General features: G+C 60.8%; 39 protein-coding genes, 5 pseudogenes and 1 riboswitch (1 of these 45 running past the window's edge). Of the genes and pseudogenes, 10 read left to right on the top strand and 34 right to left on the bottom strand.

The window, feature by feature from the left end; genetic code table 11:
• Positions 1-753, top strand: partial view of a LacI family DNA-binding transcriptional regulator gene (locus C6W55_RS03325; RefSeq protein ID WP_015256102.1) — the 3' portion only. The gene continues 273 nt to the left of window position 1, outside the view; the window shows 753 of its 1,026 coding nt (coding positions 274-1,026); its start codon lies beyond the left edge, outside the window; it ends in the stop codon at positions 751-753.
• A 211-nt stretch (positions 754-964) separates the two neighbouring features.
• Here the strand turns inward: C6W55_RS03325 and C6W55_RS03320 are convergent, their stop codons facing one another.
• The 5 genes and pseudogenes from C6W55_RS03320 to C6W55_RS03305 form a co-directional block, all read right to left on the bottom strand.
• Entirely contained in the window at positions 965-2,182 is a 1,218-nt protein-coding gene (locus C6W55_RS03320; RefSeq protein WP_015256103.1) for a KamA family radical SAM protein, read from the bottom strand.
• Between the two features lie 198 nt (positions 2,183-2,380).
• A riboswitch (cyclic di-AMP (ydaO/yuaA leader) is annotated at positions 2,381-2,524 on the bottom strand.
• 84 nt (positions 2,525-2,608) lie between these two features.
• A complete protein-coding gene (locus tag C6W55_RS03315) occupies positions 2,609-3,535 on the bottom strand; it encodes a VanW family protein (protein WP_015256104.1) in 927 nt (308 codons plus the stop codon).
• 82 nt (positions 3,536-3,617) lie between these two features.
• Positions 3,618-4,292: pseudogene (locus C6W55_RS03310) on the bottom strand (alanine dehydrogenase); the annotation flags it as partial.
• 19 nt (positions 4,293-4,311) lie between these two features.
• Positions 4,312-4,374, bottom strand: a pseudogene (locus C6W55_RS18040) (hypothetical protein); the annotation flags it as partial.
• A gap of 241 nt (positions 4,375-4,615) precedes the next feature.
• Positions 4,616-5,644 (bottom strand): LacI family DNA-binding transcriptional regulator, encoded by a 1,029-nt coding sequence (locus C6W55_RS03305; protein ID WP_015256106.1) that lies wholly within the window; start codon positions 5,642-5,644, stop codon positions 4,616-4,618.
• Positions 5,645-5,828: 184 nt separating this feature from the next.
• On the opposite strand from C6W55_RS03305, the gene C6W55_RS03300 reads away from it, so the two are divergent.
• The 4 genes from C6W55_RS03300 (at position 5,829) to C6W55_RS03285 (ending at position 11,174) form a co-directional block, all read left to right on the top strand.
• Complete coding sequence (locus tag C6W55_RS03300; RefSeq protein ID WP_286891463.1) at positions 5,829-7,955, top strand: amylo-alpha-1,6-glucosidase; 2,127 nt, start codon at positions 5,829-5,831, stop codon at positions 7,953-7,955.
• Positions 7,956-7,972: 17 nt separating this feature from the next.
• Entirely contained in the window at positions 7,973-9,295 is a 1,323-nt protein-coding gene (locus C6W55_RS03295; protein ID WP_286891461.1) for an ABC transporter substrate-binding protein, read from the top strand.
• Positions 9,296-9,436: 141 nt separating this feature from the next.
• Entirely contained in the window at positions 9,437-10,321 is an 885-nt protein-coding gene (locus tag C6W55_RS03290) for a carbohydrate ABC transporter permease (RefSeq protein ID WP_015256109.1), read from the top strand.
• A 16-nt stretch (positions 10,322-10,337) separates the two neighbouring features.
• A complete protein-coding gene (locus tag C6W55_RS03285; protein WP_015256110.1) occupies positions 10,338-11,174 on the top strand; it encodes a carbohydrate ABC transporter permease in 837 nt (278 codons plus the stop codon).
• A gap of 68 nt (positions 11,175-11,242) precedes the next feature.
• Here C6W55_RS03285 and C6W55_RS03280 read toward each other — a convergent pair whose 3' ends face one another.
• The 10 genes from C6W55_RS03280 to C6W55_RS03235 form a co-directional block, all read right to left on the bottom strand.
• The gene (locus C6W55_RS03280) at positions 11,243-12,667 is read right to left on the bottom strand and encodes an alpha-amylase family glycosyl hydrolase (protein ID WP_015256111.1); all 1,425 of its coding nucleotides are present in this window, start codon (positions 12,665-12,667) and stop codon (positions 11,243-11,245) included.
• Positions 12,668-12,766: 99 nt separating this feature from the next.
• The gene (locus tag C6W55_RS03275) at positions 12,767-13,129 is read right to left on the bottom strand and encodes a hypothetical protein (RefSeq protein ID WP_286891458.1); all 363 of its coding nucleotides are present in this window, start codon (positions 13,127-13,129) and stop codon (positions 12,767-12,769) included.
• 15 nt (positions 13,130-13,144) lie between these two features.
• Positions 13,145-14,029 carry a carbohydrate ABC transporter permease gene (locus C6W55_RS03270; RefSeq protein WP_015256113.1) on the bottom strand — a complete coding sequence of 295 codons (885 nt, stop codon included), beginning with the start codon at positions 14,027-14,029 and terminating at the stop codon, positions 13,145-13,147.
• Positions 14,030-14,047: 18 nt separating this feature from the next.
• Positions 14,048-14,938 carry an ABC transporter permease gene (locus C6W55_RS03265; protein WP_015256114.1) on the bottom strand — a complete coding sequence of 297 codons (891 nt, stop codon included), beginning with the start codon at positions 14,936-14,938 and terminating at the stop codon, positions 14,048-14,050.
• A 69-nt stretch (positions 14,939-15,007) separates the two neighbouring features.
• The gene (locus tag C6W55_RS03260) at positions 15,008-16,702 is read right to left on the bottom strand and encodes an extracellular solute-binding protein (protein WP_015256115.1); all 1,695 of its coding nucleotides are present in this window, start codon (positions 16,700-16,702) and stop codon (positions 15,008-15,010) included.
• A 175-nt stretch (positions 16,703-16,877) separates the two neighbouring features.
• Entirely contained in the window at positions 16,878-18,260 is a 1,383-nt protein-coding gene (locus C6W55_RS03255; protein WP_015256116.1) for a response regulator, read from the bottom strand.
• Positions 18,257-19,990, bottom strand: coding sequence for a sensor histidine kinase (locus tag C6W55_RS03250; protein ID WP_286891455.1), 1,734 nt, complete (start codon positions 19,988-19,990; stop codon positions 18,257-18,259). Before C6W55_RS03250 ends, C6W55_RS03255 begins: the two co-directional genes overlap by 4 nt.
• 116 nt (positions 19,991-20,106) lie before the next feature.
• Positions 20,107-22,191 (bottom strand): serine hydrolase domain-containing protein, encoded by a 2,085-nt coding sequence (locus tag C6W55_RS03245; protein ID WP_286891453.1) that lies wholly within the window; start codon positions 22,189-22,191, stop codon positions 20,107-20,109.
• A gap of 72 nt (positions 22,192-22,263) precedes the next feature.
• Positions 22,264-23,379: a DUF1648 domain-containing protein gene (locus tag C6W55_RS03240; RefSeq protein WP_286891451.1), complete on the bottom strand. Its 1,116-nt coding sequence runs from the start codon at positions 23,377-23,379 to the stop codon at positions 22,264-22,266.
• Position 23,380: 1 nt separating this feature from the next.
• Positions 23,381-23,770, bottom strand: a complete 390-nt coding sequence (locus C6W55_RS03235; RefSeq protein ID WP_286891449.1) for a GntR family transcriptional regulator — start codon at positions 23,768-23,770, stop codon at positions 23,381-23,383.
• A 169-nt stretch (positions 23,771-23,939) separates the two neighbouring features.
• Here C6W55_RS03235 and C6W55_RS03230 point away from each other — a divergent pair, with 169 nt between their 5' ends.
• Positions 23,940-24,806, top strand: coding sequence for a YitT family protein (locus tag C6W55_RS03230; RefSeq protein ID WP_286891448.1), 867 nt, complete (start codon positions 23,940-23,942; stop codon positions 24,804-24,806).
• A 79-nt stretch (positions 24,807-24,885) separates the two neighbouring features.
• On the opposite strand, the pseudogene C6W55_RS18035 reads toward C6W55_RS03230, so the two are convergent.
• The 4 genes and pseudogenes from C6W55_RS18035 to C6W55_RS03210 all read right to left on the bottom strand — a co-directional run.
• Positions 24,886-25,363: pseudogene (locus C6W55_RS18035) on the bottom strand (group II intron maturase-specific domain-containing protein); the annotation flags it as partial.
• A gap of 265 nt (positions 25,364-25,628) precedes the next feature.
• Positions 25,629-26,375: a hypothetical protein gene (locus C6W55_RS03220; RefSeq protein WP_015256122.1), complete on the bottom strand. Its 747-nt coding sequence runs from the start codon at positions 26,373-26,375 to the stop codon at positions 25,629-25,631.
• A 113-nt stretch (positions 26,376-26,488) separates the two neighbouring features.
• Positions 26,489-28,240, bottom strand: a complete 1,752-nt coding sequence (locus C6W55_RS03215; protein ID WP_015256123.1) for a sensor histidine kinase — start codon at positions 28,238-28,240, stop codon at positions 26,489-26,491.
• A complete protein-coding gene (locus C6W55_RS03210; RefSeq protein WP_015256124.1) occupies positions 28,237-29,784 on the bottom strand; it encodes a helix-turn-helix domain-containing protein in 1,548 nt (515 codons plus the stop codon). Before C6W55_RS03210 ends, C6W55_RS03215 begins: the two co-directional genes overlap by 4 nt.
• A gap of 170 nt (positions 29,785-29,954) precedes the next feature.
• Between C6W55_RS03210 and C6W55_RS03205 the strand changes: the two genes are divergently transcribed.
• From C6W55_RS03205 to C6W55_RS03195, 3 genes are all read left to right on the top strand, one after another.
• The gene (locus C6W55_RS03205) at positions 29,955-31,292 is read left to right on the top strand and encodes an ABC transporter substrate-binding protein (RefSeq protein WP_015256125.1); all 1,338 of its coding nucleotides are present in this window, start codon (positions 29,955-29,957) and stop codon (positions 31,290-31,292) included.
• 103 nt (positions 31,293-31,395) lie between these two features.
• Positions 31,396-32,310 carry a carbohydrate ABC transporter permease gene (locus C6W55_RS03200; protein ID WP_015256126.1) on the top strand — a complete coding sequence of 305 codons (915 nt, stop codon included), beginning with the start codon at positions 31,396-31,398 and terminating at the stop codon, positions 32,308-32,310.
• Complete coding sequence (locus C6W55_RS03195; protein ID WP_015256127.1) at positions 32,307-33,131, top strand: carbohydrate ABC transporter permease; 825 nt, start codon at positions 32,307-32,309, stop codon at positions 33,129-33,131. Before C6W55_RS03200 ends, C6W55_RS03195 begins: the two co-directional genes overlap by 4 nt.
• 98 nt (positions 33,132-33,229) lie before the next feature.
• On the opposite strand, the gene C6W55_RS03190 is transcribed toward C6W55_RS03195, so the two are convergent.
• The 15 genes and pseudogenes from C6W55_RS03190 to C6W55_RS03120 form a co-directional block, all read right to left on the bottom strand.
• Positions 33,230-34,024 (bottom strand): ABC transporter ATP-binding protein, encoded by a 795-nt coding sequence (locus tag C6W55_RS03190; RefSeq protein WP_015256128.1) that lies wholly within the window; start codon positions 34,022-34,024, stop codon positions 33,230-33,232.
• On the bottom strand, positions 34,024-34,947 hold the full coding sequence (locus C6W55_RS03185; RefSeq protein ID WP_015256129.1) for an ABC transporter permease: 924 nt from the start codon (positions 34,945-34,947) through the stop codon (positions 34,024-34,026). The genes C6W55_RS03190 and C6W55_RS03185 overlap by 1 nt, the downstream gene beginning before the upstream one ends.
• 64 nt (positions 34,948-35,011) lie before the next feature.
• Entirely contained in the window at positions 35,012-36,103 is a 1,092-nt protein-coding gene (locus C6W55_RS03180) for an ABC transporter substrate-binding protein (protein WP_286891443.1), read from the bottom strand.
• A gap of 252 nt (positions 36,104-36,355) precedes the next feature.
• Positions 36,356-39,047, bottom strand: a pseudogene (locus C6W55_RS03175) (family 78 glycoside hydrolase catalytic domain).
• Between the two features lie 153 nt (positions 39,048-39,200).
• The gene (locus C6W55_RS03170; RefSeq protein ID WP_286891442.1) at positions 39,201-42,095 is read right to left on the bottom strand and encodes an alpha-L-rhamnosidase; all 2,895 of its coding nucleotides are present in this window, start codon (positions 42,093-42,095) and stop codon (positions 39,201-39,203) included.
• 30 nt (positions 42,096-42,125) lie between these two features.
• Entirely contained in the window at positions 42,126-42,956 is an 831-nt protein-coding gene (locus C6W55_RS03165) for a carbohydrate ABC transporter permease (protein WP_015256133.1), read from the bottom strand.
• The gene (locus C6W55_RS03160) at positions 42,953-43,819 is read right to left on the bottom strand and encodes a carbohydrate ABC transporter permease (protein ID WP_015256134.1); all 867 of its coding nucleotides are present in this window, start codon (positions 43,817-43,819) and stop codon (positions 42,953-42,955) included. Before C6W55_RS03160 ends, C6W55_RS03165 begins: the two co-directional genes overlap by 4 nt.
• Before the next feature lie 81 nt (positions 43,820-43,900).
• The gene (locus tag C6W55_RS03155) at positions 43,901-45,253 is read right to left on the bottom strand and encodes an ABC transporter substrate-binding protein (RefSeq protein WP_286891438.1); all 1,353 of its coding nucleotides are present in this window, start codon (positions 45,251-45,253) and stop codon (positions 43,901-43,903) included.
• 143 nt (positions 45,254-45,396) lie between these two features.
• Entirely contained in the window at positions 45,397-46,866 is a 1,470-nt protein-coding gene (locus C6W55_RS03150; protein ID WP_286891437.1) for a response regulator, read from the bottom strand.
• Positions 46,844-48,622, bottom strand: coding sequence for a cache domain-containing sensor histidine kinase (locus tag C6W55_RS03145; protein WP_286891435.1), 1,779 nt, complete (start codon positions 48,620-48,622; stop codon positions 46,844-46,846). The genes C6W55_RS03150 and C6W55_RS03145 overlap by 23 nt, the downstream gene beginning before the upstream one ends.
• A gap of 177 nt (positions 48,623-48,799) precedes the next feature.
• Positions 48,800-52,492, bottom strand: a complete 3,693-nt coding sequence (locus C6W55_RS03140) for a glycoside hydrolase family 31 protein (RefSeq protein ID WP_286891434.1) — start codon at positions 52,490-52,492, stop codon at positions 48,800-48,802.
• The gene (locus tag C6W55_RS03135) at positions 52,489-53,313 is read right to left on the bottom strand and encodes a carbohydrate ABC transporter permease (RefSeq protein WP_286891432.1); all 825 of its coding nucleotides are present in this window, start codon (positions 53,311-53,313) and stop codon (positions 52,489-52,491) included. The genes C6W55_RS03140 and C6W55_RS03135 overlap by 4 nt, the downstream gene beginning before the upstream one ends.
• Complete coding sequence (locus C6W55_RS03130) at positions 53,306-54,211, bottom strand: carbohydrate ABC transporter permease (protein ID WP_286891431.1); 906 nt, start codon at positions 54,209-54,211, stop codon at positions 53,306-53,308. The genes C6W55_RS03135 and C6W55_RS03130 overlap by 8 nt, the downstream gene beginning before the upstream one ends.
• Positions 54,212-54,327: 116 nt before the next feature.
• Complete coding sequence (locus C6W55_RS03125) at positions 54,328-55,620, bottom strand: ABC transporter substrate-binding protein (RefSeq protein ID WP_483316345.1); 1,293 nt, start codon at positions 55,618-55,620, stop codon at positions 54,328-54,330.
• 196 nt (positions 55,621-55,816) lie between these two features.
• Positions 55,817-56,854: a LacI family DNA-binding transcriptional regulator gene (locus tag C6W55_RS03120; protein ID WP_286891427.1), complete on the bottom strand. Its 1,038-nt coding sequence runs from the start codon at positions 56,852-56,854 to the stop codon at positions 55,817-55,819.
• Positions 56,855-57,310: 456 nt separating this feature from the next.
• Between C6W55_RS03120 and C6W55_RS03115 the strand changes: the two are divergent.
• Positions 57,311-57,671 (top strand): annotated as a pseudogene (locus C6W55_RS03115) (IS1380 family transposase); the annotation flags it as partial.

Below are 57,671 nucleotides of genomic sequence, written 5' to 3'. Positions count from 1 at the left end.
GAGGCGCAGCGCCACGGGATCAGCCTGCGGATCCAGTCGATCACGCCGGAAGCCCGCGATCAGCTGGTGCTGCCGGCATTCATCGAGCATCAGGACGTGGACGGTCTGCTTATTCTCTCTCATATCAGCACTGATTATGTGAACCACGTGCTCGTCAAGGGCATTCCGACCGTGCTCATTGACCATCATCATCCGCTGATCGAGGCCGACGCCGTCCTGACCAACAACCGTTTCGGCGCATACACGGCAGTCCGGCATCTGCTTGAACTGGGACACCGGAGCATCGGCATTCTCGGCAACATCGACGCCTCGCCGAGCTACCAGGAACGATGGGAAGGCTATCTGCTCGCCATGCGGGAGTACGGCATCGAGCCGCCCCAGGCGCACATGCTGGTCCATGTCACGGAGGAAGGCGGGAAGATCGAAGAAGCACTTCGCGCCGTCCGCGAGAAGCCGAGCGCCTGGTTCTGCATGAACGACGGCTTCGCGTTCTTCGCTTGCTCCGTGTTGCGGAACATGGGGTGCGCCATCCCGGACGACGTCTCCGTCTGCGGTTTCGACAACAGCGATTTCTCGCAGATCGGCGTCCCGAAGATCACGACGATGAACATCGATCTCGACTTGTTTGCGAAGGAAGCGTTCGCCCAATTGTTGCGCCGCATTGAGCGGCCGGATGACGCGTACCGCGAAATTCTGCTGCCGACGCGGCTGGTGAAGCGGGAATCGACAGGGGCGTACGTCGGACAGACCTGACGCGGACGGCTGCGATCAAGGATGCTCCCCTCAAGGCAGACACCTGAAAGAACAATTATCGGGGCTGCTTGAGGGGAGTTTTTTCTATGGGGAGTAAGAAAATGGACTCCGCAATTCGCGGAGTCCAGACTTTTCATGATTGCTATTTTCACTGTCTGCTTGACCGGGAGCGGCTCAACACATGTCCCGAATCGGCCGTTTTCATCTGCGCTCAACTCGGTTCAGCCACTTCGACCCGCTGGACGGCATCGGCCGTCCGACCCCGCTTGACGCGTTTCACAGGGACCGGCGGAAGCTCATTGACGGAGACGACCTTGTCGGTCTTCTTCCCGGGTTTCTTCCAATATTTCTCGCTGCCGGGCAGATCGTCGAACCACGCCGCGTCCGGGGGGCAGTCGAGCACCATGAACTTGCCGTATTCCCCGTCGCGGGACTGGTGGTATTTCAGGTACGCCTTCCCGTTCTCGATGGCCAGAATTTCAATCTTGCCGGACGTATGGCTCATCGACAGGCGCACCCTTTTGCCCAGACCGGATGTTCGCGCTTTCGCTTCTTCCACCAGCCGATACACCCGTTCCAGCGGCAGCACGAAGTCGCTGTTGCCCGCCACCGGCCGGTTGACGAAGAAGTAGTACGGCGTCACGCCCGCCCAGGACAGCTTGTCGAGCAGTTCGGCGAGCACCTCGGCGTTGTCGTTGATTCCCTTCAGAATCGGCGTCTGATTGACGACGATCGCGCCCGCCTGGTGCAGCGCGTCGAACCCCCGCTTCGCCTCGGGCGTAATCTCGCGCGGGTGATTGACATGCGCCATGACATAGATGCGCTTCTCGGGCGTCGAGTGTTCCCGGATCAGTTCGAGCAGATCCGGATCTTCATAGATGCGCATCGGATTGAAGACCGGCAGCTTCGAGCCGAGCCGGATGATCTTCACGTGCGGTATCGAACGCAGCCGTTCGATGATGGCCCTGAGCCGCGGTGTGCCGAGCATGAGGCTGTCGCCGCCCGTCAGCAGCACGTTGTTGATTTCGGGATGCGCCGCGATATAGTCCAGACCCGGCGACACGTCGGTCACCGCTTCCTTCACGTCGTTGCGGAACAGCCGCTTCCGGAAGCAATACCGGCAATAGGCGCCGCACACTTCGGAGACGATCAGCAATGCCGTCGTCTTGTATTTGTGCTGGCAGCCGGGCACGACGTAGTTCGTGTCCTCGTCCGACGCGTCCCACCGCCCGTACTCCTTCAGCTCGCCCGTATTCGGGATGACCAGCTTGCGGATCGGATCGTCCGGGTCGTTCCAATCAATCAGATTCAGATAATAATCGTTCACGCGGAAGACGAATTTCTCCGTGATCGGCTTGAGCTGCTCCCGTTCCGCTTCGGGAAGCATCGTGATTTTCGAAATGTCGGTAATGTATCTCACCTTCGCCATTTTACGCCTCTCCTTTCGTTTGCCTCTTCAGGGATTTGTAACAATGGCAATGTTGATATAACCTCCTTCCTCTCCGGATTAGAAACCAGCCGAGCCAATTTAAAAAAATCATTGCGGATAAGGCCTGAAGAAAGAAAAAAGACCCGTGAGGGGTCTGTGGCATAACATGCCGATCATGCACGCCATAAGCTTCGTTCAATTCAGACCCATCTCCCGCTGACGAGGTTAGCTGACGGGCTCGGGTCGATGGTCCCCTACGTCCGGCCGGCGGACGATTCGCCCCAATTGACTGGTTCCCCCGCTTCCCGGACATTGCCACCGGGAATTAAGCGTGTTTTTAGGATAACGGATTTGGCCCGATCTGTCAAAAAACAACGGACCGCCCCGGGACAGAGACGCGCATCCGCACGTCCGCGGACGGGACGGTCAGCCCGCATCCGGGTGCAGCGCGTCGCGCACCTCCTCGATTTGCCCGCGCTGTATGCCCGGCACTTTCCGCGGATGATGGCGGACCGATTCGGTCGAATACAGGACGACGCGCATCGTGCCGCGGGCGGCGTACGCCCGGATCAGCACCGGCTGATTGAGCGTGTTGCGGAAAGCGAAATCCGGCCCGTACCAGCTCACCGTCGCGTCCCGGCCGGGCGGCACATAGGCGACATGGCGGCTGTGGGCATACCGCTCAACGATCTCGAGTCCCGCGTTGTCCACCGCGTTGAACAGCGTCGACGACACCTGGCAGATGCCGCCGCCCACCCCTTCGGACAATTCGCCGCGCACGATGACGGGCGCCTGCCGGTAGCCCCGCTCCACCGTCCGCTTGCCAATCGTCCGGTTGAAGGAGAACGTCTCCCCGGGAAAGACGACCGTGCTGTCGAGCGCCGCGGAAGCCAGCTCGATGTTGTGGGACCGGTTCCGGTTCCTCGGGTTGTAATAGGTGACGTATCGGCCGATCACTTTCTCGTTCAGCCCGGCGAGCAATGCGCTGTCGACCTTCGCCGGCACCTGCCGCGCGGGCGGCTCCATGTCCGCCTCTCCGCTTCCGTAGAAATACGCGTAGAACTGCGACTCGAACGCTTCCCTGTCCAGCTTGCGCCCCGGCTGCTCCGGCCGAATCGTTCCGTTCGCGGCGAATTTCGCGTTGCGCGCCGGAACGTCCACTTTCGCCGCCAGACCGTCAGCCAACCGGTCGAGCCTGGCGGGATCGACAAAACCGGTGCCGGGCAGCGCGAACTCGCCGCGATGGATCCGGATCGTCTCGCCGGGAAGCCGGATCGTCAGCGCGCCGTCCGCCCCGTCCGGCAAGTCCGGCGAGAGGAGCGCGATCAGACCGGCCAGCATCATCCATTTCAACAGCACACACCTCCTGCATGACCGGATGCCGGCATTCCGGCTTATTCTGACCCGTGCCGGTATCCTTCATGCATGGCGCGGATTATTCCCTGCCGCCGGCGTTCAGCAGCGTCTCGACCGGCACATACGGCAAGCCGACCGCCTTCGCGACCGCTTCGTTGGTTACGGCCCCGCAGGCGGTGTTTATGCCGCGGGCGAGCGCCGGGTCGGACGCGGCCGCCTGCCGGATGCCGGGACCCGCGATCTTCATCGCGTAGGGCAGCGTGACGTTCTCAAGCGCCATCGTCGAGGTGCGCGGCACCGCGCCCGGCATGTTGGCGACGGCGTAATGCACGACCCCGTGCTTTACATAGGTGGGATTGTCGTGCGTCGTCACGCGGTCGATCGTCTCGATCGATCCGCCCTGATCGACGGCCACGTCGACGATGACCGACCCCGGCTGCATCCGTTTCACCATCGCCTCGCTGACGAGCTTCGGCGCCTTCGCGCCGGGGATGAGCACGGCTCCGATGAGCAGATCGGCCCGCTCGACGGCCCGCTCCAGCTCGACCGGATGCGACATGATCGTCGTCACCTGGCCCTCGAACAGATCGTCCAGCTCGCGAAGCCGGCGCGGGTTAATGTCCAGGATGGTGACGCGCGCCCCCGAGCCGAGCGCACGCTTCGCCGCATTCGTGCCGACGATGCCGCCGCCGATGATGACGACTTCGGCGGGCGCCACGCCCGGCACGCCGCCGAGCAGGATGCCCTTGCCGCCGCGTCAAGGCACTGACGCCCGCGGGCGTAAGCGCCACCCGGTTTTCGTTGTTCTTGACTTCCTTCGGCACGCCGATCCGCATCCGCCGAGCCTCCTTCCCGTCCTTACAGCCCGTTGTCCGCGGCCGCATCACGCTCCGCGTTCACTGTCAGCATATTCGGACGTCCGCCGTGTTGTCCGCATGCAGCGGCATCCAACTCTAGCATGCCCCGGGCATGCGCCGGTCATGAAGCGCGGATGCAGCCGGCGCATCGAACCGAAGCTGCGGAACGAACGAAAGAAGCCTTCGCGCTTTCATGAGCGCGAAGGCTTCCTTTGTTGCATCAGTTTTGTCGAACCGGGGCCGGCCCCGTGCTGGCGCGCACGATGAGCTCGGCGGGCATCTTGCGGTAGCGCGGCACCTGCCGCCCTTCCAGCATGTCGATCAGCGTGGCGGCCGCAATGTAGCCCATCTGGTATTTGTCCTGATTGACCGTCGTCAGGGCGGGCGTGCAATATTGCGCTGCGACGATGTTGTCGAAGCCGATGATGGAGATGTCCTCCGGCACCCGCTTGCCCAGCGCGCGGATCGCCTGCAGCGCCCCGAGCGCCATCAGGTCACTCGCGCAGAAGATCGCCGTCAACTCCGGGCACGACGTCAGCAGCCGGTAAGCCGCATCTTTGCCGCCGTCTTCGCTGAACCCGCCGTCTTCGACGTACCGATCCGCGAACGGGATGCCGTGCCGCCCAAGCGCCTGCCTGTAGCCGTCGAGCCGCTGGATGCTGACGGCCGCCTGGGCATGCCCGTTGATCATGCCGATATGGCGGTGGCCGCGTTCGATCAGATGCGTGACCGCCTCCATCGCGCCCTGCACGTTGTCGGTCATCACATAGCCGATGTTCTTCTTCCGCTCAATCGGGATATCGATCAGCACGCAGGGAATGGAGGCGTGCAGCATTTCTTCCAGATACGGATCATCCAGCCGCATGCCCATCATGATGACGCCGTCGACTCCTCGCTCCTTGCACAGCGCCTTGTAGGATTTCTGGCGCTGCTTCTGCGGCGTGGTGTTGAACAGCACCAGGTCATATTCGAGTTCGGCGGCGCGGTCGTTCATGCCGCAGAGCATCTCGAACACGATGTTGTCTTTCACGCTGTTGCGGGTCAAGGCGGAGAGCAGCAGTCCGAGCGTGCGGCTCCGCTTCGAGACAAGGGTTCTCGCGGCGATGTTGGGGCTGTATCCGAGCTGATCCGCGACTTCCTGTATGCGCCGCCTCGTCTCCGGATTGACGTCGTCATGGCCGTTGAGCGCACGGGATACCGTCGTCACGCTGACGCCGGCCTGGCGCGCGACATCCTTGATCGTCGTCACGAGAATTTGTCCCCTTCCGAAACGTTTCGTACTTTTCAACTCTATTTTAATGGAATTCCAATAGATTCTCAACCGCCCGAAAATATTTGTTTGTCCCCTATTGCAAACGTTTACGTCACAGAATATAATGACAGGTATCCGAAACGTTTCGGATAATTGGCGGGAGTCTGGAGAGGATTTCAAGTTGAAACATCGCGTAATTAAAGAGAACGACCTGTTTTTCCTGACGGACGAGAGCGGCGACATCCCGCCGGGCTCTACAGACGGCTGCGGATTGTACACGCAGGATACGCGGTTTCTGAGCCGGCTTGAACTGAGCATCAACGGCGTGAAGCCGATTCTCCTCGAGTCCTCGGCCGAGACGAACTGTCAGGCCGTGTTCAGGCTGACGAATCCGCATATGGAAGAGGAAGGTCAGGTCAAGCTGTGGCGGGAAACGGTGGAAATCATGCGGCACCGTTTCATCCAGGACGGCGTTTTGTACGAATCGATCGCTTATACGAACTACGGTCCGAAAACGGTCGGTTTCGAGACGTCGATCACCGTTGACGCGGACTTCGCCGACATGTTCACCGTACGCGGCATCAAGGCCGGAATGATCGGCTCCGTGACGGGCAAGAGCGTCGATGCGGACCGTATCGCCATCCGCTACGCCGGCGCCGACGGCATCGCGCGGGAGACCCGCATCGCCTGGAACATCCCGGCCGACCGGGTGTCGCCCGACGGAACGGTAACGTTTGCGGTCGAGCTGAAGCCCCGCGAGGTTCGCACGATCGAACTGACCGTGACGCCCGTCATTGCGGACAAGGCGCCGCAGGCGAAACCGCGCGAGGAAGCGCTGCGGCTGCTGGACGCGTCTTACCGCCGCTGGGAGCAGGGGTCCACATCGGTCGACAGCGACCTGGAGATTTTCAACAAGCTGTACCACCGCGGCATGCGCGATCTGCGGATGCTGCTCACGGATCTCGGCCACGGGCCGTTCCCTGTCGCCGGCCTGCCGTGGTACGCGGTGCCGTTCGGCCGCGACAGTCTGATCGCCGCGCTGCAGATGCTGCCGGCCAACCCCGAAGTCGCGCTCGGCACGCTGCGGACCATGGCGGTCTATCAGGGGAGCAAGGTTGATCCGTGGCGGGACGAAACGCCGGGCAAAATTATGCATGAAATCCGTTACGGCGAGCTGGCGAACACGAATCAGATTCCGTTCACGCCCTACTATGGTTCGGTGGATTCGACGCCGCTGTTCGTCGTTCTGGCCATCGAATATTACCGCTGGACCGGCGACTTGGGCGCCATCCGCGAGCTGATGCCGGCGCTTGAACGGGCGCTGGAATGGATCGACCAAAGCGGCGATCTGGACGGCGACGGCTTCGTCGAATACCACTCCGTCTCATCGGGCGGCATCGCGAACCAGGGATGGAAAGATTCCGGCGACTCGATCGTTCACGCATCCGGCGATTTCGCCGAGACGCCGATCGCCCTCGCGGAAGTGCAGGGCTACGTTTACCTTGCGAAGACGGGGATGGCGGAGATTTTCCGCAAGCTGGGCCGCAACGCCGAAGCGGAAGCGCTGGAACGGGCCGCGGCGGACATGAAGCGCCGGTTCGAGCAGTCGTTCTGGATGGCGGATGAGTCCTTCTACGCGATCGCACTTGACCGGGAAAAACGGCAGGTGCAATCGGTGACGTCGAACCCGGGCCATCTGCTGATGACAGGGCTGCCGGACGAGAACCGCGCGGAACTCGTCGCCCGCCGGCTCACGGCGGAAGACATGTTCAGCGGCTACGGCATCCGCACGATGAGCGAGAAGTCCACCGGGTACAACCCGATGAGCTATCACAACGGCAGCGTATGGCCGCACGACAACTCGCTGTGCCTGATCGGCATGAGCCGCATGGGATTCATCGAGCAGGCGCTCAAGGTAACCCGGGGGCTCATGCGGGCAGCCGAACATTTCGAATACGCCCGGCTGCCGGAATTGTTCTGCGGCTATGAGGATACACTCGGACGCCCGGTACCGTATCCGGTCGCCTGCTCGCCGCAGGCGTGGGCGGCGGGCACGCCGCTGATCTTCCTGCAAGTATTCCTGGGACTCGATCCCGATGTGCCGGATGGCATCATCCGACTCAGGCCGGCCTTGCCGGAGGGCATGAATCGGCTGAGCGTGCGCCAGCTTCGCGTCGGCTCCGGAACCCTGTCGCTGACGGTCACGCGGCGGGAAGGAAACGCGGTGCCGGAAGTCGAGGTCGAACACAATTCGACCGGCTGCGAGCTGCGCGTGCTTCATGCAATACATCAAGATGTTCAAAATTAATAGGGAGGTTCTGCAGTATGAAAAGAAAAGGATTCACCATCCTGGCCGTCATGCTGTCCCTGATGCTGATCATCGCGGGCTGCGGCGGCAAATCGAACGACTCGTCGTCAACCGGCAGCAATTCGACAAACAACAGTTCGAATTCCGGCAACGCGTCCGAAGGATCCGGCGGCTCGGATTCCGCGGAGCAAGTGGAACTCACGCTCAACGGCTGGGGGGCCTCGCCTGAAGAGGAAGAGCTGCTGCAGCAGACGCTTGACGAGTTCATGAAGAAGTACCCGAACATCAAGGTGAAATACGAAGTCATCGCCGAGCAATACATGGATGTCATCAAGACGCGGCTGATCGGCGGCCAGGCTGGCGACGTGTTCTACCTCGACTCGGTCGAAGCGGAAGCGCTGATGGAGCAGAACGTGCTTGAACCGCTGAACGGTTACGTCACGGACGAGTTCGACATCACCGATTTCGAAGAACCGCTGCTCAACGCGTTCAAAGGAGCGGACGGCAACTACTACGGCTTCCCGAAAGACTTCTCGACGCTGGCGCTCTTCTACAACAAGAAACATTTCGAAGAAGCCGGCCTGTCCGGTCCGCCGACCACCTGGGAAGAGCTCATCGAATACTCGAAGCAGCTCACGAAGGACGGCCGCTACGGTCTGGGCGTTGCGCCGGAGCTGGCGCGGCAAATGTTCATGATCAAGGCGTACGGCGGCGAAGTCGTCGACGCGGAAGGCAAAGCCGCCTTCGCATCGCCGGAAGGTCTGAAAGGCCTGCAGCTGGTCATCGACCAGCACCTGGTTGACAAGACGTCGGCTCAACCGACCGAAGTCGGCGCAGGCTGGGGCGGCGAAATGTTCGGCCAGGAGAAAGTCTCGATGGTGCTCGAAGGCAACTGGGCGATCCCGTACCTGGACAACAACTTCCCGGATCTGGAGTACGGCACCGCGGAAGTGCCGACCGTGAACGGCCAGAAAGGCACGATGGCATTCACCGTCGCATACGTCATGAACAAGCAGTCGAAACATAAAGAAGAAGCCTGGAAGCTGATCGAGTTCCTGACCGGCAAGGAAGGCATGGAGATCTGGACGAGCAAAGGCTTCGCGCTGCCGACGCGGAAATCGGTCGCAGCCAAACTCGGCTACGACAAGGACGAATACCGCAGCGCGCTGGTCGCAGGCGCGGCTTATGCAACGCCTTGGCAAGCCGGCAAGTACGGCCCGGTCATCATGAACAACTTCAACAACCAGTTCGTCAGCGCGTTCCTCGGCGAGCAATCGCTTGAAGACGCGATGAAGAAGGCGCAGGATACATCGAACAAGGAAATCGATGCAATGCAATAATCCTTGCCGGCAGGCGGGGGCGGCATGTCCGCCCCCTTTCCGGCTGGCATGAGCGCACTCGTCGCTGCACCCCCCCGCGGCGGACGAATGCGCTCTTGCCTGTCGGAAACCGCAAGTCCCGATGCGAAGGAGGAACCGCGAATGAACAGGCGCAAGCTCAGAGAGGCGGCCGCCGGCTATCTGTTCCTGCTGCCGACGCTGCTCGTCATCGGCACGTTCCTGCTGGCGCCGATCGTGTATGCGCTATTCTTGTCGTTTCACAAAGTGCAGCTGCTGGGCGGCATCTCGTACCGCTTCATTGATTTTGACAACTATGTGCGGCTGGGGGCGGACGACCGTGTATGGATCGCCCTGTACAACACGTTCGAGTACGCGATCATCGTTGTGCCGCTCCAGACGGCGCTGGCCATCCTGCTTGCCGCCGTTCTGAACTCGAAGCTGAGGGGCAGGAACGCGTTCCGCATCCTCTATTTTCTCCCGACGGTCACTTCCTCCGCGGTGCTCACGCTGATCTTCATGTGGATCTTTAAAACCGACGGCCTGCTGAACGACCTGCTCGGCGTCTTTGGCATTCAGCCCTTCAACTGGCTCGGTGATCCGAAGGTGGCGCTCAAGGGCATCATGCTGATGAACGTCTGGTCCACCGCACCGTATTTCATGGTGATCTATCTGGCCGCGCTGCAGGACATCCCGGATTCGCTCTATGAGGCGGCCGAGATCGACGGCGCAAGAACGCTGCGGAAGTTCTGGAGCATCACGCTGCCGCTGCTGAAGCCGGTCACGTTCTTCGTCGTCACGATGGGCATCATCGGCACGTTCCAGCTGTTCGACCAGGCGTACATCTTCTCGAACGGTTCCGGCGGACCGAACAACTCCACGCTGACCGTGGTGCTGCTCATCTACCAATACGCGTTCAAGAATCTCGACATGGGCTACGCCGCGGCGCTGGCGGTCATGCTCGCCGCCGTCATCATGCTGGTTACCGTCATCCAGCGCCGGATCTTCGGCGAAGAGAAGCTGAACTGAAGGAGGGAACCGCCGGATGTGGGACAAAAAAGGGGTCCGGGTCTCGCTGCGCACCGTCCAATATGCGATCCTGATCGCATACGCCGTCATCACGTTCATTCCGTTCCTCTGGGGGTTGTCCGCCTCGTTCAAAACGCTGGGTGAAATCTCGTCGGGGGAACCGAATTTCATTCCGAAGACGTTCACGCTCGACAACTACAAACAGATTTTCGTTGATGAGCCGCTGTTCCCCCGCTGGTTCGGCAACAGCACCTTGGTCGCCGTTATCGTCATGGGGCTGAACCTGCTGTTCAACTCGATGGCGGGCTACGCGCTGGCGCGGTTCAATTTCCCCGGCAACAAGTTGATGTTCTTCGGCATTCTGGCCGTGCTCATGATTCCGGGGCAGCTCACCCTCATACCGAGCTATCTGATTCTGAACGAATTCGGCTGGTTGAACAGTTATCAAGGGCTGATCGTGCCCGGCGCGGTGAACGCGACGTTCATCTTCATGATGCGCCAGTTCTTCCTCAGCTTCCCGAAGGATCTGGAGGAAGCGTCGGAGATCGACGGGCTCAGCCGGTTCGGCACGTTCTTCCGCATCGCGCTTCCGCTGGCGGGACCGGCGCTGGCGGCGCAGGCGGTGTTCATTTTCATGGGCGCATGGAACGACTTCCTGCGGCCGCTCGTCATCATGTCGGAGAAAGCGATGTTCACCCTGCCGCTCGGCCTCAACACGTTCAAGGGGCAATATTTCAGCTTCTGGAACCTGATTATGGCCGCGTCGATGGTGTTCACGCTCCCGGCGCTCATCCTGTTCATTTTCTTCAACCGGTTCTTCGTCAAGGGGATTACGTTCACGGGCGGAAAATAATATGTTCAGGCGGTCATAAAAAAACCATCCCCCATGCTTCGGCATGGGGGATGTTAGCTTGGGGCCCGTCATTTCACAAAGATGCGGTATTCCCACGGATCAAGTTCGACCGCAAGCCTGTCTCCGATTTCGATTTCGTCTTCCTGCGGAAACGAACGGTAAGTTCCCGCGGACATGGCGGTCCGGACCGATCCCTGCACGCTGCCGTCCGACAGATTCATGACAACGAGCACCGTGTTGTCTTCCTTCGTCCGCGCAAAAGCCAGGATGTTCGGATCGTCCGCCTCGAGCGCCTGAAACGCGCCGCCCGCCGCGCCGTTCCGGAGCGCGGGGTTGTCGTGTTTCAGACGGATCAGGTCCCGGTAGAACGACTGCAAGGAAAGATCGTCCCACGGGATCTCGTCTTTTTCGAAAAATTGCAGCCGTTTGTTCAACCCGGCCTCCTGGCCGGAGTAAATGAGCGGCATGCCGGGCACGGTGAAGGTCAGGGCCGCCATCGCCTTGACCGCGCCGCCCAGCCGCTCGTATTCCGTTCCCGTCCATGAGTTCTCGTCATGGTTCGAGGTGAAATGGAGCGGGAACGTTCCGGCGGGATACTTCTTTTCCAGCCGTTTCGCATACAGCGCAACCTGTTCGGGCTTTCGCTGCCCTCTGGCCAACCCGTTCATCAGATGGTACAGTTCCCAGCCGTAATTCGCGTCGAACGCCCGCCGGAGAAGCGAAATCTGGGCGTCGTCCTCCGCCAGCATGAAGACCGGCTTGATCGTCTCCAGCTCCGCGCGCGCGGTCTCCCAGAAATCCGTCGGCACACCGCCGGCGTAGTCCGCCCGGAAGCCGTCGACATCAAATTCCTCGACCCAGTACTTCATGGCGTCAATCATGGCCGCCCGCATGTCCGGGTTGCCGTAATTCAGATCCGCCACGTCTTGCCAGTTGGTGCCGGGCGGATGGACGATCCGGCCGCTGTCGTCCGTGGTGTACCAGTCGGTGTTGTCGATCCACGGGTTGTCCCAGCCGGTATGATTGGCCACCCAGTCCAGAATCACCTTGAAGCCCATGTCATGGGCTTTGTTTACCAGCTCCCGGAAATCCTCCGCCGTGCCGAATTCCGGATTGACCGCCTTGTAGTTCCGGACGGCGTAATAGGAACCGAGCGTTCCGAGCCGGTTCTTCTCGGAGATGGGATGGATCGGCATGAACCACAAGATGTCGACCCCCATCTCCTTCAGACGCGGCAGATGATCCGCAAACGCCCGGAACGTTCCCTCTTTCGTGTATTGCCGGATATTCACTTCGTACATGACGGCGCTCTCGGCCCAGTCCGGCATTTGCCGGGCGTCCGGCTCCGCCGCGGTGTCACGCGTTTGATTCACGGTCTCGTCCTCCTTGACCTGCCGGGCATCGCCGCAGGCGGCCAGCGCTGCCATGAGCAGGGCCAGCAGCAGCACCGCAGGACGTTTGGCCCGCGCCATTTTTCCGGGTTTGTCTCCCATTCCGCATCTCCTCACGATTCGTTCTCCGCCATATGCACCGTCACCGCGACGCTTTCGGCCGGCCGCGGAAGCACGACCGTCAATTCGCCCGCAGACGGGTCATAATACCACGCGTTGCGCCAGCCGTCCAGCGCTTCCGCCGTCTCCGCCCGGTCGAATCCTTCCGGCATGCGGGGGACGAAGGGAAGGTGCAGGAGCCGCAGGCGCCATGCCGAGCAGCGTGCCGACGACCGCGGCCGTCGTCCCCATGTCCGGCTCGTCCTCCGCCGCGGCTTCAGCGAACAGTTTGATCCGGATCACGCCTTCCAGCGCCGGGCGGACGGCGAGCAGGCCGTGCTCCGCGATGATGGTGACGCCGTGCGCTTCCCGCTTGCATTGCTGCGCTCGTCCGAGCGAACGCGTAAATTCCGGGCCCGCATCCTCCCTCGGCCTGTCGGGCGTGATCGCCTCGCTGGTCAACATCAGTTGGCTTCCTCCTTAACCTTTCACGGAACCGAGTGTGATTCCCTTGACGAAATATTTTTGCAGAAACGGATAGATCACCAGCAGCGGCAGCATGGAAATGAAGATCTTCGCCGCGTTCAACGTCTGGTCGGACAACATCGTGAGCCGCTTGGCGGTCTCTTCGTCCACCTCCGTCGGATCGAAGGCGACCGCAACCTGGCGGATGTACGACTGCAGCGGATAATGATCGTTCTTCGTCATCAGGACGAGCGCCTGGAAAAATTCGTTCCAATGGTACACGATCGTAAACACCAGAATCGTCGCCATGACCGGCATGGACAACGGCAGAAGCACGCTGAAGAGGATGCGCCACGGTCCCGCTCCGTCGATCAGCGCGGATTCTTCCATTTCTTTCGGCAAGTTGCGGAAGTAGTTCATTACGAGAATGATGTTGAATATCGGAAGCCCGCCGCCGAGCACCAGCCCCCAAATGCTGTTGATCATCCCGAGATCCCGCATCGTGATGTACCAGGGGACCAGCCCGCCGTTGAACAGCATGCAGAAGATCAGCAGCCACATCACGTAGTTTCGTGGTCTGAACTCCTTGGCGCTCTTGGAGAGCGGATAGGCCATCAGCAAGATCACGAGGAACGAGAGCGCGGAAGCGTACAGCACGCGCTGGACCGAAATCCAGAAAGACCGGAAAAACTGATGATCGCTGACAATCGCCTCATAGGAACTCAGCGTGAAGCCTTTGGGCCACAGAAACACCTGCCCGGCGGCCACGTACGATTTCTCGCTCAAGGAGATCGCGAGCGTGTACCAGACGGGCAGGATGCACAGAACGGCGATCGCAATCAACAAGAGCACGTTCAGGCCGTTGAGCAGTCTGGACACGATCGATTGTTCGGCTACCACATCTTCACATCCTCACACTCAGAAAACTCGATAGTTCGCGAAGCGGTAGGCCAATCCGTACGAGACGGAGATCAGAATAAGTCCGGCAACGGATTTCAGCAGCCCAACCGCCGTAGCCAGACCGTACTGCATATTGATCAGACCGGCCCGGTACACCCAGGTGTCGATGATGTCCCCTGTCGAATAGACAGCCGGATTGTACAGATTGAAAATCTGGTCGAAGCCGGCGTTCAAAATGTTGCCCAGGCTGAGCGTTCCGACCAGCGCGGCAACCGGCAGCACGCTCGGCAGCGTAATGTTGAGCAGCCGTTTGAACTGGGAAGCGCCGTCGATGGCGGCAGCTTCGTATAGCTCCGGATTGATCGAGGTCAGCGCCGCGAAGAAAATGATTGCGGCGAAGCCGAACTCCTTCCAAATGTCGCTCCCCACCACCAGCGCCGGGAACAGGTCCGCGCGCGCGAAGAAATGGACGGGTTCGGCGCCGAGCGCTTCCAGTACCCGGTTGACGGGACCGTGCAGCGAGAACATGTCCAGCAGGATGCCGGCGACAATGACCCAGGACAAAAAATGGGGCAGATAGACGATGGTCTGCACCGTTCTGCCGAACAGCCGGTTCTTCACTTCGTTCAGCATGAGGGCAAATACGAGCGGTACCACCAGGTTGCCCACCATTTTCGCAAACGCGATCGTTACGGTATTCTTGAACACTTGACTGCTGTCGTCGAGCTCGAACATGTACTCGAAATGTTCAAGACCGACCCAGGGGGACTTCAGGATGCCGGCGCCCGGGTTGAAGTCCTTGAACGCCATGAGAATGCCGTACATGGGGAGCACATTGATGAAAAACAGCCAGACGAGCCCCGGGATCAGCATCAGCCAGAAATGCTTGGTGAACGCTCTGTTGAGCATGACGCATATCTCCTTGTCGGCAGGGAGATCAAGACAGGCGGGCTCCGCCTGTCTTGACCTTGCAGTTCGTTATAGCAGTTCGTTGACTTCCTTGGTGATCTGATCGCCGCCCTGATCCTTCCATTTCGCGACGAACGCGTCAAATTCGTCGAGCGGCACGGTGCCCAGAATGATCTTCAGGAACGTTTCGTCTTCCAGCTTCTTCAGATTCGCCCATTTCATCTCCATCGTCTTCGTCTGGGAGGTCGCGATGCTCCGCACATAGTTCACATCGGCATCCACGAAGGTCGAACCGCCGTTCAGGTGAGCGTACACGTGCGGGAAGAAGGCTTGGTCCGTTTCCTTGTCCCAATACTGGATGTCATAGTTGTCGTACGGCTCTTTCTTGATGTCCTTCGCGTGCTTGGCCAGATCGGTGGCGAAACCGTAGTTGACCGCATCGTAATCTTCGATGCTCATCTCGCCCGCGAGATATTTCCGCAGCGAATTGACGGCGTATTCCAGCTGGTCGCCGGCACCGCCGATGATGAACAGCGGAATTTCCTGCGACGTCATTTCCTTGCCCTTGACCGCCTCTTCATAGCTGGGATCCTTGGCGCCCCAGTGGATGTTGAGCATCTTGATGACGGCTTCGGGATGCTTGTAATTTTTCTTCACCACGATGAACGTGCTTCCGGTCGCCTGGTTGGAGTTGAATTTGCCTTCCGCATCGAGCGGCGCGATGTACGGACGCCAGTTCGCGTTCGGATCGTTCTTGATGCCGTCGATAATCGAATACGGCGACCACCACGGTCCGAAGAAAATGCCGGCTTTGCCGCCGATGACGACTTCCTGGCCGCTTTTGCGCATGCCGATTTCCTTGTCCAGGATGCCTTTGGCGTACCAGTCGCGCATCATGGCCAGCGCCTCTTTGGTCTCCGGCTGGATCGAACCGTACACGGCCTTGCCGTCCTTGTCCTTGATCCAGATGCCCGGATACGCGTTGTGGGCGAAGAACAGCGGCGAGAAGTTGAAGAAATGGTCGGTGGAAGTCAGGAACGTCGCATACAGCGATCCGCCCTGGCCGGTGCCCACGATGCCCACCGTGTTTTCGCCGCCCATCTTGTTGTCAATGAACGCCTTCGCAATATTCTCGATGTCCTGCAGCGTTTTCGGCGGTTCAAGCCCCAGCGCGTCGAGCCAGTCCTTGCGGATCCAGGTGAGCGGCGCCGAAGGCAGCGTCGTTTCCGGAAGCGCATACAGTTTGCCGTCGAACGTGACGCTCTCGAGCAGGCCGGGGTTCGAATCATATATCCGTTTCACGGCGTCGGAAGCGTATTTCTCGTAGACTTCCGTCAAATCCGCAAGCTGACCCGCCTTCACCATCAGCTTGAGCTGCGACTCGTTCACGAGCATCGCGTCCGGCAGATCGTTGCTGGAAATGGCCAGGCTCACTTTCTGGTTGTAGTCGGCGGTCGACGCTTCCCAGGCGTGTTTGACGACAATGTTGTACCGGTCCTTGAGCCAGCGCGTATAAGCATTGTCTTCCGCCGTGTCGTTGCCGTTGAACTTGTAGTTCGGATCGATCGCCCGGCCGATCGACACCTCGACCGGTTCCGGATATTTTTCGAACGGATCGATGACTTCCTGTTCGGCACCCGAATTGACGCCGCCGTTCGAAGTTGCGGCTGCGCCGTTGTTGTCGTCCGCCTTGTTGCCTCCGCAAGCGCTTAACAATCCGGCGACAAGCAGCGCCGCCATGATGGTCAGCCAAATTTTGCGCATGGTCTTCCCCCTCAGGTTAATGGTCGTTTGGCAATATGACTATAGCACGGAGACGGCGCGCGCCGGGATAGAAAACGATGGGGATTTCGGGTCGGTTTCCTCACGAAAAAAGGGATACGTTCGAAAATTGTCACTCCTCGTTTCGAACGTATCCCTACCTGAAGGTCGATATTTTTTATTCGGAGCCGTCGACGGCGGCCGCTTGCCGGTATTCGCTCGGCAGCATGCCCACCTCTTCCCGGAACAGGCGGCTGAAATATTTTTCGTCGCTGTAGCCGACCTGCTCGGCAATCCACTGTACCGTCTTCGTCGTATGGGCCAAATATCGCTTCGCCCTTTCCATCCGGATGGCGCGCACGTAGTCCGTGTAGGTCCGGCCGACGATGTTCTTGAAGCACTGGCTGAAATAACTGCTGCTCATGTTGACCATCTGGGCGATATCCCCCGCGGTCAGCGGCTGGTTCAGCATCTGGTGGGCAAGATTCATCGCCTTCACGATGCTCTGTTGAATCTCGGGCGAGTACATCGGGCGGGCGTTGGTCTGCCGGATGGCCTCCCGTGTGCCGCTCAGCCACGACTCGAAGTGGCACCAGCTGGGGAAGAAATCGTCGATGACGATCAGTTCGGGCAAGATGGGGCGGTAAAGCCGGTTCCATTCGTCCGCCAGGGAAAAGAACATGCGCGCCAGCCTTGCCGGTGCGAGCCGGATTCGCCGCAGTTCGTCCGTCATGGCGGCAAAACGGCCGTCGTCATAGATCCACTCGAACGAAACCCATCGCTCCCTGATGCGATCGATGTCCTCCGCCATTCCCGCCCCGTCGCCCTCCGGCGCCGCGGCATCGCGCCGTACGGTCCAATGCGGACGCGACGGATCGTAATCGTAGAACAGTCCGGTTCTCCGGTAATCCCGAATGAGCCGCAGCAGCGCTTTTCGGTCCATGCCCTTCACGTTGCGGAACAACACGAGTGCGCCGTCCGGGCCGGGAAGGCGCTCATCCGGCGGCACGCGCGCCCAGACCCACACGCCGGCCTCCGCCTCGACCGCCTGTTCCGGCACCGCGAAGTCCGCATGGTCCGTTCCCGTCCCGCCGACCGGCGACGTCAAGGCGTACAGCGCGTACACCTCGTCCGCCTGCCCGAGTTCGTCCGGTCTGGGCAGCGGCGTCTCCGCGGCGGTTTTCTGCCGGAGCAGCGCGGCGATTCTGCCGAGCACTTCCTCGAACTGCTCGCTCTCCAGTTCGATCTTGGCGATGTAATCGAGGGCGCCGAGCCTGAGCGCCTCCTGCACATACTCGAAATCCTGATGCAGCGTCAGCACGACGATCTGGATGTGCGGATACCGCCGACGCACCTCCCGCATCAGTTCGATGCCGGACATGACCGGCATGGCCAGGTCCGTCACGAGCAGGTCGACCTGATTCTCTTCCATGAATTTCAGGGCGTTCTCGCCGTTGTTGGCCTCCCCGACCACTGTCATTCCGAATTGCTCCCAGGGCATGGCCGAGATCAGCCCTTTGCGAACCAGCTTGTCGTCGTCGACCACCATTACGCGAATCATGCGTCAAGATCGCCTCCGGATGCGGGCAGGCTGAGCATGACCGTCGTTCCCCGGTCATGCCCGCTTTCGATCTCCAGGCGCGCCTTGTCGCCGTAATGTGCCTTGAGGATGCGTCGGACATACCGCATGCCGATGCCCATGCCCACCTTCTCGCTTTCGTTCGCGTCGTCGTGCAGCAGCTTATCGATCGTCTCCCGGGACATGCCCGCGCCATTGTCCCGGACTTCGATCTCCAGACGGTCGTCCCGCAGCCGGATGCCGACGTAAATATACCCGTCGTCGCTTACGCCGTGATAGAGAGCGTTCTCAACGAGCGGCTGCAGAATGAAACGGGGACTGGGCAGCGACAAGGCCAGCTCATCCACGTCGATGTCCACATCGAACCGGAAGTCGTACCGGATTTGCTGCAGCTGCAAATATTCTTTCAACGCCTGAATTTCGTCGCCGATCGTGGACGCCTCTCCCTTCTTGCCAAGATTGTAGTACAGCAGCTTGTTCAGGGAGAGCACCACGCGGTCAATCTCTTTCTGCCCGTTCATGACCGCGAGCCAGTGAACGGTATCGAGCGTGTTCATGAGAAAGTGCGGGTTGATCTGGTACAGCAGCTTTTCGACTTCCAGATCGGCTCTCCGCCTCTCCTTCTGCTCGATTTCCTCGTACAAATTCCAGATCTTCCGCTTCATGCTCCGGATCTGGTAGAGCGTGTAGTCGAATTCCGGGATGCGCGTCAGTTCCGTTTCCTCCGGCGCATGGGACAGAATCAGGGATTTGATTTCCTTGTTGAACTTGTCCAGCGGCTTGTACACCATCTTCCGGAGCAGCCACGCGAAAAATACGGCGATCAGCAGCACGACTACGGTGAATCCCGTAAATTGCCACAGCCAGCGGTTTCGCTCCAGGTTCAGTTCATTCTGGGGCAGAATGGAGACGATGCTCCATCCCTGATTGCTCGTCTCCTTGCTCCAGAAAAAGTTCCCGTAGTAGCCGGAGTCGGACAAGGCCTCGGCGTCGTACGCGGGAAACCGGGTGGATTCGGGAAAGACCTCCCGGTTTTCGCTGAACGCGATCATGCCGTCGTTATCCAGAATGAGCAGCCTGCGTGAATCGGATTTCCGGTTCTGAGGCGCGAACAGGGTTTCCAGCGCGTTGCGCCCCGTCTCGATGTACAGGTAAACGTTCCGGCCTGCCACATTCACTTGCCTCATCGTGCTGAACACATACTGGTTGATGGAATCGTTGTAGCTCCGGTGCGGCCCGTAATACGTAATTTCCGGGTAGCTGGCCATGATCGACAGCCGTTCCGGCGCAAACGGAGTCCGAACCCGGAAATTTTCGAACTGGACTGCGCCCGTATCCGGGTAATAAAACAGCAGCAGACCGATGTTCGGATTGGAGAAGGTGATCACGTTCAGCTCGCTCTTGATCTCGTTGAACAGCTCGACGCGCTCGTAAGGCTGGTCCGTCTGGTGCAGCCGTTCGATCAAGGCCGGGATCCGGCCGCCGATCGCGAGCTGCTGCGAGACGTGGTTCAAGTTGTTGAGCGTGTTCTCCAGCGTCAGCAAGTCCTGTTTCAGCCTTCCCTGAATGGTGCTCTCGACCTTGTTGTCGATGATCGAGTCGATGGTGTAGAACGAAAGGAAGCCAAGGCAAACGAACGGCGTCAGGATGCTGACGAGAAAGATGAGAATGATCCGCTTCTTGAACGTGACCGGTCTGAACCGAATCCCCATGGCTTTGATGCTATCGATCCCCTTGCCGGCGGATATCGTGCTACAGCCCAGTATAGTACAACGTCTTTTATTTTTCTATTTACTCTTTGTGCCTGCCATGGTGCCTGCACTCCGCCTTACGCCGCCGGCTGCTCCATCAGCCCGGCCGCGATCTGCTGCACCGGCGTCAGCAGCAGCCGGTACAGGAGCGCCGCTTCTTCCTGCCGCTTGAGCAAATCCGCGCCGTCAAAGACCGGAACGCCGCTCGCCGAAGGCGCCACTTCCGGACCGTGCAGTCCCAGCGCGACCATCATGCGCACCGCGGGCAGCGCCCATTCCGCGGTATTCCCTTCCACCGGAACGTCGGCGAAGATCGTTTCCGGGAACAGCAGTTTGTAGGCGTTCCAGACGATGACCGCCGCTTCCTGGCGCGTCGCCGGCCGGTCGGGATCGAAACGGCCGTCGCTGCCTCCGCTCACCAAGCCGAGCTCGGCCGCCGCCTGGATGTACGGCGCCAGCGGATGGCCCGCGATATCGGTGAACGCGTACGTGTCCGATGTCGAGCCGCGTACCGCGCTCACGGCCATCAGATGCCAGACCAGCTCCGCCCGGGTCACCGGACGCTCGGGCTCGAACGTCAGGCCTTCCTCGTTCGGGTAGTAGCCGAGCGACTGGATGCCGAGTATGAACGGCGCATACGGATGATCCGCCGCCACATCTTCATACCCGACGGGCGTCTCTCCCTTGCGCGCATAGCCGAGCGGATTGAGCGCCGTCTCCTTCATATAGACCGTGCCGTCTTCATCGACCCGGAATGCCGCGAAGCGCTGCATCATCTCATCGACGAACAGGTTGCCGCCCGCATGGCGCAGGCTGCGCTCTCCGATGAGCGCGTCGGACAGCGTCAGCGTGCCGTCTTCGCCCTTCCCGACCGCATAGACGATGGAAGGCAGGCGCAGGTCGGCATACAGCCCTTCCAGATCCTCGAGCCGGACGGCCGGATCCTGCCCGAACGCCTCAAGATCGGCGGGCGCCCCGTACGACGGGAAGAACGCCGCCATGAATTGCAAGTAGAACAGATCGCGCAGCGCGCCCGTCTGATTGTACGTCAGGAAGACGCCGGTTTCTTCTTCCGGCAGAAGCAGCAGCATCGAGCTGTTGCCCGGCAGATCCCCCAGCTTGGTCAGCACGTTATGGCTTGCGCCCGCCAGCGGCAGCTGCGGGGCCGATTCGAAGCCGTAGGTCGTATCCGGCAGCAGCGGATGGATGGCGTTCCGGTATTCGCTCATCGCGGCGACGGATTCCGCAGAGAGCACCCGGGTGCCGTCCGGAGCCGCGCCTTCGTTCAGGAACGCGATCATGAACTTGCCGATATCCTCCGCCGTCGCCACCATGCCGCCGTGGGGCATGACGGTCGGACGGAACACATACGGATCGATCGGTTCGCCGCCTGGCGCGAAGTATCCCGTCGCCAACCGATCAAGCTGCTCCCGGTCCAGGATGAATCCGCTGCTGTCCATGCCGAGCGGCCCGAACACATGCGAGGCCATATAGTCTTCAAACGGCTCCCCGCTCACGTTCTCCACGATCAGCCCGAGCAGCAGATAGGCGAAATTGTCGTACATGTAAGCCGTGCCCGGCTCGCGGACGACCGGCGGCATGTGCTGCTTCACATAGTCTTCCATGGAGACGTACAGATCGAAATCCGTATGCAGATCCTCGTTCTGCGGCTCGCGGGCTTCAAAACCGCTGCGGTGCGTCAGCAGGTGCGCTGTCGTCACCGGCGTATCGAACGGGTTCTCGAAATCGAGGCCCGGCAGATAGGCGCGGATGTCCTCATCGAGGTCGATCTTCCCCTGCTCGGCCAGCTGCATGACCGCGACGGCCGTGAACGTTTTCGAGACGGACGCCATCCGGAAAAGGGTATTCGCCGGATCAACGGCTTTCTTCTTCTCCGCGTCCGCGAATCCGAAGCCTTCCTGCGCGATCACTTCGCCGTCTTTCACAATGACGACCGCGGCTCCCGTATAGAGAGGTTTCGCTTGTTCGGACGCGAAGAACCCTTCCAGGAACTCCGCCGCCGACTCCGCCGTCAGCGGCTCCCCCGCCGGCTGCTCCGCTGCGAACGCCTGCAGCGGCACGGCCATCAGGAGCGCGGCGGCCAGCGCCAGCATGCGCATCGCGCGCGGCAGCGAGAATGTTGCGGATTTGCTCAAGTTCATCAGATTTTCCCCTCCCGTGTAATGGTTCATGTATTGCTCGGACTGCCAACACTGCTACATACGTTTTCCGGACTATCCGCGTTCCGCCAGATAGACCAGCAAGGCCACCACCAGAAGCGGCACGAGGAAAATGGTCCATGCCAACGGGCGGGCAAAATTGAGCGTCCAGCCGATGCCGAACCGCTTCTCCAGGAACAGCGCAGGGTCGTCGGGATTGAAGTAGAACTGTCCAAGGATCCAATATTTGTCGTCGTCGCGGTTCACCTTGCCGTCCGCGGCCGCAGGCGCCTCTTCCGGCAGCCGGATGCGGCTCCCGCCCTGCCCGGTGACGAATCCGAGCCGGACGGCCCACAGCAGGGTGATGATGACAATCGACAAGATGAAGGCCAGCTGGATGCCGAAGTCAAACCCGAGAAGCTGCTGCAGCGGAATCGAGCCGAACAGGACGATGAGCAGAAATCCCGTCACCAGGGTGAACGCGGACCATTTGCGCCGGAAGATCAGGTTGCGCCGCAACGAACCGCGCGGATTGGCGGCGTCGATCTGCTGTTTGCTCGCGGAGATGCTGTAGTTCACGACGGCGAAAATGGCGATCATCAGGAGCTGAATCCACACCGGGAAGAGCACGATTCCCGGACTTTTGTCCACGACGTTCGTCGGCGTGCCATCCACCCCGTACTGCATGACAATCCGGTCCGGAAAGTCATCGTAATAGGCGATGCACATCCAGGCCGTGGCGGCCGCGACGAGCAGATGGGGAATGAACCAGGCCATGGAGTAGGCGCGCTTCTCCCGGTAAAATTCGGTGTCGACGACCGTCTGCTGCATCCCGGCGGACACCAGGCCGCGCTGCTTCTTCATCGCCCGCATGCGGAAATGAAACCGCAGGTACAGCGCCAGATGCACTGCCAGCATGACCCCCACCGCCGCCGGCAGCAGCCAGCCGAGCTGCTCCTCGTCCAGCCTCGCGGCGGCAATCAGAGAGGCGATGACGACCAGCAGGCTGACCGCCCCCGTCACCGTCGCGTAGGTCCGGCGCATGGCGCTGATCTCGGGATCGTCGTAATATTTCTCCTCGATCGATACGCCGAAACTTTCCGTCCGCCGCGTCAGATACGGCATGAACGTGATGATCACGCCAAGCGGCAGCGTCACAATCGCAAGCAATGCGAATCCTATGCCGTTCATGTCAAGATTCCTCCTTCTTGAAGTGTCTGAAGATGCGTCTGCACATGTCGAGGAAATCGGTTTCGTCCATCCGGCGGCAGACTGCTTCGGCAACGAACGGGCGCATCTGCGATTCGAGCCTGCTGCGGAAGGCTTCGTCGGCCGGCGGCATCGGGTCCGGTCGGACGAGCGCGCCGCGCTGCCGGTGCACCTGGATGAATCCTTCCTGCTTCAGATGGGTGTACGCCTTGTTCACGGTGTGCAGGTTGATGCCCAGATCCGCAGCCAGCGCCCGCACCGACGGCAGCGGCTCGCCCGGCTTGAGCTCTCCGGACGCCATGCCCTCGATGATCTGGTTCGTGAGCTGCACATAGATCGGAACATCTGACTGATAATCGATTTGAATCAGCATGCCCGGCACCTCCGTTCTGTATGATTGTTCTATTCGTAATATAACAGTTGTATCATAAGAAGTAAAGCGGTTTTTGTTTTGAACGGGCCTTTTTCAATGTGTATAATTTTGAATGTCCGCTGACGCTCAAGCTTGTTCGCGGGCAAGACTACAATGGGGCTGATTTTGTGTGAATGTTGCGAAGAAGAAACGGCTGCTGCATGAGGCGCAGCAACTTCTGATGATCACCGTCGGGGCCGTCATCGCGGGGATCGGACTCGAACTGTTTCTCGTTCCGAACGATATTCTGGACGGCGGCGTCATCGGCCTGTCGATCATCGCGGCCAAAATGTCCGGTTTGCCGATGAGCATTTTTATCGTGGTACTCAATCTCCCGTTCCTTTACATCGGCTTCCGCAAGATGGGGCTGCGCTTTACGTTCCATACCCTGTTCGGCGTCGCCATCCTTTCGGCGACCACCGCTTACCTGCACCATTTCGATCCGATCACGGACGACATGTTCCTGGCCACCATCGTCGGCGCGGTCATTCTGGGCGCCGGCGTGGGCCTCGTCATCCGCACCGGCGGCGCGCTGGACGGCACCGAAATTGTCGCCATTCTGGTCAGCAGGAAGAAACCCGTCTCCGTCGGCCAGTTCATCATGATCATCAACGTGTTCATTTTCCTGCTGGCGGCGCTGCTCGTCTTCAGCCTGGAGACGGCCATGTACTCCATCATCACCTACTTCATCGCCTTCAAGATGATCGACATCGTCGTCGAAGGTCTCGAGGAATTGAAGTCGGTCAATATTATCTCGGACAATCCGGAGCCGATCGCGCAGGCCTTGACGAAGAAATTGGGCCGGGGCATGACGTACATATACGGCGAAGGGGCGTTCACGGGCGAACCGAAGAAGATCATCTACATCATCGTCAGCCGGATCGAACTCAGCGATCTGCGCGAAACTGTACACGAGCTCGATCCGAAGGCCGTCATTGCAATCGAGAACGTCGCGGACGTCTCCGGCAGCAACTTCAGAAAGAAGGCGGCGCATTAAATCGAGTAGGAGGGGGCGGCTAGCCCCCGATCTCTCACACCACCGTACATGCAGGTCCGCATACGGCGGTTCCGAAAGGTTAACGAAACGCCATATAGCGATCAAGCAGACTGACAAGCCCTTGCGACCGCCAATAGCGGGTGTCAAGGGCATTGTTTAGGTTGCGGGACATTTCCCATGGGCCACGGCGAGAATTAGCCATGATATGGACGAAGTATTCCGGCACACTCAACGCCCGGAGTTACACGTTGACGTGTCCGTACCCGTTTCCATTGCTTCCACAGACACATGCGCAGCCGTCGGCGAATCCATTGGTCGAACGTCGTGCAGTGCGTTTTCGCCGAAGCCAGTCGGAAGTGTCCAATCCAGCCCACCATGTACTGGTTCAATTCCCGAATTCGTTGATCCATGGAGACGGGCCGGGTTCCGGAGGTCAGCTCTCTGATGCGACTCTTGAAGCGCTCGACCGTCTTCGGAGCCAACCGGATGGTCGCTTCCCGATCGGGAAGAAAGCTGAATCCAAGGAACCTCCTCTTCCACGGCCGATCCACCGCGCTTGCCAGCCCCCATTCCGGACTTTCACCGTAGAGATGACGCCTATGCCGGGCGTACTGCGGCAAAGGCTTCGCTCCCGATGGGAACGAAGCCTTTTCTGCTGCGGGCATGGACCGTATGAAGGCACGATTCCGGCGTGGTGCATTTTTGCACTCTATCCGGATCATTTTGCGGGCATTCGGTGAAATGTGGTGCAAATCTGCACCCTATCAAGCCTTCCGGCATTTGACGAGCGAAATGTGGTGCATTTTTGCACTTGATTGCCGGTCAGACGATGCGAATCCGCACGGTCTCCCGCACCGCGCCATCCCGCCCGGCCGCCGCGACGCGGATTGCCAGGCGCTCCCACACCGCCTCGAGCGCATGGCGCTTGTCGAACGTCCGCCATGTGTTCATGTTGAGCGGATCGTCATAATCCAGCAAGTAATCCGCAGGAAAATGCGACTTGCCGTGCTCCGACCCGGTGAACCAGAAATACTCGACGAGCGGCGCAAGCCACTCCCGATCATCCTTCAGCGGCGACGCCGGATCCGCGATCCGGAATTCGCCCGCATCCGCCGTTTCGGCCGCCGGTCCAGCCCCCGGATCATGCCGCTCTCGCGCGGCTTGCCGGACCCGCTGTTCCTGCAGCCGCCGGCAAGCTTCAAGCCGCTCTTCCAGCCGGTCCGCCGGGATGCCGGCCCATCGGCATGCTTCCGCCAGCCCGTCCGGCTCCACATCCTGCACGATCACCGGTGGATGCGCCGCCAGCGATTCGATTCGGTATCCCATTCCGTTCATGAAGATGTCGCACTTCGCGCCGGCCGGCGCGGGCCGAATGCCGACGCTGTCCGCCAGCGCGGCGATCTCGCCATTGTTGAGCCTGCCCAGCGTCGCCACGCCCAGATCCGGCGGCAGCTCTCCATATTCTCTCACAAACCCCGTGGTCTGTATCCGCCCCTGCATCGCGCGCCGGTCCCGGGCCAGCACCAGCATCAGCTTGAGCAGCAGCCTGCTGCGTTCGAACGGTTCCATGCCGTCCTCCTTCTCGTCCGTTGTCATTACCTTGCTCCATTATCGCGCGCCGGTCCCGGAATCGCAAGCGCCGCCTTCCGGCCCTGCGGTCACCTGCAGCGCCGGCTTCACCTTCATGCCGAACGCTCCGCCTGCAGCGGCAGCTCCACGATCACCGCCGTGCCCTGCCCCGGCACACTGTCGATGCGCAGCTCCGCCCGCCCGCCGTACAGATGCCGCAGCCGCTGGCGCGTATTCGCGAGCCCGATATGCCGCATCCCGCTCCCGCTTCGCGCCGGCGGCCGCTCCAGCACTTCGGCGAGCCGCTCCGCCTCGATGCCGACGCCGTCGTCCTCCACGCGGATGACCAGCGTATGATCGTCCGCGCAAACCGCCGAAATGCGGATCGTGCCATGCCCGTCCTCGTCCGGACAGATGCCGTGGAAGATCGCGTTCTCGACCAGCGGCTGGAGCAGGTGCCGGGGCACCAGGCCGTCCATCGCCCGCTCGTCGAGCTGCCACTCGACCTCGAACAGGTCCGTATAGCGGTACGCCTGAATCGCGACATAGTCCTTGAGCAGCGCAATTTCTTCGCGCAGCGTCACGAGCGCGTGCTCGCTGCCCGTGCGGGCGGCATCCTGCAGCAGGCGGATGAAGGAGCCGACCATCTGCACGATGTCGTCATTTCTCCCTCTGCGCGCCATATAGATCACCGCATTCAGCGTGTTGTAGACGAAATGCGGGTTCAACTGGGACAGCAGCAGATGGAGTTCCAGCTCCCTTTTCTCCTGCTCGTGGCGGATCGATTCCTCCAGATGGACGCGCAGCTCGCGGACCATCCGGTTGAACCCCTGCCCGAGCCGCTCCAGCTCGTCTCCCGTGCGGATGTCGACGGAGACTAGCAGATTGCCGCTGGAGACGGTATTCATCGCCTGGTACAGCCTGAGAATCGGCCTGGACATGCGGAGAATGGCCGGCATCATGAGCAGCAGGTTCAGCGCCATGCTGACCAGCGAGAACACGACGAGCAGGTAGATGACCACCCGTCCCCGAATCAGCAGCGCGCCCTTGTCGATGACGGCGGCCAGCTTCCAGTTCTGCTTCTCGAACTTGTCGACCAGCACGACCGCGCCATCCCGCTCGAACCGCTCTCCGGCATCGGAAGTGTCCGCGAAGATGCCGGCGGCCGCTCCGATTTCGCCGCGCGCATACAGCACATCGCCGGCGTCGTTCAGCCAGACGAGGCCTTCGAACCCTTCGCTGCCGTAATCGAGCAGTTCCCGAAAATGGCTGTAATCAAGGTTGACGATGAACTTGCCGATCTCCCGGTTCGGCTGCGCAATGTCGCGCACCGCCACGATGAAGCTGATCATCTCGCTCTCCTCGTAAGCACTCGCCGTCAGCAGCATCCGGTGCGGCACGGTCAACGCGAACTGCGCGCCGGAGCGAACGAAGTTGGCATACCACGGTTCCTGCAATTTCCCGGCAAAATAGTCGTCATACCCCGCCTCGCTCCAGAACGTCTGGCCGTCCGGCAGCACGAGCGCGAAACTTGCAACCTCCTTTCGCAAGCCGCGGTAGCTGTCCAGATGATCCATCGTGCGGTCGAACAACGCGAACTGATCGTAGATCGGCAAGTCGTTGTACGTTTTGAAAAAAGACTGCACCGGTTCCGAAATGATCAGCGTGAACGCGAAGTTGGCGATATCATCCGACATGTACTCCAGCTGGCGCGCCGTCTGGGCGAGTTGCGCCCGATCTTCCTGGATCATCTGATCCTTCAGAATGTATTCGAAGAAGAAGTACGTGAACATGCCCGAAATGACAAAATTGACGCACGCCGTCAGGACGATCCGCTGCAGAATGACCGACCGCAGACGCTTCACGGCAGGCACTCCTCCCGAAACTGATGGGGCAGCAGGCCGGTCACGCGCTTGAACATTCGGCTGAAGTGCTGCGGCGAGCGATAGCCGACGCGCCCGCTGATATCCGCCATCTTCGCGTCTTCTTCTCGCAGGATGCGCTTCGCCTGCTCAATGCGAATTTCCGTGAGCACATCAAGATATGTCCGGCCAAGTTCGCGCTTGAACAGGTGATGCAGATACGAGGCGCTGATGCCGACAGCGCGGGCGGTATCCTCGATGCGCAGATCTTCCGCATAGTGGGCGCGGATATGCCCGATCGCCTTGCGCAGCTTGCCGGACAGCCGGTTCTCCCCGCTGCCGGCCGTCTGCGCGAACGCCGCGGCGAAGGCGCGCGCGATATCTTCGATGCGGAAGGCCGGCCCCACGGCGTGCGCGGCAAGCGGATCTTCCTCCGGCAGGCCGGCGGCGGTCCGGCGCTCGTTGTACAGGCGCGTCAGGATGTGGACCGTCTCGTACAAGCCCGGCAAATCCCATTCCGGCGTCTTCAGGCGTTCGAACAAGCTTATGACAGCGCTTTCAATCAGCTCGGGATGACGGCTGTTCAGGCCATGCGCCAGCTCATCGAGCCGGACGCCGCCCGCGCATGAGCCCGCCCGCCGCGCCGGATACGGCACCGGCACGGCATCCGCGTCCACGACCGCCTGACAGCCGCAGAACACCGCGTGCCGGGCCGCCTCGATGGCCTTGCCGAGCGCATCCCGGAGAGCGGCCCCTCCGCCGCTGCTTGCGGCATGGAAGCAGGAGACGCCGGAGCCGAGGCGTCCGGCCGCACGCGTCCGCACGGCGGCGGCCGCCGTGCGGAGCGATTCCCGCGACAGACCGCGCGGACCGCTGAACAGCACGGCCAGCCGGCCCGTACCCGCCGTGAACGCGCCGATCCGTTCCCAGCCGGAGACGGCCTGCGGAATTTCCGCTTCGGGAAGTGCAAGCCCTCCCCCCGGTCCGGACGGTTCGGGGACATGCGGCACGCTGGCGAATGGCCGGTCCGCCTGCAGCAGCACCACCCCGTAGACCGATCCCGGCGCGTCCGGGAACCGTCTGCCCAGCACGGCCTCCCGCAGGCGCTCGGACCGCTCGGCGGCCCGCCTCGCCTCGTCCGCTTCCCAGGCCGCCCGCGCTTTCGCCAGCTCTTCCAGCAGCCGCGCCTCGTCCAGTTCGTACTTCACCAGATAGCCCGACACGCATCCGAGCGTCAGCGCCTGCCGCGCATATTCGAAATCCGCATAGGCACTCATGACAATGAACCGGATCCCCGCGTTCCGCTCCGCCGCGGCCCGGATCAGCTCCAGCCCGTCCATGATCGGCATGCGGATGTCGACGATGGCAATGTGCGGCCTGAGCTCGAGGCACATGGCGAGCGCGCGCTTCCCGTTCGTCGCCGTCCCGGCGATCTCATACCCGTGCGACTCCCAGGGGATGAGCGTCTGCACATGATCCAGCGTGATCCGCTCGTCATCCACAATGAGAACGCGCATCGGCCGCATCCGCATCACTCCCGCATCCATGGCATTCTTTGCCTCCGATTATACATGAAGCATCCGGAAGCGAGGCAAGCGGAGTGCAGAATTCCGACCAAGATTGCAGAATCGGCGTATTTACGCCCTTTGCCGGACCCGTGTATAGTGGGAGGCACGAACCATCCCGATGCACACCGATAAAGGAGGATGCCGTTCACATGACCATTCGTAAGCGCTTACTCCCTCTGCTTGCCGTTCTCTCGTTGCTGGCCGGCCTGCTCGCCGGATGCGGCGGCGGAAGCGGCGGCAAGGGCGGAGACGACGGTGCCGGCGGGAATTCCGGAGGAAGTTCCGGGGAAGTTTCCGGCGGCTCGGGTGAACTGAAGGGGGAATTCGTGCTCTGGACGTGGGAGCCGGAGCATCCGATCGCTCTCGAAGCCTTCTACCGGAAATATCCGGGCATCAAACTGAAACGCGTGGAAGTGGCGGCGGAAGACGTCCCGAAGAAACTGCAGACGACGATCGCATCCGGCGGCGAGCTTCCGGACGTCATCCGGATCGAACGCGGCCAGAAGGCGAAAATCTTCGACATGGACATCCTGCAGAACCTCGAGGCTGTGCCGTTCAATGCCGATCTGTCGGTGCTGTTCGAGTATGACATCGCGGCCTTCTCGATGAACGGGCACATGGTCGCCATACCGGACGACATGAGCGTCTCGGGCATCGCCTACATCAAGGAGCTGGCGCGGGAACATTTCGGCACGGACAATCCGGAAGAGATGGAAAAGCTGCTTCCGGACTGGAACACGTTCATCGCGAAAGGGCAGGAGGTCGTGCAGAAGAGCGGCGGCAAAGTGCTCATGTTCCCGAGCCTCGGCGGCGTATGGGACATTCTGAAGGGGCAGCGGTCCGAGCCGTTCTTCGACGGCGATACGATGAATACGGACGTCGTGCGGGAACGCGTCGCCCTGCTCGTCAAATTCCGTGACTCCGGCATCGTCGGCAAACTGGACCAATGGACGCCGGCGTGGAACGCCTCGTTCGCCACAAGCGACTACATGTTCGCGGTCTCGCCGGTCTGGATGCCGCAATACGTCATCGGTCCGAACGACCCGGCGGACGACCGCTGGGCGTTGATGGTCGCGCCGGGCGGCGGATTCATCCGGGGCGGCTCTTCCCACGGCATCCCGAAGGGCGCGAAGAACGCCGAACTGGCGTGGAAATGGATCGAGTTCACGTCCATGTCGCAGGAAGGCGCGGAAGCGCAGAAGACGGACGGGGTTTACACGCACTACAAGCCGGCCTATGAAGATCCGGAGTTTACGAAGTGGAACTGGCGCAACTTCGGAAATCAGGATATCGGCAAGAAGTTCTTCGTGGACATCTCGAATGTCACGACCGACGTGCCGGAGAACCTGAACGATTCGCTGCTCGACGAAGCGATGGCCATCATCATCCAGACGCTGGCGAAGGACAGCAGCTTCGGCCTGGAGGATGCGATGGCGCGCATTGAACAGGAACTGAAAGCGAAGAACGCCAACATCGTCATCAACTGACCCAAGCATGACAGGCGCGCGGCTCGCGGATGCGGCCGCGCGTCGCCATCCCCGGCGGACCGGCCGGGTCCGTCCGGAATCCCACGCGCCAGGAGGGTGGAGCATGGAAGCGGCCAAACGCAGGCGGATGCCGTATCTGTTTCTCTCGCCGTATCTGTTGTTCTACGCGGCTTTCGGGCTGTTCCCGATCATTTTCTCGTTCTATGTCAGCCTGACCGACTGGGACGGCATCCGGGACAAAACGTTCATCGGGCTGGACAACTACCTGCATCTGTTCAATCCGAATTCCTACTTCTTCAAGTCGATCGGCAACACGCTGCTCTTCGTCGCTGTCTCGCTGCCGCTGCAGATCGTCCTCGGCCTCGTCATCGCGACGCTGCTCTACAGCCGCGCGGTGAAAGGGCGGGCGTTCTTCCAGCTCGTCAATTTCATGCCGTATATCGTCACGCCGGTCGCGATCGGCCTCATGTTCAACCTGCTGTTCGACTGGCAGGCCGGCGTCGTGAACAAGCTGCTATTGCATTTCGGCTTCATCGACGAAGCGATCTACTGGCTCGGCGAGGCGTTCTATGCGCGGATGGTCATCATCCTGATGCTCGTCTGGAAAGGGTTCGGCTACACGATGATCTTCTACCTGGCCGGGCTGGCGAACATTCCGAAGGACTTGCTCGAGGCGGCCCAGGTGGACGGGGCGACGGGCCTGCGCGCCTTCTTCTCGATCACCTTGCCGCTGCTCCGGCCCGTCACGATGTTCATCGTCATCACGGGCATCATCGGCGGGTTCCAGCTACTCGAGGAACCGATGCTGCTGCTGACCGGCTCCGGCATGGGGTCGTCATCCGCCGTCATCGGCGGACCGGACCGCTGCTGCCTGACGGCCGTCTGGAACATGTACGACACGGCGTTCGGCAGCACGACGCGCTACGGCCTCGGCGCCGCGATCGCCTGGGGGCTCTGTCTCATCATCGCGCTGTTCTCGTTCCTCGGCGTGAGACTGTACAAGGGGGATGCGGAATGAAGATGAACATGACGCTGCGCTCGATACTCGCCACGACGGGCATCGCGCTGCTCTCCCTGTTCTCGCTGCTGCCGTTCTACATCATGATCATCATGGGCACGCATGTGAACGAGGATCTGTTTCGCAAGATCGTCCTGTTGCCGGGCAGCTATCTGATCGAGAACTTCAAGACGGTGGCGGCGAGCCGTTTTGATCTGGCCTACTGGAACAGCTTCGTCGTGTCGGCCGCAAGCACGGTGCTCTCCGTCTTCGTCAGCGCATTCGCGGGTTTCGCCTTTGCCAAATACGATTTCAAACACAAGAACCTGATCTTCTCCGCCATCCTGCTGACGATGATGATTCCGTCGCAGCTCGGCATCGTCGCCTACGTCATCGAAATGCGCCACCTCGGCCTGTCGGGCACGCTGATGCCGCTCATCCTGCCCTGGATCGCCAACGCGTTCGGCGTCTTCTGGATGACGCAGTTCATCAAGGGCGCCGTGCCGAACGAAGTGCTCGAGAGCGCCCGGATCGACGGCTGCTCGGATCTCGGGCTGTTCTTCCGCATCGTGCCCGCGTTCATCATGCCGGCGGTTACGACGCTGTCGCTGCTCGTGTTCCTGTGGTCCTGGAACAACTATCTGCTTCCGCTTATCATCATCAACAATCCGGATCTGTATACCATTCCGCTCAGCATCACGACGCTCGGCGACGCGTACCGGACCGACCTCGCCGCGCAGATTCTCGGGCTGTCGATCGGCACGCTGCCGGTGCTTATGCTGTTCGCGTTCGGCTCGAAAAGTTTCATCCGCGGGCTGACGGCCGGGTCGGTGAAAGGCTAGGCGCCCGCGGCCTTCTCCCTCAAAGAAAAGCGACCGCCAGACCCGCGAGGGTCGTGACGGTCACGGCAAGGAACGATTTGGACGAGATCATGTCCCGGTCACCCGAGGACGATGCGGTCATCGGACAGTTTATGGCCGCTGATTTGTTCGAATTCGCCGAGCAGCCGCTCGACGGTGAGCGACTTTTTCTTATCCGGATCGATGTCCAGGATGATGCGGCCCTTGTCCATCATGATGAGCCGGTTGCCGAGCCGGATGGCCTGTTCCATATTGTGCGTCACCATCAGCGTCGTCAGCCGCTGCTCTCGCACGATCGTCTCCGTCAGTCGCGTGATCAGATCCGCGCGGGCCGGGTCGAGCGCCGCTGTATGCTCGTCCAGCAGCAGGATGCGCGGATTCGTGAACGTCGCCATCAGCAGGCTGAGCGCCTGGCGCTCCCCGCCCGACAGCAGGCCGACTTTCGCGCGCAGCCGGTTTTCGAGGCCGATGCCGAGCCGGGCGAGCTGTTCGCGGAACATCTCCCGTCTCCGGCGGGTCACCCCGAACCGGAGGCCGCGGCTCTGCCCCCGCTTGTAGGCCATCGCCAGATTCTCTTCGATCGTCATGCGCGGCGCGGTGCCCGCCATCGGGTCCTGAAACACGCGGCCGATGAAGGCGCTGCGCTTGAACTCGGGCATCTGGGTGACGCTCTGGTTGTCGATCATCACATCCCCCATGTCCGGACGCATCGCGCCGGAGATGATGTTCATCAGCGTCGACTTGCCCGCGCCGTTGCTCCCGATGACGGTCACGAAGTCGCCCGGATTGAGCTGCAGGTTGATGCCGGCGAGCGCCGTTTTCTCGTCGACGGTACCCGGATTGAACAGCTTGTAGATATTCGTCAGACGAAGCATCAGCGTCCCGCCTCCGATCCCGCCAGCTCGCGAGAGCGTTTGTAGGCCTGCTTCTTCATCGTCCACGATCGCGACGCCGTCGGCACCACAAGGGCGATGATGACGATGACCGCCGTGATCAGCTTGACGTCCGACGATTCCAGCCAATCGACGCGCAGTGCGAGCGCCACGACGATCCGGTAGACGATCGAGCCGAGCACGACCGCCAGCGTCGCGCGGAAGACGGTCTTCGCGCCGAACAGCGCTTCGCCGATGATGACGGACGCCAGACCGATGACGATCATGCCGATCCCCATCGAGATGTCGGCGAACCCTTGCTGCATGGCGATGACCGCGCCGGACAGCGCCACGAGCCCGTTGGACAGGCTGACGCCGATGATTTTCGTCGTGTCCGTATTCGCCCCGAAGCTGCCGATCATTTTGGCATTGTCCCCGGTCGCCCGCAATGCAAGCCCCAGATCGGTCTTGAGGAACGAGTCGATGAGCAGTTTGATGATCACAATCACGACCGCGATGACGATCAGCAGCATCCATCTGCGGTCCCGCTCAATCGGCGGGAAGATCGTGTCCATGCCCAGCAGCGACACGTTGGGCCGGCCCAGAATGCGCAGATTGATCGAATAGAGCGCGATCATCATCAGAATGCCGGACAGAAGGCCGTTGATCTTGCCCTTCGCATGCAGCAGGCCCGTAAGCGAGCCGGCAACAAGCCCGCCGGCCAGCGCCGCCGCCGTCGCGAGCCACGGGGAATAGCCGGCGTTGATCATCACCGCGGCGATCGCCCCGCCGGTCGTGAAACTGCCGTCGACCGTAAGGTCCGGGAAATCCAGAATCCGAAACGTGATGTAGACGCCGAGCGCCATCAGAGCGTACAGCAGCCCGGCTTCCACCGATCCGGACATCGAAGTCCAAATTGCTTGCATGATGCTCGTCCTCCTGACACACGAAGGGAGTGAACGAAAGACCGCTCACTCCCGTTGTCGTCCTTTACTCGATAATGTTGTTCGCCGGATCTTGCACGACCGCTTTCATCTCGTCGGTCACGTCGATGCCTTGCTCAGCAGCCGCCTTCAGGTTCAGGATGAAATCGAGTTTGTCCGGAAGTGTGACAGCGAGTTCAGACGGTTTCTTGCCGTTCTTCAGAATCTCGACAGCCATCTGTCCGGCCTGGTAGCCGTGGTCGAAATACTTGAACCCGACGGTGGCGAACGCGCCGCGCTCTACCGTATCGCGGTCGCTGGAGAAGAACGGAATGTCATTCTCGTTCGCGACCTGGATGACCGCATCGACGCCGCTGACGACCGTGTTGTCGAGCGTGATGAAGAACGCGTCGGCGCGGCCGACCAGCGACTCGGCTGCCTGTTTCACTTCGGAAGTGTTCGCGACTGCCGCTCTGACCGCCTGGATGCCGTGCTTCGCCAGTTGCTGCTCGGCGTTCTCGGCCATGACGACGGCGTTCGTCTCGCCTTCGTTGATGATGATGCCGACCGTCTTGACGTCCGGGAAGTGCTCGGCGATGAAGTCCATGAGCTGCTGGACGGCAGCCGGGTTCGTGTCCGAGGCGCCCGTGACGTTGCCGCTCGGCGCTTCCATGCTGTCGACAAGCTTGGCTGCCAGCGGATCGGTTACGGCAGCGAACAGCACCGGCGTATCCTTCACCATCTGGGCGACGGATTGCGCGGACGGCGTCGCGATGGCCAGCACCAGATCATTCTTGTCCGCCGCGATCTTCTGCGCGATCGACAGGTTGTTCGTCGAGTCCGCCTGCGCGTTGTTGTAGTCGATCGTCAGGTTGACGCCTTCCTCGAGACCGGCATCTTTCAGCGCCGCGATGAATCCTTCACGGGTTGCGTCAAGCGACGGATGCTCCACATACTGGGAGATCGCGATCCGGAACGACTGCTCCGCGCCCCCGTCCGGTTGCTCCGCATTTCCGGCCGGCTGTTCCGCGTTCGTGCCGCCGGACGCATTCGAATTGCCTCCCGCATTGCCGCCGGCATTGTCATTCTTGCCTTGACCGCAAGCCGCCAGCATGACGGCCAGCAGGCCGATCAATAACAAGTACCCCGCTCTTCTCATATCCCACTTCTCCTCGTCATAACGGACGTTGATCCAGCTTGTACAATTCCGCGGGAGGAGCATACCGCCGCGAAGGCGAACGCCCAAAGCGAGCTCCCGTGCGGAATGTAAGCGTTAACATCCATAATGTATGAAGTAACATAAACTATGATATAAGGAGTGTCAAACATTCGTCAATTGATAAAATTGGCGAATTTGGACCCGCTTACAAATTAATTTGATTAATTGCCATTTTGCATGTCGATGCGTCATTTACTTGGTGCGAAACAGATTGGCCGCCTCGTAGGCGAACCGGTATTCCCCGGAGCCGATCTCCACTTCCACGCCGTGCTCCGCAGCGGCAATCGACTGAATGCCTTCCGGATACGGACCGCCCGCTCCAACGGGCCGGCCGTCGATGTTCAGGCCCGCAACCGTCGCCCCGCGCAGCACCACCCGGGCCGTCGTATTGGCCGGGATGATCGCTTGCACGTGCATCCGGTTGCCGTCCGTCTGCCATGCCGTCTCGATCCTGCCGTACATGGACCGATACGATGTCTTCGCGCGGCTGAGCAGCCCGGATCCGAACAGCGGCTCGATGCGGATCCGCTTGAAACCGGGAACGGCGCCGTCCATGTCCAGACCCGCAACCCTTCGGTACATCCATTCTCCGACGGCTCCGTATGCGTAGTGGTTGAACGAGTTCATGTCGTCGCTCCAGAACGTGCCGTCCGGCTTGATGCCGTCCCAATGCTCCCAGATCGTGGTGGCGCCTTTTGAAATGGAATAGAGCCACCCCGGGTATCCTTCCTGCAGCAACAGGCGGACGGCCGTGTCATGATAGCCGTAATCGGACAGCACCAGGCAAAGATAAGGCGTTCCGAGGAAGCCCGTCGTCAAATGATAACCGTTCCGAATGATCATTTCGTTCAAATCCCTGGATATGCGCGGCGCGGCATCGCCCGCCAGATCGAAGGCGAGGGCCAGCACGTGGGCGGTCTGCGTCTGCGCCGTCATTCGTCCGTCGCCGGTGATGAATTCGTTGCGGAACGCCTGGACGACTCGGGCATGCAGCTCGCCGTATTTCGCCGCATCCTCCGTCTTGCCGAGCACGCGGGCCGCTTCGCTCAGCAGCCTCGAGGAGTAAGCGTAATACGCCGTGGCAATCAGCGGCCGCGGCGTGGCGCCGACATAGCTTCCATCCTCGGCATCCAGCGCCACCCAGTCGCCGAAATGAAAACCGGTATTCCACAGGTATTCGTTGTCGCCCTGGGCGCGGATGTATTCGACCCACGCCTTCATGCTGTCATACTGCTCGGCAAGCAGCCGGCGGTCTCCATAGTAACGGTACACCGTCCACGGGCAAATGACCGCCGCGTCTCCCCAGCCGGAAGAGTTGGCGTCGCCGATCACGTCGGGAACGACGAACGGCACACCGCCGTCGGGGCGCTGTTCGGCCTTCAGATCGCGCAGCCATTTCGTGAAGAAAGGACCGCCATTGAAGTTGTACAGCGCCGTGGCGATGAACACCTGGGCATCCCCGGTCCAGCCGAGCCGCTCGTCCCGCTGCGGACAGTCGGTCGGCACGTCGAGAAAGTTGCCGCGCTGCCCCCACCGGATGTTTCGCTGCAATTGGTTGACCCTTTCGTCGGAACAAGAGAATTCGCCCGTAAGCGGCATGTCCGAATGCATCACTTCCCCGACGAAGGCGTCGAGCGGCAGCTCGTCTCCCGGCCAGCCTTCGACTTTCACGTAGCGGAAGCCCATAAAAGTGAAATGAGGCGCGTACGTTTCCCGTCCTTCTCCCCTGGCGGTGTACACAACGGTTTGCTTGGCCGTGCGCAGATTGCCAAAGTAAATGTTGCCGTCCTTGTCCAGCACTTCCGCGTGGCGCAGCACAATCGTCGTGCCTGCCGGCGCCTCGAGCGTGAACCGGATGCGGCCGACCATGTTCTGGCCCATATCCAGCACCTTGTCGCCGGCCGGCGTCACCAAGGATGCGATCGGCCGGATCGTCTCCGTCACGCGGACCGGCCAGTTCTCCTGCGGCACGAGGGTCTCCATCGGCAGGTCGATCGTTTCCGCCGGCGCCCAGTCGTCATCCGCATAACCCGCTACGCTCCAGCCGTCCCGCTCCAGGCGCGTCGTACGTCTCGCCGTCATAGATCGTCGAGTACGTCACCGGGCCGGTCGCCGCGCGCCAGGATGCGTCGGACGCGACCATTTCTTCGCTTCCGTCTTCGTAACGAATGTGGAGTTGAACCAGAGCCGCTCTTCTGTCCCCGTATTTGAAATTCCTTTTGTCGAATGCGAGGCCGCTGCGGTACCAGCCGTCGCCGAGATGGACGCCGACGGCGTTGGCCCCGGCCCGGAGCAGCTCCGTCACATCATAGGTCTGGTATTGCAGCCGGTACTGGTAGCTGGTCCAGCCGGGCGACAGTTCTTCGTCGGACACCCGCCGGCCGTTCACGTACAGTTCACACACTCCCGCCGCCGTGGCGTAAATCCGGGCCTCCTTCACGCCGTCCTTCACCCGGAACGCCTTGCGCAGCAGAAACGCCGCGTCCGTCTGCGGATCGATGGCGGAAGCCGCCGGCGCAATCCACCTCGCCTGCCATTCGGACCGGTCCAGCAAGGTCGTCTCGAATACGGCCGGCTCGCTCCAGGGCGATTCCTCGCCGGCGTCATCCCATACCTTGACCCGCCAGACATACTTCGTGCGCGATGCCAGCTCCGGCCCGCCGTATTCCACCAGCACGGATTCGCCGCTTTCCACCCTGCCCGAATCCCAGACCGGCCGGTCGAAATCGCCGTCTTCCGCGGCCACCGCAAGCCGGTACGCCCGTTGCAGGACTCCCTGCCGGCCGGCTTCCAGCCGCCAGCTGAGCCGCCGCCTGCGCACGCCGACGCCGAGCGGATTTCGCCGGTATTCGCAGGTCAAATCCGTCGCAACCAAATTCCCCATAAGCGTTCCCTCCTCCGCATTCGCTCATCTCGAGTTCCATTATTATTACAAAGGATCGTTCCGATTGGGAAGAATTTGTTATATTCAAATAGATTATTATATGGAATAAACAAAGCCGCATCTGCGATGCGGCTTCAATAATGCAAGCATGATTCATTTCTCTTCTGCGAGCTCCTCCAGCACCCGTTCGACCATCTCACGGGTCACGCGGCTCATGCCGTTCTCCGCCAGCTCCCGAAGCGTGGATGTGCGCAGGAAGTTGAGCGACGGCGATTCGAACAGATGGGGCATGTGGCGCCGGACCGCCCATTCCGCGCGTTCGTCGGTCAGCAGTTCCAGCAGCCGGCTGGACGTCGTGTACCGCTTGCGGAACAGATTCACCGCCTCGTAGGCGAACCGATATTCTCCTGATCCGATCTCCGCTTCCACGCCGCGATCCGTCGCGGCAATCGACTGGACGCCTGCCGGGTACGAACCGCCCGCGCCAACGGGCTGACCGTCGATGCTCAATCCCTCGACCGCCGCCCCGCGCAGCACCACCCGGGCCGTCGTATTCGCGGGAATGGACACCTGCACCTGCACCCGATTGCCGTCGATGCTCCATGCCGTCTCGATTTTGCCGTACATGGACAGATGGGACGTCTTCGCGCGGCTCAGCAGCCCCGCGCCGAACAGCGGCTCAATATGAAGCCGCTTGAAACCGGGAACGGCGCCGTCCATGTCCAGACCGGCAACTTTGCGGTACATCCATTCCCCGACGGCGCCGTAGGCGTAGTGGTTGAACGAGTTCATGTCGTCGCTCCAGAACGTGCCGTCCGGCTTGATGCCGTCCCAGTGCTCCCAGATCGTGGTCGCGCCTTTGGAGATCGAGTACAGCCAGCCCGGATAGCCGTCCTGCAGCAGCAGGCGCATAGCCGTGTCGTGGTAGCCGTGATCGGACAGCACCATGCACAGGTACGGCGTTCCGAGGAAGCCCGTCGTCAGATGGTAGCCGTTCTCGATGATCAGATCGTTCAGATCCCGGGCGATGCGCGGCGCGGCGTCTCCCGCCAGATCGAAGGCGAGCGCCAGCACGTGGGCCGTCTGCGTCGGCGACGCCATCCGGCCGGTCTTCGTGATGAATTCGTCACGGAACGCCTGGACGACGCGGGCATGCAGCTCGCCGTATTTCGCCGCATCCTCTGTCTTGCCGAGCACGCGGGCCGCTTCGCTCAGCAGTCTCGAGGAGTAAGCGTAATACGCCGTGGCCACGAGCGGCAGCGGCGTCGCGCCGACGTAACTGCCTTCCTTGGCGTCGAGCGCCACCCAGTCGCCGAAATGGAACCCGGTCTCCCACATGTATTCGTTGTCGCCCTGGGCCCGGATGTATTCCACCCACGCCTTCATGCTGTCGTATTGCTCGGCGAGCAGACGCCGGTCGCCGTAATACCGGTACACCGTCCACGGACAGATGACCGCCGCGTCGCCCCATCCAGACGAGCTGTGGCCGTCCGCCACGTCGGGAATGACGAAGGGCACGCCGCCATCGGCTCTCTGCTCGGCCTTCAGGTCGCGCAGCCATTTCGTGAAGAAGGGACCGCCATTGAAGTTGTACAGCGCCGTGGCGATGAACACCTGGGCGTCCCCGGTCCAGCCGAGCCGCTCGTCCCGCTGCGGGCAGTCGGTCGGCACGTCGACGAAGTTGCCGCGCTGACCCCACTGGATGTTCCGCTGGAGCTGATTGACCCGCTCGTCGGAGCAGGAGAAGTCACCCGTCCGCGGCATGTCCGAATGCATCACTTCCCCGACGAAGGCGTCGAGCGGCAGCTCGTCTCCCGGCCAGCCTTCGACTTTCACGTAGCGGAAGCCGAGGAACGTGAAACGGGGAGCGTAGGTTTCCTTGCCTTCACCTTTGGCGATGTAGGTGACCGTCTGTTTCGCGAAGCGCAAATTGCCGAAGTAGATGTTGCCGTCCTTGTCCAGCACTTCCGCATGGCGCAGCACGATCGTCGTGCCGACCGGCGCTTCCACCGTAAAGCGGATGCGTCCGACCATGTTCTGCCCCATGTCGAGCACCTTGTCGCCGGCCGGCGTCACGAAGAAGGCGATCGGCCGGATCGTCTCCGTCACGCGGACCGGCCAGTTCTCCTGCGGCACGAGAATATCCATCGGCAGGTCGATTGTTTCCGCCGGCGCCCAGTCGTCATCCGCATAGCCCGCTTCGCTCCAGCCCTTCCGCTCCAGGCGGGCGTCGTAAATCTCGCCGTTGTAGATCGTGGAGTACGTTACCGGGCCGGTCGCCGCGCGCCAGGACGCGTCGGTCGCGACCACTTCTTCCGTGCCGTCTTCGTAGCGGATGTGGAGCTGCAGCAGGGCCGCGCGCCTGTCCCCGTACTTGTAGTTCAGTTGCTCGAATCCCATGCCGCTGCGGTACCAGCCGTCACCCAGATGGATGCCGACGGCATTGTCGCCGGACTTCAGCAGTTCCGTCACATCGTAAGTCTGGTACTGCAGACGGTATTGATAGCTGGTCCAGCCGGGCGACAGTTCTTCGTCGGACACCCGCTGTCCATTCACGTACAGTTCGTATACTCCCGCCGCCGTGGCATAAATCCGGGCCGCCTTCACGCCGCCCTTCACCCGGAATGACTTGCGCAGCAGGAACGCCGCGTCCGTCTGCGGATCGATGGCGGAAGCCGCCGGCGTGATCCAGCTTGCCCGCCATTCCGAGAGCTCCAGCAGCGTCGTCTCGAACACAGCCGGTTCGCTGGCGGCCTCCCGGCCGGCGTCATCCCATACCTTGACCCGCCAGACATACTTCGTGCGCGATGCCAGCTCCGGCCCGCCGTATTCCACCAGCACGGATTCGCCGCTTTCCACCCTGCCCGAATCCCAGATCGGCCGGTCGAAATCGCCGTCTTCCGCGGCAACCGCGAGCTGGTACGCCTGTTGGAGGATTCCCCGCCGGCCGCCCTCCAGCTTCCAACTGAAGCGCGGCCTGCGCACGCCGATGCCAAGCGGGTTCGTCCGGTATTCGCAGGTCAAATCCGTCACGATCAAGTTCGCCATATATAAGTCTCCTCCGTCCTCATGTTTCCGTTATCCTTTGACGGATCCGGCCACCATGCCCGCCACAATTCTCTTGTTGAAGAAAATGAACAGAATCAGCGGCGGAATCGTAATCAGCAGAATGTCGGTAAACAGCAGATTCCATTTCGAAATGAACTGGCTCGTAAAGTTGTACAGGGTAAGCTGCAGCGTGACGTTCTTCGAACCCGGCAGGAAGTAGAGCGGATTGACGAAATCGTTGAAGATGACGACCGCCTGCGTCACGATGATCGTCGACGTCACCGGTTTGAGCAGCGGGAAAATGATCTGGAAAAACAGCCGGTAACCGCCGTATCCGTCCACCACCGCCGCTTCGTCGATATCTTTCGGGATGGTGCCCATGAAGCCCCTGTACAGCATGACGCAGAACGGGAAGCCGAGCGCCACTTCCACCAGCACGAGGCCGGTCATCGTCTTGAACAGACCCAGGCCGTTCAGTACCCAGATGGTGGGCACGACCGCGGGCGGAATGATCAGCCCCGCCAGCACGAAGAAGGAAATCCAGGGCGAAGCCTTGTCCTGGCGGCGTTGCATGACGAAGGCCGCCATGGAGCTGACCACGGTCAGCACCACAATGGACAGCACCGTGAGCAGCGTGCTGTTCCAGAATGCGCGGACCAGCATGTAGTCGCGGAAGACGAACACTTCCTTGATGTTCTGCCACAACCGGATCTCCGTCGGCCAGTCCAGATTCATGCGCGCCGCTTCCTGCGGGTTCTTCAGCGCCGTCAGGATGACGAAATAGAGCGGCACCCAGAACAGAATGATGCTGAGCGCCACCGATACGATTTCGATGGTCAGCAGACGCCCCTTTCTGCTCACAGGTCCACCTCCTTCCGGGTCAGGAAACGGGACAGCGGGAAGGCCAGCAGGCTGACGAACAGGAACAGGATCACGTTGCCAGCCGTCGACAGACCGTAGAAGCCGGCCTGATACTGCTTATAGATAATTGAAGCGATGACGTCCGTGGAAAATCCGGGGCCGCCCTTCGTCATGGCCCAGATCAGATCGAAGCTGCGCAGCCCGCCGATGAAGGCGAGGATGATGACCGAGTTGGTCGCCGGACGGCTGAGCGGCAGAATGATATGCCAGAACTTGTGCCACGAGCCGCCGCCGTCGATCTGCAGCGCTTCGTAATATTGCTCGGGAATGGACATGATCCCGGCAATATAGATCACCGTCGCAAAACCGACGCCCTTCCACACGTCCACCATCGCGACGGACAGCAGGGCGATGGACGGGTTGCCGAGCCAGTCCGGACCCTTGATGCCGAAGAACGACAACGTCTCGTTGATGAGCCCCGTCGTCGGATGCATCATGACGCTGAACGTGATGCCGACGGCGATGGTGCTGACCAGTGTCGGGAAGAAGACGACGGACCGCAGATAGTTTTTGATCCGGAGGGCGCCCGTGAGCAGCACCCCGAGCAGCAGACCGAGCACAACCTTGAGTCCGCACGTGACAACCGCGTAAATAAACGTGTTCCGGAACCCGATGGACAGATAAGGCTCCTTGAAGAACGTGATGAAGTTGTCCAGTCCGATGTATTCCCAGTCCGACAGCGTCCAGCGCGTCAGACTGAAGAAGAAGGACAGAAATGTGGGGACGATGAAAATGATGATGTAAACAATCGCCGCCGGCACCAGGAAGCTGTAACTGTAAATCTTTCTGTGCAATTTGCTCAAGCGGATCTCCTCCCGATACTGAAGCAAACGGCTCTGCCTTGCCGCAGAGCCGATTGCCCGTTGAGCGGATGATGCCGGGTATTACCAGCCTTCCAGACCGAGTTGCATTGCCTGCTTCGCGACGTCCTGGTCATACAGGGCCGCCGCGTCTTCCGGCGAGCGCATGCCCGCGCCGACTTCGACCGTCAGTTGCTCCAGCATCGGCCCTTTGACCGGGGACAGGAATTCGAGTGCCGGAGACGTCTGGCCTTCCGCATTGAAGTAAGGCATCATGTCTTTGACGACTTGCGGCACATCATCCGGCAGTTCCGCGCCTTTGACGACGAACGGACCGGATGGCGTGGTCACGCCGGAGATGATTTCCGCGCCTTCCACCGATGCGATGAATGCGAGGAACTGTTTCGCTTCTTCCGGATGCTTGGTGTTGGCCGAGATGTAGGCCGAGTCCGGCATCCACACCGTCAGGCCGACTTTGTTCGGATCGTCGCCGGGTTGGGCGAAGAAGCCGATGTCGTCGATGAGATCCGGGAAGTTTTGCTCGATGACCGGAACGGCGAAGCTCAGCATCGGATAGTGCGCGCCCTTGCCTTCCGCCAGCATCGCCAGCGCGGTGTCATACGTGGTGGCCAGCAAATCTTCGTTGTAGTAGCCGACCGTCTCGCCGAGCTTCTGGAAGCTGCGCAGCGCGGCTGGCGTGGTCGCGTACTTCGCCTTGTTCGCCGTGTAGTCGTTCGCGAAGTTCGGCTCCGCTTGCTGCACGTTGTAGTAGTCCGCCAGCACGATCAGCTGGCTCGTCCAGGTATCCTTGTAGGAACCGATGATCGGCGCGACGCCGGTGCCTTTCAGCTTGTCGAGGTTGGCCATCAGTTCGTCCCAGGTCTTCGGCACGGACAGACCGTGTTCTTCATAGATTTTCTTGTTGTAGAACCATCCGCCGGCGACCGAGGAGCGGAACGGCACGCCGAACACTTTGCCGCCCGAGGATACGACCGGGAGGTACGATTCGAGCAGGTTGTCCAGGAACGCTTCGCCCGACAGGTCGAGCAGATTTTGTTCCGGATTGAGCGCCTGCAGAAGCGAGCCGGAGTTGTAGAAGAAGACGTCGTTCATGTCGCCGGTCGCCAGGCGCGTCTTGACGAAGTTGTCGCCTTCGGTGCCTTGCGGGCGCGTTTCCAGCTCGATTTCGATGTGGGGATTCTTCTCGGTGAACGCCTTGTTCAGGGCTTCCCCGATATTGATGGAATCCTGGCTGTTGTCCACGAGCAGCGACAGTTTGACTTTCTCCTTCTTCTCGGCCGAGCTTCCTTCGGACGCGCCGTTCGTGCCGGACGTACTGCCGCCGCTGTTGCCGTTGTTGTTGCTTCCGCAAGCGGACAGGAGGCCGGCGAGCAGCAGCAGGCATGCCAGAATCATGCCGATGGATTTGCGTTGCACGGATGGTATCCCCCTTTGATGTGCGATAGTCGCGGTTGCAGGTCCCGGGTTCCCGCTTGCGTCCATTGTAATTGCAAACGCTTCCTTCATAAATCGCGATCTTTTTTGGATCGGGGTCCGAATTTTTAGTGCCGGCCGGATGCTCATGACGACAACTGGGAATCCCGGTATTGTCCGGGCGTCATGCCGGTATGCCGCTTGAATACTTCGCCGAAATGGCGGGGATTCATGTAGCCGACCCGGTCGCTCACTTCGCTGATCTTCATGCCTTTGCGCAGCAGCGACTTGGCCAGTTCCACCCGGTTGCGGGTCAGGTACTGAATGAACGTCTCGCCGGTCGTTTCCTTGAACAGCACGCTCAGGTAGGCGGGATGGAGACCGACGAAGGACGCCGTCTCCTGCAGGGACACGTCGCGGAAGGCGTTCTGCACCACGTATTCCTTGGCCTTCTCGATCGCCGAATGCTTGTCCCGGTCCCGGCTCGCGGCGGCCTGTTCCGCAAGCCGCTCCAGCCGCTCGCGGAACCATTCCGACAGCCGGCCTTCGGCGGCGGCTTCGGCGATCTCGATGTGGGGTTTTCCGGACGGGTCCCGATGTTCGCCGACCGCTTCCTCCGCCGCGTAAATGATTTTCAGCATTTCGCTCTCCACCGTGTCGGGGTCCGGCTTCGACTCGAGGATCTCCCGCAGGAAGCGGTCCGCCTCCTCCGCGACCATCGTTCTGCTGCCCGCCCGCAGCGCGAGCAGGATCGCCTCTTCGAGAGCCGACAGGCGGCTCGGGTTGTCCGAGCCGGAACCGAGCTCGCCGAACCGGACGGCTCCGCGGATGCCCAGCAGTTTGGCGGCCTTGTGCGCCTGCACGGCCTCCCGCCAACTGGCGTGCGCCTCCTCCGGCGGATGCGTCAGACTGATGCCGACCGCCAGGCCGGCGTCGTCCAGTTCGTCAACCAGGCTGTCCCAATGGGCGGGCGGAAGGTCCATATAATGGAACATCACGGCCAGATGATGCTTGTCGTCCCGCAGACGGATGGCGCGATAGGCCGGATGCTCCGGCAATCGGAACGGCTCCGCGGCCGCCAGCACGGTGACGCCGGCCACGCGGTCGCCTTCCGGGCCGAATTGCTCCCGCCAGGCCTGCTCCGCCTCCTTGCCGAACAGCAGCAGCTCCCAGACCGCCTTCTTGAGCAGCGCCTCGTCGGTATCCTGCAGCTTCCGCTCCATCGATCGGATTGCCGATTCCCGCTCGATCCGGCCGAGCACCTTGCCCAACGCCCGCTCGATGGCCTCCTCCGTGATCGGCTTCTCCACGTAGTCGGCCACGCCGAGGCGGATGGCCCGCTTGACGTACTCGAACTCGTTGAATCCGCTGAACACGATGCAATGCGTATCGGGCGCTTCCGAGAGCACCGTCTCGATCAACTGCAGTCCGTCCAGTCCCGGCATGCGGATGTCGGTGAGCACGATGTCCGGCTTCACCCTGCGGATCAGTTCCAGGGCGGACAGTCCGTCTTCCGCCGTGCCGGCCAGACGGATCCCGAGGCCTTCCCAGTCGATCATGATGCTCAGGGCTTCCAACACGATATACTCGTCGTCACACACGACCGCCTTCCACATGCACCGATCCCCCTTTGCCAGGATTGAAGCGAATCTCGATCCGGGTTCCGTCGCCGGGCGAGCTCCATACCGTGAAGGCGCAATGGTCCCCGTAATAGAGCCTTAGCCGTTCCCGCACATTGCGCAGCCCGTATCCCTGCTCGATGAGCGCGATATTCTCCATGCCGACACCGTTGTCTTCCACGACGAAGACCAGCTCGTCACCGTCCTGCCTGCCCGTGATCCGGACCAAGCCGTCCCCCGGCTTCGGCTCCAGTCCGTGATACACCGCGTTCTCCACCAGCGGCTGCAGGATCAGCTTGAGCATCTCATATTTCATCACATCCGGCTCCACATCCATTTCAAGGCGGATGCGTCCCTTGTAGCGGATGTTCTGGATCGTCATGTAATGCTCGATGTGCTTCAGTTCCTTGAAGACGGGGATCGTCTCCTTCCCCTTGTTCAGGCTGAGCTTGAAGCTTTCCGACAGCGCCAGGGCCATCGTGGCGGCTTCCTCCGTCTTCTTGAGCCGGGTCATCCAGTAGATGGAGTCCAGCGTGTTGTACAAGAAGTGGGGGTTGATCTGCGCCTGCAGCGCGCGCAGCTCCGCTTCCCGTTCGCGCAGTTCCGCCTGGATGAGCCGGGCGTCCAGCTCCATGTTCTGATACGCCACGCGGAGGAAGGTTTCTCCGATTGTCCCGACTTCGTCGTCATTGAACTTCACGTTGAAATCGAGGGTGCCCTTGTTCCAGTCGACCATCATTTTCTTCAGCCGCAGCAGGGGGCGCGTAATCCCGCCGGATACCAGGTACGAAATGGTGAGCGCCACCACCGCGATCAGCGCGGCGATGAGTCCCGTGTAGGTGCCGATCCGGTTCGACCGGGCAAGCAGTTCCTCTTTTTGGAGGAGATGGATGAAGTGCCAGCCGGTCGAGACGTTGCGATAATCGCTGACCAGATAGCCTTCGTTTTCCCATTCGGCGATCAGATCGTCATAGGTGACGGCCTCGTCCCGCGGGTCGCTCCACTTCTCGGGATAGAGGATATGCACCGCATCGTCCGTCGCGTCGACGACCACGAAATGACCGTAATCCCGGGTGGCCTGAGAAACGTTCTGGAACAAGGAGACGGACAGATTGGTGACCAGCAGGCCGAGCGGTTTTCCCTGAATGCTCTCCGGGTCGCGGAACAGCTTGACGGTCGAGAACGAAGTTGTCGATCCGTCCAGCACGTTGTAGCTGAAGAACACGACGCGCCCCTGCGCCTCCACCGCTTCCCGATACCAGTCCGATTGTTCGATCAACGTCTTCTTGTCCGGCCCCTCGTACTTCCCCGCATTGTCCGGCCGTCCGAGACAGTAGGTCTGATAATAGTTGTCGAAAATGCACAGCGAATCGACGAAACGCGTATCGAAGGAGTTGCTGTTGATGACGCGCTGCAGCCGGTTGATGGTCAGTTCGTTCATTTCACTGAGCTCCCGGCTGTTGCGGATTTTGCTGTTCCTGAGGTCGTCCAGAATCTCGTCGTTCAGCACGATGAACCGGTTCAGATTGACGATGTTGCGAAAGAGCAGGTCGGCCACTTCGCTCGTCGTCTGCAGATGGTCGCCGTTCGACTCCAGAATGGACTCCGTCAGCGTGTCCCTGGCGATGTTGAATGACAGAAATCCGAGAAAGAACAGGGGCGGAAGGGATACGACAATCATCGCCGCAAACAGGCGGTCGCGGATGCGGAGCCGGCGGAATCGGGCCATCCATTGTCGTTGTTTCTCGGGCATGACGCATCCCCACCCTCGATCGCTGTTGTCCGAACCTTTCGGGAGTTCAATCATTATAAAGAGTCTCACGGAAAATTGAAAGCGCTTCTTATTTGGGTGGATGTCCGAATTTTTAATGCGGCCGACAAAAAAAGCCGGCCAGGATGATTCCCGACCGGCTGCTTTGACATTTCGGTTTCATGATGCAAAATGAATCCGCCATTCGCTCGCACACTCGTCCGTCTTGATATACAGATCGCCGCCTTGCACCGCGTATCCGCCCGGCTGCAGCACGTGCGGCACTTCGACCCGGCGCAGATCCCTCGACGCGCCGTCCGTCACCGACCGGACGCCAGGCACATCGCGCACGACGATCGTGACCGCCGGAGCCGCGCACCGTCCGTCGAGGCGGACATGCAGCCCGTCCGGCGTACGCTCCGCCTGAATGCGGACGCGGCTTCCCAGATCGTCCTCGAACGTCTCGTCCAGGCGCTCCCGCACGAACAGGCTGAACGTCAGGTTCACATAGCCGTCGACGCGGTTGCCGACGTCGCCCGGCAGCGCATAGTCTTCCGGCAGGTTCCAGGCCACGACGCTGTCCTGCCGTTGGAACACCGGTATGTCCTCGATGGCGGCTTCCACCCGCACCATACGGCCGCCCAAGACCGAATCGCCGCCGAACAGCGGCAGCCACAAGCCTGCCGGCAGGTAAACGTCCTTCACGGTCCGCCCTTCCTCCACGACCGGCGCGACGAGCAGCGCGTCTCCGAACATGTATTGCTCCTTGAGCCGGGCGCAGCGCGGATCGTCCGGATACGCGAGGGCCATCGCCCGCATCAGCGGAATGCCTGTCCGGCTCGTCTTGATCGCCTGGTCATAGATATAAGCCAGCAGGTTCATCCGCAGGTCGGCGTAACGCTTGTACAGCGTCAGCACCCACGGCTTGCCCGTCCGCTCCGCCACGTTCCACGGTGTGCGATCCTGGTTGAACTCGCCCTTGGATTCGGCGTGGTATTGCATGACCGGGCAGAACGCCGCCATCTGCGCCGACCGCACGTACAGTTCGGCGATCGGGATGTCGCCGTGGAAACCGGCCAGATCCCAGCCCCAGAACGGAAGGCCGGACATGCCGCTCGTCAGACCCGCGATGACCGAGCTGCGGAACGCCTCGAAGGTGGAGCGCTCGTCACCGGCCCAGTGCAGCGGGTAATTCTGCGCACCGGAATAGCCCGCGCGGCTGAACGTGACGGCGTCGCCGCCGGTGAGCTCCTTGGCGAAGGCATGGTAAGCGCCAACGTATTCATTCGGATAGAGATTGCGCATCTCGAGGCCGCTCCGTCCGTCGTGAAAAACGACATCCCCGTAGATGCACTCGCCCCCGTCCGTCTTGAAGCCGTCCACGCCGATGTCCTCGATCAAATACCGCCGCTTGCCGAACCACCATTTGCGCGTCAGCGGGTTTGTAAAATCGGGCACGAGACTGTCCTTGAACCATTCATAAGGCGGAATCCGGTACGGCTCGCCGTCCGCCCGGCGGACGACCAGCCCGTGCTCCAGGGCGGTCTTCTCGTCTTCATCCCGCTGGGCATGGGGAAGACCTTCCATGAACTTGATGACCGGAATCTGCCACAGCAACACGCGGATGCCTTGGGCGTGAATGTCCTCGACCATCCGTTTCGGATCCGGCCAGCGCCCCCATTCCGGGAAGCGGAAGTCTTCGTACCGGTGCGCGTCCAGACCGGGCTTCGGCTCATACTGGCAGTCGTTGAAGATGTAGAACGTCGCCTCGTCGCTCCATTGCTCCAACACGATCACCGTGGCCGGTATCCGGTGGCGGACCGTCTGCTCCACCTGCTCCATCGTGACCGCCTGGCTGTCCCAGTTGTTGCTGGACATCCACGGTCCGAACGCCCACTTCGGCGGCAACGCCGGCTTGCCCGTCACATCGGTGTATGCCTTAAGCACATCGGACGGCGCGCCCGGGAACAGGTACCATTCCGTTCGGGGACGGTCGGGCAGCACGTCCACTTCGGCTTCGAACCGGTCACTCAGCCGGGTGCCGAACCGGAAGACGGAGTACATGCCCGTATGGAGGAACAGGCCGTAACCCTTCGAGCTGATCGCGAGCGGAACCGGGATATACGTCCGCATCCCCTGGCTCCGGTACTGGTTGAACACATAGTGATCGACGTCGCGGCCGGCGTACTCCAGGTCGGCGTACCGCTCGCCCGTGCCGTACATCCGCTCGTCCGGCTCCAGACGCAGATTGAGCCGCAGCTTGTGCACGGCGCCATCCCCGTCGGTGAGCGCTTCGAACGGCGCCGTCCCGCCGAGGTCGTACGTCCGCGCGACGATCCGGCCTTGTGCGTCGCGCAATACCAGATGCCCGCTCTCGGCGTCCACGCGCAGCCTGTAATTCCCGGCGACAACCTCACCGTCCCACGCCGGATCGTCCGCCGCCTCCAATTCGCCGCCAACATCGAAAACACAGCGCAGCGACCGGCCGTTCTCGACGGTAAAGGCAATGCGCGGATAAACGGCGCTTCCTTCGAACGGGTGGAAGATCAGCTCCGCTCCGCCCTCCCGCTTGCGCAGTGACGCCGGCTCAAGCGCCCGCCAGCCCCGAACCCGGAACGTGTGCGGCTCGGACACTGCCGTCGTCTGCTCGTCAGTTGCGACGAACCGGTAAGCCACTTGGCTGCCGAAGCCGAACCTCCCCAGCTCCGCGCGCCAGACCGGCAGGCCGTCCTCCGAAACGCCGGGTTCCATCGGAATGGATACCGCGCTCCCCCAGTCGTCCCCGTCCGCCGCCAGCTGCACAACCACCTTCTGCGACGGGCGATACGGCTCCGTCCGGACACTTACCGTCACCGCGTCGCCTTCTTCGGGATCCCTGGGAAACCGCTCAACTGCTTCCTTAATATACGGCGAGCGGCTGCCGGCCGGCCGGTGCACGATCCGCAGATCCGGGCCGCCCGCGGCGCCGGACGCGGACTTCTGTTCCAGGTTGAGCCGTGCGATTTCGTACACGATGCAGGCCAGATCGCTTTCCCGCGGAGGACCGGAAGTTTCGAGGTCATACCGGGCATAGAGCGGCACGACCGCGGATTCGGTGTCGTATTCCGCCAGTTTCCCGTCACGCTCCCACTGGCGCCTGACGCGGTCCAGCAGCTTCGCGGCCCGGGTGAGATTGCCGCGTTCCGAGTAATACCAGGCCAGAAGCGCCGTCAGATCCGGCCGGACGCATCCCCCGTACCGCGTGTCATGCTGCGAGAACCGGACGCCGCCATCCACCAGATGTTCTTCCACCCAATCCACCGCGTTCACCATGACAAGATCCCCGGCGTTGAACAGGCCGAAGGGAACCGCCGCGACGCCGATGTCCCCGGTAATCTCGCGGCTGCCCAGCACGCCGACTACGCCGCCCTGATGCATCATGCCGGTGAAGACGAATTCGCGGATTTCCCGCAGCAGACGCCCCGCCTCTTCGTCCCGGAGATGAAGGCCCGCCGCCCGCAGTCCGCCGGCGGCAACCGCCAGATTGCCGAGGAAGATGCCCCGGCCTTCCGGGATCAGCCAATGCAGATGCGGCCGGTTCCATTCGCGGCCGATGACGGCCACGGCCTTCCGCGCGGCGCCGGCGTATTCCTGCAGCGCGTCCGCTCCTCCGGAAGCGGCCGCGTATTCGCCGAGCGCCCACAGCCAGAAGGCGGACCCGAGAAAATCTTCCCGCTCCTCCACCCGAACCGCCAGTCGCCGCAAGTACGTCTCGCATCCGTCGTACCGCTGTTTCATTTTCACATCGAGGTAGCAGAGAAATGCCGCCGTCCTCACGTCCAACTCATCCAAGCGGGCGCGAATGGCATCCAGTTGTCCCAGCACATCGTTCATCCTTTCACACCGCCCACTTGCAGGCCGGCTTTGAAATGTTGCTGTGCGGCGAGGAAAACGGCCACGATCGGCACGATCGAGATCAGGCTGCCCGCCATCAGCGTGTTGTAATCGGTCGCGTACTGCCCGCTCAGCTTGCTGAGCGCAAGCGGAAGTGTCATCTTGTTCGGGTCGGTCAGCATGACAAGCGGCCACAGATAATCATTCCACGCGTCCATGAACGCGATGACCGCAAGGGTCGCCAGGATCGGCGCGCTCAGCGGAATCATCAGCCGGACGAAGATCGTGCGGTGGGAGGCGCCGTCCATCACCGCCGCGTCAAGATATGCATCGTTCACCGTCCGCATGTGCTGGCGCAGCATGAAGATCGCGAACGCGTTGAAAATCGACGGCGCGATGAGTCCCGTGAACGTATTGATGAGCTGCAGTTCCTTCATCACCAGGAAGAGCGGGATGAACGTCACCTGCTGCGGAATCATCATCGTCGCGAGCACCGCGGCGAACAGCACCTCGCGGCCCCTGAACCGCATCTTGGCGAATGCATAGGCCGCCATGGCGGCCGCCGCCAGCCGCACGACGGTCGTCATGACCGAGACGAAGGCGCTGTTCAGGATCGTCCGCGCGAACGGGAAGACGTCGAACACCTTGCGATAGCCTTCGAAGCTGATTTTCTTCGGAATCCATTCGATCGGCAAGGCAGTGAGCGCCCCTTTGCTCTTGAGCGACGTGCTGATCATCCAGAAGAACGGGATCATGACGATGACCGCGATCGCCGTTGCCGTCACGTAGAAGAAAAAGGGGCCCGCGTATCGCCTAAGCATCGTAATGCACCCACTTCTTCTGCAATTTGAGCTGCAGCCATGTGAACAGGAAGATGATCGCGAACAGGATGAAGGAGAAGGCGGAAGCATACCCCATCTTGAAATAGCTGAACGCGTAGCGGTAAATGCGTTCCACCATGACCTGCGTCGCCCCGTGCGGTCCCCCGTCCGTCATGATCATCACCTGCGGGAACAGCTGGAACGAGAATATGAGGCAGATGACCGTCACGAAGAACGTGATCGGCGACAGGAGCGGCAGCGTAATGTGCCGGAACCTCCGCCAGGGGCCCGCGCCGTCAATCTTCGCCGCTTCATAATAGGACGAATCGATGCCCTGCAGGCCGCCGAGAAAAATGAGCGCGAAGAATCCCATGTCCTTCCAGATGCTTGCGAGCACGATGCCCGGCATTGCCCAATTCGGGTCGTACAGCCAGCCCGGCCCCTTGATGCCGAATTGGTTCAGCAGATCATTGACGCCGCCGTATTCCGGGCTCAGGATCGATTTAAAGATGAGCGCCCCGGCCACCCAGGAGGTCAGCACCGGAATGTAGAACAGCACCCGGTAGACGGAGACGCCCCGGTAAGGACGGTGGAGCAGCATCGCCGCAGCGATGGACGCGATCAGGATGAGCGGGATATAGAGCACGATGTATACGGCGGTGTTCCGCAGCACGCGCCAGAACTCGTCGCCGCCGAGGATCGAAGCATAGTTGTCCAGGCCGACGAATGCCGGCACACCGTCTTGCAGCGCGATCGGTTTGAGTCCGTCCCAATCGGTGAAGCTCAGGACGAACGCGCCCGCCACCGGGATGATGTTGAACAGCATCAGACCCGTAAGACAAGGCAGGAGAAACCCGATCGCCGCGAACCATCCGTAACGCTTGCTTACGTGCGGCATGCTTCCCTCTCCTCCAAGACTTCAAGAATCACTTGATCGCCCGCCGCCTTCCTTGCAGAGACGGTTCGGCACGGCACCGTACCGGCGCCGTGCCGATGCCAGGGGCATGAAGTGCGTTACTGCAGCTTGATCCGCTGCTCAAGCTCCTTCTGCGCGTCCTTGAGCGCGTCGGCCGGTGATTTCACGCCGTCGCGCGCGGCCTGGAGATGCAGCCCGATGATGTCGGTCATCTCCGCGTTCTGTTCCACGACCGGCGGCGTCACCAGATAGTTCAGCGAATCGAATACCGCCTTCTTGTTGTCCGGAGGCGTGACCTGCAAATACTTCTCGAGCACGTCCTCATAATTGACAGCCGGCAGTTCCCAGCCCGCGTCGACGCGGATTTGCGCCGCTTCCCTGCTGGCCGACATGAACTTCAGCCACTCGAACGCCGCCTCGGCCACCTTGCTGTCCTTGTTGATGACCAGGCCGTTGGAGAAGAAGTGCGTCGCCTTGGCCGTGTTGCCCGGCTCCACTTCGATATCCCAGTTGAACGTGATGTTCTGGGTGAAGTCGGGAAATGCCCAGATGCCGGTGACGAGCATGCCCAGACGGCCGGATTTGAACAGATCCCAGTCGCCCATGCCGGCCATTTGCGCTTCCGTCGGCATGACGTTCGTCTTCAGCACGCGGTCCACCATATGTTGAAGCGTTTCCACGTTTTGCGGCGTGTCGACCGTAAATTGCGTCATGTCCTCGTTCATCAGGCTGCCGCCGTTCTGCTGCACCTTCTTGTAGAATTCCCAGAACTGAATCGGTTGATAGATGCCGAAAATATTGTCTCCGAGCGCCCGGATTTTCTCCGCCGCCGCATCCGCGTCCGCCCAGGTCCAGTCGCTCGTCGGATAGCTCACGCCGGCCTGGTCGAACAGATCCTTGTTGTAGAACAGCACGACGTTGGAGAAGCTGGCCGGCAGCCCGTACTGCTTGCCGTCCGTGCTGAACGCCTCCAGCGCGTTCCTGTTCAGCACCGACGTGTCGAAACCGGCGAACATCGGCGTCAGATCGAGCAGCACACCCTTCTTCGCGTACGAGACGAAGTTTTCATAGTTCAGTTCATAGGCGTCGGGAGCCGTGCCGCTCGCCACCCGGGTCTGCATCTGGGTGAAATAGTCGTCATAGGCCAGCGTCTCGATTTCGACCTTGATGTCCGGATGCTGCTTTTCGAACTCTTCTTTCATTTTCTGCAGATGTTTCTCGTTCTCTCCCGAAGCGGAGAAGTTTGTGAACTTGACCGTGACCGTCTCAGACTTGCCGCCGGAATCGCCCGAACTTTGGTTGCCCTGTGACGATCCGCCACCGCTGTTCGATGTTGTTCCGCCTGTGTCGCCGGTCGATTTTCCTCCGCCCGAGCAGCCCGCAATCAGCATCGCCATGACCAGCAGGCAAAGCGCCAGTAATTTCCACTGTTTCCCATTCCACTTCATCGCTGATTTCCCCCTATTGCGTGGTTTGTGCCAAATGCCTTGTGCCGTCTGACAACCCAAACGATCGAACGCCGAATCTCGGGTCTCACCTCCGATTCAGACTAAGCCGCGTCAATCCGCGCATTTCCGGGATCGGCGGCTACAGCGAACGCACGGTCTGCCGCTCCACGATGGACAGCGGGATCTCCTCCATTTTCCTGTCGACGCCGTCCGGTTCGTCGGATTCGATAATCTCGAGCAGCAGTTCCGCGGCTTTCCTTCCTTTCAGGGCGATATCCTGCCTGACCGTCGTCAGCGGCGGCACAAACATGTGCGACAGGAAGATGTCGTCGAACCCGATCACCGAGATGTCTTGCGGAACATCCTTGCCGGATTCCTTGATTCCCTGGATGACGCCGAAGGCGACCATGTCCGCCGTCGCGAAGACCGCCGTAATCTCGGGATGTCCCGCGGCAATGGCCTTGCCGGCTTCGTAGCCGTACGTGTAGCTGACGGAATGCTCGAATACGCAGTCGGGATTGTAGAAAACACCCGCTTCCTGCAGGGCGCGCTTGTAACCGAGGAACCGTTTCTCGACGACGCCATCCTTGCGGATGCTGCCGGTGACAAGTGCAATATTGCGGTGCCCGCGGTCGATCAAGTACCGGGTGGCCAGATAGCCGCCCTGCTCGTCGTCGATGCCGACCTTGCTGAAATAGGTGTCGTTGATGTAGCTGTCGATCAGCACGATCGGGATCTTCACTTCCTTCAGCTCCGCGTAGAACTGCTCGGGATAGATGCCCATGATGATCGCGCCGTCCAGATTGCGCTGCACCGAGATGTCCAGGTAGCTTTTGCCCTTGTCGACGCCGGACAGGATGAGATGGTACCCGTGCTCGCGCAGCTTCGATTCGATGTTGCTCACCATTTCGCTGTAGAACGGATTCTCGAGAATGAGCTGCTTGCTGTCCTCGGTCTGCGGAATGATGACGCCGACCAGCTTGGACGCGTTCTTCACCAGGCTCCTGGCCGAGAAATCCGGTATGTAGTTGAGCTCCCGGATTGCTTCGCGGATCTTCTCGACCGTCTCGGGCGACACCCGGTTCTCCTTGCCGTTGAGCACGTACGACACCGCCGCGGTGGATACGCCGGCGTGTCTGGCCACGTCTTTGATCGTCGTTCTTCGCTTCAAGATCATGACCCCTTTAATGTTAAGCGTTTAACCTCGGTTTGCAAAAAATATGCGGGAAACATGGGGGATTGGCACGGACAAACCGAATTTTCTCCCGTGTATTCGCAGTGATCGGGTTCGTTATTACGCTTGTTTCCCGTTTTTCTGTGTGGAATCATGCTGTGAGGGCACCGGTTTTTATTAAACGTTTAAGTTAAGTATAAACGCTTTCATTTTGGATTGCAATCCCTTATTTTGCTCCGGACGGACTCCCGAAGGCCATCTAGTGCAAACATACATCACATTCGGCCTGTCAGAGAATGTAAGAATGCATCCGGTCAACGCTTCATCAGGTTAATCATTCTTTCGGTTAAACCTGAATTTCGAAAGTAACATACTCTGAAAATATGAAAAGTGCTCCAAATCTTTGGTAGAATGGTGTTTATGCGAACAACATCACCCAAAGAGAGGAGCACCCTTAAGGTGAAGTTTACCACACCCATTCATAAAATCAAAACAGAATTTTCGTTGGAACATGCAACTAGCTTTGGCGGATTCAAAATATTCTTAGCCTACCTTGAAAAAATTAAACTGGCCAATGCGTTACAATCGCTTCCCACTGCCAAGGCCGGCAACTCCCTTTTTTCCGTCCACAAGATCCTGCTTTACCTCATTATTGGTTGGGTGCTCGGCTGCGAGCGGATTTTTCATTTCCGAAGGCTGCAACATGACGCCCTCATCCGACGATTTCTCGGCGGTCGTTGTCCACATCATTCCTTGCTGTACAAAGAACTGGTACGTTTGCGTCAGACTTGCCCGACTTTGCAGATGGACCTGCGGCGTT

Origin of the sequence: Thermobacillus sp. (genome assembly GCF_003390775.1) — a bacterium.
GTDB lineage: Bacteria > Bacillota > Bacilli > Paenibacillales > Paenibacillaceae > Thermobacillus > Thermobacillus xylanilyticus.
Note: the sequence above shows the minus strand (reverse complement) of the source record. Positions and strands in the feature narration are given on the sequence as shown.

What these genes read in the sequence shown, in the direction of transcription:
- C6W55_RS03320 (WP_015256103.1), bottom strand. Translation starts at nt 2,182, where the DNA reads ATGGCGAAGGTGAGATACATTACCGACATTTCGAAAATCACGATGCTT.
- C6W55_RS03295 (WP_286891461.1), top strand. Translation starts at nt 7,973, where the DNA reads ATGAAAAGAAAAGGATTCACCATCCTGGCCGTCATGCTGTCCCTGATG.
- C6W55_RS03290 (WP_015256109.1), top strand. Translation starts at nt 9,437, where the DNA reads ATGAACAGGCGCAAGCTCAGAGAGGCGGCCGCCGGCTATCTGTTCCTG.
- C6W55_RS03285 (WP_015256110.1), top strand. Translation starts at nt 10,338, where the DNA reads ATGTGGGACAAAAAAGGGGTCCGGGTCTCGCTGCGCACCGTCCAATAT.
- C6W55_RS03280 (WP_015256111.1), bottom strand. Translation starts at nt 12,667, where the DNA reads ATGGGAGACAAACCCGGAAAAATGGCGCGGGCCAAACGTCCTGCGGTG.
- C6W55_RS03275 (WP_286891458.1), bottom strand. Translation starts at nt 13,129, where the DNA reads ATGTTGACCAGCGAGGCGATCACGCCCGACAGGCCGAGGGAGGATGCG.
- C6W55_RS03265 (WP_015256114.1), bottom strand. Translation starts at nt 14,938, where the DNA reads ATGCTCAACAGAGCGTTCACCAAGCATTTCTGGCTGATGCTGATCCCG.
- C6W55_RS03260 (WP_015256115.1), bottom strand. Translation starts at nt 16,702, where the DNA reads ATGCGCAAAATTTGGCTGACCATCATGGCGGCGCTGCTTGTCGCCGGA.
- C6W55_RS03255 (WP_015256116.1), bottom strand. Translation starts at nt 18,260, where the DNA reads ATGATTCGCGTAATGGTGGTCGACGACGACAAGCTGGTTCGCAAAGGG.
- C6W55_RS03250 (WP_286891455.1), bottom strand. Translation starts at nt 19,990, where the DNA reads ATGGGGATTCGGTTCAGACCGGTCACGTTCAAGAAGCGGATCATTCTC.
- C6W55_RS03245 (WP_286891453.1), bottom strand. Translation starts at nt 22,191, where the DNA reads ATGAACTTGAGCAAATCCGCAACATTCTCGCTGCCGCGCGCGATGCGC.
- C6W55_RS03240 (WP_286891451.1), bottom strand. Translation starts at nt 23,379, where the DNA reads ATGAACGGCATAGGATTCGCATTGCTTGCGATTGTGACGCTGCCGCTT.
- C6W55_RS03235 (WP_286891449.1), bottom strand. Translation starts at nt 23,770, where the DNA reads ATGCTGATTCAAATCGATTATCAGTCAGATGTTCCGATCTATGTGCAG.
- C6W55_RS03220 (WP_015256122.1), bottom strand. Translation starts at nt 26,375, where the DNA reads ATGGAACCGTTCGAACGCAGCAGGCTGCTGCTCAAGCTGATGCTGGTG.
- C6W55_RS03210 (WP_015256124.1), bottom strand. Translation starts at nt 29,784, where the DNA reads ATGGATGCGGGAGTGATGCGGATGCGGCCGATGCGCGTTCTCATTGTG.
- C6W55_RS03205 (WP_015256125.1), top strand. Translation starts at nt 29,955, where the DNA reads ATGACCATTCGTAAGCGCTTACTCCCTCTGCTTGCCGTTCTCTCGTTG.
- C6W55_RS03200 (WP_015256126.1), top strand. Translation starts at nt 31,396, where the DNA reads ATGGAAGCGGCCAAACGCAGGCGGATGCCGTATCTGTTTCTCTCGCCG.
- C6W55_RS03195 (WP_015256127.1), top strand. Translation starts at nt 32,307, where the DNA reads ATGAAGATGAACATGACGCTGCGCTCGATACTCGCCACGACGGGCATC.
- C6W55_RS03190 (WP_015256128.1), bottom strand. Translation starts at nt 34,024, where the DNA reads ATGCTTCGTCTGACGAATATCTACAAGCTGTTCAATCCGGGTACCGTC.
- C6W55_RS03185 (WP_015256129.1), bottom strand. Translation starts at nt 34,947, where the DNA reads ATGCAAGCAATTTGGACTTCGATGTCCGGATCGGTGGAAGCCGGGCTG.
- C6W55_RS03180 (WP_286891443.1), bottom strand. Translation starts at nt 36,103, where the DNA reads ATGAGAAGAGCGGGGTACTTGTTATTGATCGGCCTGCTGGCCGTCATG.
- C6W55_RS03170 (WP_286891442.1), bottom strand. Translation starts at nt 42,095, where the DNA reads ATGGCGAACTTGATCGTGACGGATTTGACCTGCGAATACCGGACGAAC.
- C6W55_RS03150 (WP_286891437.1), bottom strand. Translation starts at nt 46,866, where the DNA reads ATGTGGAAGGCGGTCGTGTGTGACGACGAGTATATCGTGTTGGAAGCC.
- C6W55_RS03145 (WP_286891435.1), bottom strand. Translation starts at nt 48,622, where the DNA reads ATGCCCGAGAAACAACGACAATGGATGGCCCGATTCCGCCGGCTCCGC.
- C6W55_RS03140 (WP_286891434.1), bottom strand. Translation starts at nt 52,492, where the DNA reads ATGAACGATGTGCTGGGACAACTGGATGCCATTCGCGCCCGCTTGGAT.
- C6W55_RS03135 (WP_286891432.1), bottom strand. Translation starts at nt 53,313, where the DNA reads ATGCTTAGGCGATACGCGGGCCCCTTTTTCTTCTACGTGACGGCAACG.
- C6W55_RS03130 (WP_286891431.1), bottom strand. Translation starts at nt 54,211, where the DNA reads ATGCCGCACGTAAGCAAGCGTTACGGATGGTTCGCGGCGATCGGGTTT.
- C6W55_RS03125 (WP_483316345.1), bottom strand. Translation starts at nt 55,620, where the DNA reads ATGCTGATTGCGGGCTGCTCGGGCGGAGGAAAATCGACCGGCGACACA.
- C6W55_RS03120 (WP_286891427.1), bottom strand. Translation starts at nt 56,854, where the DNA reads ATGATCTTGAAGCGAAGAACGACGATCAAAGACGTGGCCAGACACGCC.